49 protein-coding genes, 1 pseudogene and 1 riboswitch (2 of these 51 only partly in view) are annotated in these 57,671 nt (G+C 31.9%); of the genes and pseudogenes, 44 read left to right on the top strand and 6 right to left on the bottom strand.

Annotated features, from left to right (window positions below):
• Positions 1–175, top strand: partial view of an NUDIX hydrolase gene (locus C1I91_RS15970; RefSeq protein WP_128213754.1) — the end only. It extends 254 nt beyond the left edge of the window; 175 of the gene's 429 nt are visible here — the last part of the coding sequence; its start codon lies beyond the left edge, outside the window; its stop codon occupies positions 173–175.
• A gap of 149 nt (positions 176–324) precedes the next feature.
• Here C1I91_RS15970 and C1I91_RS15965 read toward each other — a convergent pair whose 3' ends face one another.
• Entirely contained in the window at positions 325–1,329 is a 1,005-nt protein-coding gene (locus tag C1I91_RS15965) for a phosphotransferase enzyme family protein (protein WP_128213753.1), read from the bottom strand.
• Between the two features lie 133 nt (positions 1,330–1,462).
• Entirely contained in the window at positions 1,463–1,939 is a 477-nt protein-coding gene (locus C1I91_RS29790; RefSeq protein WP_420808478.1) for a DUF3267 domain-containing protein, read from the bottom strand.
• Between the two features lie 484 nt (positions 1,940–2,423).
• On the opposite strand from C1I91_RS29790, the gene C1I91_RS15955 reads away from it, so the two are divergent.
• The 7 genes from C1I91_RS15955 (at position 2,424) to C1I91_RS15925 (ending at position 6,758) form a co-directional block, all read left to right on the top strand.
• Positions 2,424–2,816 (top strand): GNAT family N-acetyltransferase, encoded by a 393-nt coding sequence (locus C1I91_RS15955; protein WP_128213751.1) that lies wholly within the window; start codon positions 2,424–2,426, stop codon positions 2,814–2,816.
• Between the two features lie 217 nt (positions 2,817–3,033).
• Positions 3,034–3,531 carry a hypothetical protein gene (locus tag C1I91_RS15950; protein ID WP_128213750.1) on the top strand — a complete coding sequence of 166 codons (498 nt, stop codon included), beginning with the start codon at positions 3,034–3,036 and terminating at the stop codon, positions 3,529–3,531.
• 102 nt (positions 3,532–3,633) lie between these two features.
• Positions 3,634–4,026 (top strand): cytidine deaminase family protein, encoded by a 393-nt coding sequence (locus tag C1I91_RS15945; protein WP_128213749.1) that lies wholly within the window; start codon positions 3,634–3,636, stop codon positions 4,024–4,026.
• A gap of 183 nt (positions 4,027–4,209) precedes the next feature.
• Entirely contained in the window at positions 4,210–4,506 is a 297-nt protein-coding gene (locus tag C1I91_RS15940; RefSeq protein ID WP_128213748.1) for a hypothetical protein, read from the top strand.
• Positions 4,507–4,647: 141 nt separating this feature from the next.
• The gene (locus C1I91_RS15935; protein WP_128213747.1) at positions 4,648–5,340 is read left to right on the top strand and encodes a GNAT family N-acetyltransferase; all 693 of its coding nucleotides are present in this window, start codon (positions 4,648–4,650) and stop codon (positions 5,338–5,340) included.
• Positions 5,341–5,556: 216 nt separating this feature from the next.
• Positions 5,557–5,835 (top strand): hypothetical protein, encoded by a 279-nt coding sequence (locus tag C1I91_RS15930; RefSeq protein ID WP_128213746.1) that lies wholly within the window; start codon positions 5,557–5,559, stop codon positions 5,833–5,835.
• Positions 5,836–6,056: 221 nt separating this feature from the next.
• Entirely contained in the window at positions 6,057–6,758 is a 702-nt protein-coding gene (locus tag C1I91_RS15925) for a CPBP family intramembrane glutamic endopeptidase (protein WP_164880557.1), read from the top strand.
• Positions 6,759–7,031: 273 nt separating this feature from the next.
• Here the strand turns inward: C1I91_RS15925 and C1I91_RS15920 are convergent, their stop codons facing one another.
• Positions 7,032–8,834: a DUF2207 domain-containing protein gene (locus C1I91_RS15920; RefSeq protein ID WP_128213744.1), complete on the bottom strand. Its 1,803-nt coding sequence runs from the start codon at positions 8,832–8,834 to the stop codon at positions 7,032–7,034.
• A gap of 332 nt (positions 8,835–9,166) precedes the next feature.
• Between C1I91_RS15920 and C1I91_RS15915 the strand changes: the two genes are divergently transcribed.
• From C1I91_RS15915 to C1I91_RS15895, 6 genes are all read left to right on the top strand, one after another.
• Entirely contained in the window at positions 9,167–11,470 is a 2,304-nt protein-coding gene (locus C1I91_RS15915; RefSeq protein ID WP_128213743.1) for a VWA domain-containing protein, read from the top strand.
• A gap of 26 nt (positions 11,471–11,496) precedes the next feature.
• A complete protein-coding gene (locus C1I91_RS15910; protein WP_128213742.1) occupies positions 11,497–14,277 on the top strand; it encodes a tubulin-like doman-containing protein in 2,781 nt (926 codons plus the stop codon).
• A gap of 14 nt (positions 14,278–14,291) precedes the next feature.
• Positions 14,292–16,430, top strand: a complete 2,139-nt coding sequence (locus tag C1I91_RS15905) for a zinc metalloprotease (RefSeq protein WP_128213741.1) — start codon at positions 14,292–14,294, stop codon at positions 16,428–16,430.
• Complete coding sequence (locus tag C1I91_RS15900) at positions 16,427–17,488, top strand: hypothetical protein (protein ID WP_128213740.1); 1,062 nt, start codon at positions 16,427–16,429, stop codon at positions 17,486–17,488. Before C1I91_RS15905 ends, C1I91_RS15900 begins: the two co-directional genes overlap by 4 nt.
• Before the next feature lie 375 nt (positions 17,489–17,863).
• A complete protein-coding gene (locus tag C1I91_RS28235) occupies positions 17,864–18,016 on the top strand; it encodes a hypothetical protein (protein ID WP_164880556.1) in 153 nt (50 codons plus the stop codon).
• A 431-nt stretch (positions 18,017–18,447) separates the two neighbouring features.
• Positions 18,448–19,113, top strand: a complete 666-nt coding sequence (locus C1I91_RS15895) for a suppressor of fused domain protein (protein ID WP_128216016.1) — start codon at positions 18,448–18,450, stop codon at positions 19,111–19,113.
• Between the two features lie 297 nt (positions 19,114–19,410).
• Here the strand turns inward: C1I91_RS15895 and C1I91_RS15890 are convergent, their stop codons facing one another.
• Positions 19,411–20,823, bottom strand: a complete 1,413-nt coding sequence (locus C1I91_RS15890) for an MATE family efflux transporter (protein WP_128213739.1) — start codon at positions 20,821–20,823, stop codon at positions 19,411–19,413.
• A 533-nt stretch (positions 20,824–21,356) separates the two neighbouring features.
• Here C1I91_RS15890 and C1I91_RS15885 point away from each other — a divergent pair.
• The 11 genes from C1I91_RS15885 to yedF all read left to right on the top strand — a co-directional run bounded on the left by C1I91_RS15885 (position 21,357) and on the right by yedF (position 33,673).
• Entirely contained in the window at positions 21,357–21,809 is a 453-nt protein-coding gene (locus C1I91_RS15885; protein ID WP_128213738.1) for a DUF2975 domain-containing protein, read from the top strand.
• A gap of 9 nt (positions 21,810–21,818) precedes the next feature.
• Positions 21,819–22,028: a helix-turn-helix domain-containing protein gene (locus tag C1I91_RS15880; RefSeq protein WP_128213737.1), complete on the top strand. Its 210-nt coding sequence runs from the start codon at positions 21,819–21,821 to the stop codon at positions 22,026–22,028.
• A 541-nt stretch (positions 22,029–22,569) separates the two neighbouring features.
• On the top strand, positions 22,570–23,640 hold the full coding sequence (buk, locus tag C1I91_RS15875) for a butyrate kinase (protein ID WP_128213736.1): 1,071 nt from the start codon (positions 22,570–22,572) through the stop codon (positions 23,638–23,640).
• Between the two features lie 180 nt (positions 23,641–23,820).
• Entirely contained in the window at positions 23,821–24,381 is a 561-nt protein-coding gene (locus tag C1I91_RS15870; RefSeq protein WP_238475797.1) for an RNA polymerase sigma factor, read from the top strand.
• The gene (locus C1I91_RS15865) at positions 24,374–25,159 is read left to right on the top strand and encodes a hypothetical protein (RefSeq protein ID WP_128213735.1); all 786 of its coding nucleotides are present in this window, start codon (positions 24,374–24,376) and stop codon (positions 25,157–25,159) included. Before C1I91_RS15870 ends, C1I91_RS15865 begins: the two co-directional genes overlap by 8 nt.
• Positions 25,160–25,161: 2 nt before the next feature.
• Positions 25,162–26,025: an ABC transporter ATP-binding protein gene (locus C1I91_RS15860; RefSeq protein ID WP_128213734.1), complete on the top strand. Its 864-nt coding sequence runs from the start codon at positions 25,162–25,164 to the stop codon at positions 26,023–26,025.
• Positions 26,026–27,303 carry a hypothetical protein gene (locus C1I91_RS15855; protein WP_128213733.1) on the top strand — a complete coding sequence of 426 codons (1,278 nt, stop codon included), beginning with the start codon at positions 26,026–26,028 and terminating at the stop codon, positions 27,301–27,303.
• A 9-nt stretch (positions 27,304–27,312) separates the two neighbouring features.
• Complete coding sequence (locus C1I91_RS15850) at positions 27,313–28,458, top strand: hypothetical protein (RefSeq protein ID WP_128213732.1); 1,146 nt, start codon at positions 27,313–27,315, stop codon at positions 28,456–28,458.
• Between the two features lie 816 nt (positions 28,459–29,274).
• The gene (locus C1I91_RS15845; protein ID WP_128213731.1) at positions 29,275–31,650 is read left to right on the top strand and encodes a phosphoketolase family protein; all 2,376 of its coding nucleotides are present in this window, start codon (positions 29,275–29,277) and stop codon (positions 31,648–31,650) included.
• A 556-nt stretch (positions 31,651–32,206) separates the two neighbouring features.
• Positions 32,207–32,602 carry a hypothetical protein gene (locus tag C1I91_RS15840; RefSeq protein ID WP_128213730.1) on the top strand — a complete coding sequence of 132 codons (396 nt, stop codon included), beginning with the start codon at positions 32,207–32,209 and terminating at the stop codon, positions 32,600–32,602.
• A gap of 474 nt (positions 32,603–33,076) precedes the next feature.
• On the top strand, positions 33,077–33,673 hold the full coding sequence (gene yedF / locus C1I91_RS15835) for a sulfurtransferase-like selenium metabolism protein YedF (RefSeq protein ID WP_128213729.1): 597 nt from the start codon (positions 33,077–33,079) through the stop codon (positions 33,671–33,673).
• A gap of 266 nt (positions 33,674–33,939) precedes the next feature.
• Here yedF and selD read toward each other — a convergent pair whose 3' ends face one another.
• Positions 33,940–34,977, bottom strand: a complete 1,038-nt coding sequence (gene selD / locus C1I91_RS15830; RefSeq protein ID WP_128213728.1) for a selenide, water dikinase SelD — start codon at positions 34,975–34,977, stop codon at positions 33,940–33,942.
• A 448-nt stretch (positions 34,978–35,425) separates the two neighbouring features.
• Between selD and mnmH the strand changes: the two genes are divergently transcribed.
• The 14 genes from mnmH to C1I91_RS15760 all read left to right on the top strand — a co-directional run bounded on the left by mnmH (position 35,426) and on the right by C1I91_RS15760 (position 48,474).
• Complete coding sequence (gene mnmH, locus C1I91_RS15825) at positions 35,426–36,529, top strand: tRNA 2-selenouridine(34) synthase MnmH (RefSeq protein WP_128213727.1); 1,104 nt, start codon at positions 35,426–35,428, stop codon at positions 36,527–36,529.
• Positions 36,530–36,607: 78 nt separating this feature from the next.
• Positions 36,608–36,685, top strand: a riboswitch (ZMP/ZTP riboswitch).
• A gap of 298 nt (positions 36,686–36,983) precedes the next feature.
• Positions 36,984–38,156 (top strand): phosphoribosylaminoimidazolecarboxamide formyltransferase, encoded by a 1,173-nt coding sequence (locus C1I91_RS15820; RefSeq protein ID WP_128213726.1) that lies wholly within the window; start codon positions 36,984–36,986, stop codon positions 38,154–38,156.
• A 109-nt stretch (positions 38,157–38,265) separates the two neighbouring features.
• The gene (locus C1I91_RS15815) at positions 38,266–38,940 is read left to right on the top strand and encodes an SGNH/GDSL hydrolase family protein (protein ID WP_128213725.1); all 675 of its coding nucleotides are present in this window, start codon (positions 38,266–38,268) and stop codon (positions 38,938–38,940) included.
• Between the two features lie 395 nt (positions 38,941–39,335).
• The gene (locus C1I91_RS15810) at positions 39,336–39,659 is read left to right on the top strand and encodes an ArsR/SmtB family transcription factor (RefSeq protein ID WP_128213724.1); all 324 of its coding nucleotides are present in this window, start codon (positions 39,336–39,338) and stop codon (positions 39,657–39,659) included.
• 16 nt (positions 39,660–39,675) lie between these two features.
• On the top strand, positions 39,676–40,014 hold the full coding sequence (gene arsD, locus C1I91_RS15805) for an arsenite efflux transporter metallochaperone ArsD (RefSeq protein WP_128213723.1): 339 nt from the start codon (positions 39,676–39,678) through the stop codon (positions 40,012–40,014).
• 100 nt (positions 40,015–40,114) lie between these two features.
• Entirely contained in the window at positions 40,115–41,860 is a 1,746-nt protein-coding gene (arsA, locus tag C1I91_RS15800; protein WP_128216014.1) for an arsenical pump-driving ATPase, read from the top strand.
• A gap of 59 nt (positions 41,861–41,919) precedes the next feature.
• Positions 41,920–42,900 carry an ACR3 family arsenite efflux transporter gene (arsB, locus tag C1I91_RS15795; protein WP_238476047.1) on the top strand — a complete coding sequence of 327 codons (981 nt, stop codon included), beginning with the start codon at positions 41,920–41,922 and terminating at the stop codon, positions 42,898–42,900.
• 197 nt (positions 42,901–43,097) lie between these two features.
• Positions 43,098–43,544, top strand: coding sequence for a MarR family winged helix-turn-helix transcriptional regulator (locus tag C1I91_RS15790; protein ID WP_128213721.1), 447 nt, complete (start codon positions 43,098–43,100; stop codon positions 43,542–43,544).
• Positions 43,545–43,560: 16 nt separating this feature from the next.
• Positions 43,561–44,184 carry a class I SAM-dependent methyltransferase gene (locus tag C1I91_RS15785; RefSeq protein ID WP_128213720.1) on the top strand — a complete coding sequence of 208 codons (624 nt, stop codon included), beginning with the start codon at positions 43,561–43,563 and terminating at the stop codon, positions 44,182–44,184.
• Between the two features lie 143 nt (positions 44,185–44,327).
• Entirely contained in the window at positions 44,328–44,828 is a 501-nt protein-coding gene (locus tag C1I91_RS15780; RefSeq protein WP_128213719.1) for a GNAT family N-acetyltransferase, read from the top strand.
• A 322-nt stretch (positions 44,829–45,150) separates the two neighbouring features.
• The gene (locus C1I91_RS15775) at positions 45,151–45,564 is read left to right on the top strand and encodes a hypothetical protein (protein ID WP_128213718.1); all 414 of its coding nucleotides are present in this window, start codon (positions 45,151–45,153) and stop codon (positions 45,562–45,564) included.
• A 464-nt stretch (positions 45,565–46,028) separates the two neighbouring features.
• Positions 46,029–46,715, top strand: a complete 687-nt coding sequence (locus tag C1I91_RS15770; protein ID WP_128213717.1) for a response regulator transcription factor — start codon at positions 46,029–46,031, stop codon at positions 46,713–46,715.
• A gap of 133 nt (positions 46,716–46,848) precedes the next feature.
• Entirely contained in the window at positions 46,849–48,093 is a 1,245-nt protein-coding gene (locus C1I91_RS15765) for a sensor histidine kinase (protein WP_164880555.1), read from the top strand.
• A gap of 114 nt (positions 48,094–48,207) precedes the next feature.
• A complete protein-coding gene (locus C1I91_RS15760; RefSeq protein WP_128213715.1) occupies positions 48,208–48,474 on the top strand; it encodes a hypothetical protein in 267 nt (88 codons plus the stop codon).
• 631 nt (positions 48,475–49,105) lie between these two features.
• On the opposite strand, the pseudogene C1I91_RS15755 reads toward C1I91_RS15760, so the two are convergent.
• Positions 49,106–50,511 (bottom strand): annotated as a pseudogene (locus C1I91_RS15755) (glycoside hydrolase family 5 protein); the annotation flags it as partial.
• Between the two features lie 479 nt (positions 50,512–50,990).
• On the opposite strand from C1I91_RS15755, the gene C1I91_RS15750 reads away from it, so the two are divergent.
• The 5 genes from C1I91_RS15750 to C1I91_RS15730 all read left to right on the top strand — a co-directional run.
• Positions 50,991–52,484 carry a sugar ABC transporter ATP-binding protein gene (locus C1I91_RS15750; RefSeq protein WP_128213714.1) on the top strand — a complete coding sequence of 498 codons (1,494 nt, stop codon included), beginning with the start codon at positions 50,991–50,993 and terminating at the stop codon, positions 52,482–52,484.
• Positions 52,485–52,486: 2 nt separating this feature from the next.
• Positions 52,487–53,494, top strand: a complete 1,008-nt coding sequence (locus C1I91_RS15745) for an ABC transporter permease (RefSeq protein WP_128213713.1) — start codon at positions 52,487–52,489, stop codon at positions 53,492–53,494.
• A 94-nt stretch (positions 53,495–53,588) separates the two neighbouring features.
• Complete coding sequence (locus C1I91_RS15740) at positions 53,589–54,614, top strand: sugar ABC transporter substrate-binding protein (RefSeq protein ID WP_128213712.1); 1,026 nt, start codon at positions 53,589–53,591, stop codon at positions 54,612–54,614.
• 229 nt (positions 54,615–54,843) lie between these two features.
• Positions 54,844–56,430: a glycoside hydrolase family 43 protein gene (locus C1I91_RS15735; RefSeq protein WP_128213711.1), complete on the top strand. Its 1,587-nt coding sequence runs from the start codon at positions 54,844–54,846 to the stop codon at positions 56,428–56,430.
• 125 nt (positions 56,431–56,555) lie between these two features.
• A protein-coding gene (locus tag C1I91_RS15730; RefSeq protein ID WP_128213710.1) for an extracellular solute-binding protein crosses the window boundary here: on the top strand, positions 56,556–57,671 show its 5' portion. The gene runs 159 nt beyond the window's last position; the window shows 1,116 of its 1,275 coding nt (coding positions 1–1,116); its start codon is at positions 56,556–56,558; the stop codon falls past the right edge of the window.

Raw genomic sequence — 57,671 nt, 5'->3', positions numbered from 1 at the left:
AGAAGAGAGTTTTGGACAGCTTTTCTATGGTGAAGTAGAAAAGCTAGGACAGTTACCTGATTTAGAGATTGGAGAAGTAAGCCTATTTGATGAGATGCCAATTAATTTAACTTATCCTTTGATTCAGCCTTTTTTATTTGAGAGAAGCATTGAATTTCTGCATAGCAATTTATAGAAGTAATTCGTATATAGAATATTAGTATTTATTCAATTATATGATATATATATTGAATGAACTAATTAAGTAAGCATCATCATCCAATTGTAGAGGTTTAAATACAAAAGTAGATTACTCTAAGCAACAGTAAGCCTTTAGTATAGTACTTATAAATTTCTATACAACTCTTCAAAATTAATTTCAATAAAGGGCTTATCGTTGATAATTTCATTTCTTAGCCAGGTTAAGTATTCTACATGTGGGCTGTTTGCTTCCTTTGAAAACATAGCATTGAAAAATTTATATGAGCATATCCTGCGATACTTTAAGAATAAATCAAACTTATCAAGCCAAAAGCTTTCTAAAATATTCTTAGTTTTATACCCTCTTAGGAAAGCTGCCGCAAATTGCTTACCAAAGGTGTTCCTCAAATCCGCTTCTTTATAGGATATAGTTGAAATAACCTGAAACAACGTTACAGCTATGTCAATTGGATACCAGCTGCAGATACAATCATCAAAATCAAACACTTTTATTTTGTTGTCATGAAGAAAAAAATTTAAGTGGTGCAAGTCATTGTGAATTATACCATAGGAATCAACTGTTCTCGGAAGCTTTTCCAGTTGAGAAATTATATTATTCCATACCTGAAGTATTTCAGTATCATTAAGTATATTAAATTCTGGTGAAAATGCGAAGTCTTCATTCCATTGAAATTGCAGCCCCTCATACCTATTAAGCGTATACTCTTTGGAGGTTTTATGTATATCTCCCATGATTTCGCCTAACTTATAAAATAGATTATCATTCCATTCATGGAGGTTCTTTAGGTTTACAAGTCTTCCTTTAGCTTTTTCAAAAGCACATATTATGTACGAGTCGTCATTTATATTAATTACTTCGTATAAACTACCATTTGTAGTGGCAATAGGCTTTATAACTTCAACAATTTTGCTTGAGAGATATTCTGCCCAACCTAATTCGAAAATAATGTGTTTTTCCTTATTCTCACTGTATTCAGAGATCCTAGCTATAAGTGGATCATCTTCAGTTGAAAGCTCAAATACCATATTTGCTGAATTACCTAATAACTTCCTATTAGTGGTTTTTGCATTGTATAAGTTTTCTACCATTTCTAGTATTTCATTAATGTACTGCTCTGAAGTTCTCAAGATATATTTCACCTCTCTAAAATAAATTCACTTCTAATATATTTAAAAGAAGTCTACGAACAAGTAGGCTTCTCATTTGCACTTTGATATGGAATTCAGTAGTTTATTAACAAAACTAAGTATGAGGGGGTATTTATTTTTTTCGATAATATCCTCTGCAAAATAATGTATTATTTGGCTTAATTAATATCAAAATCGAATTAATTATATCAGAAGAGGCTATTATTAAGTTAACCCAAGCAATGAATAGCATAAAAGACTTTAAGTATCCAGTACTTACAAATATAGAAATAATAAACGGAACTAGTGATAATCCTATAATAGGTAATGTCATATAAAACCAGAATTCCATTTTTGATAATATAGCATTAGTGTTAATCCAAAAGAAAAGACCACTGTGGGTGAAGCTAATATTATCTTTTTTATATATTACAATAATGTGAAGTAGTTCATGTACGATAAAGATTAGTGCTATGACCACTACAGTATAAAATGATCGAATATAAAAAGTTATTAATGAATTGCCCTCGTAGACAACGAAAGTATTCGGTGTTTGTAACCTATTAAAATCACTCCCAAGTAAACCTGGTAATACATACACTACACCCATTAATAAATAAACAAAATACATGAAGTTTTTTCTAAACCAAGAGTTTGCAATAAATGGATTCCAGCTAGAAAAATCAATATCTTTATTCGGCAAATCTTTAAACCATAATATCATAACTGTTCCTTTCTATATAATGATATCTCTGTGTACCCATGGTACAGAGTTGAAGGCTTTTCTTAAATATTTTTATTAAAAGCTCTGTTATTTATAAAAAATGTATACTATTCAATTTTATGGGATAGTGTCTATATAAGAACTATACTAATTTCATATTATATATGTCAATACTTCTATCTAGAATATTTCTACTATTACAAGTTTAAAATTGGAAGTAAAAAATTCGCAACGCTTTCTCCATAATAAAATTTATCCAATTATAAGTATTTTTATGGAATAAATGTTATAATTATCGTGTAAATCGGTTGTATATAAGTACATACCTTTGAATTTGCGACAATATTATTATGGGGAGAAGTTTTATTACATGCGAATTGAACGAAATGCTAAAATTGATGTGAATGAATTAAATAACTTATTGAAATCCATAGGCTGGGGGCTAAACTCATCACAAAAACTAGAAGAGGCATTAAAACTGTCGTGGGGCTGGGTTACTGCAAGAGATGATGAAAATAGGCTTATTGGATTTGTACAGATACTTTCTGATGGAATTAAGCACGCTTATATACTTAGATTACTAGTTCATAACAAATATCAGGGCAAAGGGATTGGTACAAAGATTATGGAGAATTTAATGGAACTTCTCGAAGAAAACAATCTAAGTCCTGTATTACTTACTAAACCTTCAGAAGAAGGCTTTTATTCAAAATTTGGTCTATCAAGAAGCAACAAGGGGTTTATTTCATTATTTAAATGGTGATAATAGTTTAAAGGAGGCAATGGTTGTCTCCTTTATCTTTATATATCAAAAGGGAAGCAATGTATGTATAATTTACACGAGATATTTTAACTATGTATTTGCATACTGTATAATTAAATATAATAACAATTGTTAAATATTACAGTAGATGCAAGATAGAACGTTAGTTTTCGAAGAAATTTGAAGAAATCAAGGATTGTGGTAATGGGAGGACTAGGTGTATAAGACTTTAAATAAATTATATGCTCTATTTAGAATAATAGCGCTTTTTGGATTTGGAACGCCGCTTATGGGGCTGGCCAAAGGTAGGAGTGGAAGCGAAGCTCTTTTTAATTATAATAGAGCTATGTATTACAAAGTTTCATTGATTGGAATACTTATAGCAATACTATCCGTAGTTATCTGTATAGTGTTAAAAAAGAAAATTGACAGTATAGAATGTGAAATAAAAGCTCAACAGCCATATAATGCTCCAGTAGAAAAATATAAGTTAGGTAAAAGCAAGTACTTAGTTGTATTTAGTGTAGCTGGTAAAAAGTATGAACATCAATTTGAATCAATAGAAGTTAAAAAAGTTTATGATTTTAAGAAAGGTTCTTTTGTAAGGTATAGGACATATAAAGGAGAAGTTATTCCTGAAACATTTTATTTAGCAATTCCTAAGCATCATAAAGGTATTAAAAACAAGTGGGCTTATCTAAGCGAAAATCAATAGAGGAAACTATGTCAAATCATTATTATTTTAGACTATGTTAGCGTGCCCTGTTGAGATCAAGCAGTCATTCGATAATTAAATGAAAATTCAAGGAGAAGAGATATGGAACTAATATGGGAGAAGCTTTATAAAGAAGCAATGAAGGTAATAAATCCTCATGAGGTATCAAGCAAGATGTGGGTTGGAAGCGTTGCTTCAGCGGTATTAACTAAAAAAGGCAATATTTATACAGGTATATGTATTGATACCAATGGATCTTTAGGTATGTGCGCAGAGAGAAATGCCTTATCAACAATGCTCACTCATGGAGAAAATGAAGTTGATAAAGTAGTTTCTGTTTATAAGGACGGAAAGGTTATACCTTCTTGTGGTGCTTGCAGAGAATTTATGATGCACCTTGGAGAAAATGCTGAAAATATTGAGATACTTCTTGATAATGAAGGAAGGACAATAAGGTTAATAGAGTTGCTTCCAGAGTATCCAAGATATAAATAGCTATGTAGGCTATAATAAGTTTTTACGTGGAATTATGTGCAAAATGTTTATCCTGTGTGATATTTTTCAAAATATGTTATAATAAGTATTGTAAGAAAACTACAGCCAAATGAACCTCTAAGCAACGATAGTAACTTATAATTCGTAGCAATAATAAATTTAATGATAGTAAGGTGATAGTTTATGAAAAAGGAAAAAATAAAAATAGAGGAACAGGCAAAACTTTTATTAGATGAGTTTAATGAAGTATACGAACCTAAAAACAAAATTATTGATGACATTATATTGTATGGACAAAATGAATTGAGCAAAGGTAAAATTCCTCAAGTTGTTTTGAAACATGTAGTTGGTGGAGTTTATAGGGTAGTTTTTATTGATAAAGTTACTGTTGGTGATAGAGCTTATAAAGTATTGAAAGAGATGGATAAACTTTCAAGGTCAAATGGGTGGTTGCCTATTGGAACTATAAGTTTTTTCTAAAAGATATTAGTCCAGTTAAGAACATATTTCTTATATTGTGTATTATAGGTGGATAGTTCCATCTATAATTTTTTTAGGCTATATTTAAACATCTTATTAAAACATAGCTTTTTATTAAAAAAAGATAGATGGTGATAAAAGATGAAAGAGAAGGCAATTGAATATTTAATGCAAAATCCTATATTACATATTGGGATGATTGAGCCAATACGTAGGGGATCTGCAGATATATTGTATGCTGACTTTGATGGAGTATTGATAAAAGAGCTAAAAAGTAAGGCTTATATGATATCTGTTACAAGCTACGAAAAGGGCCAAGAATTATTGAATTTAATACCAAAATGCAGCCTTATAGCTGTGCATCAAAAATACATGGTGGAGTATATATTAAATAAATTTAAGTTGACTAAAAGATTTGAATGCTTTCAAACTGTTTATACTGGGAAAACTAAGCGTGAAATAAAAGAAGAATTAGAAGTAAAGCCGTTAGAGGAAAATCAAATAGAAGTTATCCTAGAACATTATGACAAACTGTCTATGGACGAAATTAAAGAGCTTTTAAGGAATAAAAGTCTATTTGGTGGATATAAAGAAGGTAATCTTATAGGATTTATAGGAACACATCTTGAAGGAAGCATGGGATTGCTGGAGATATTTCCTCAATACAGACGTTTAGGATATGGGGAAGTTCTTGAAAGTTATATGATAAACCTACTTATAGATAAAGGCTTGGTTCCATTTGCTCAAATTGAAGTTAATAATGAAAAATCTATTGGGTTGCAAAAGAAACTAGGATTTACTATTTCAGAGGATAGGTTATATTGGATATTTTAATATATTTGATTTAAATAAATTTAAACGAAGTTTGCAGCTATAAATAATAGGATTACTTAAATGGTAATCTTATTATTTCGTTTAAGGGAAAGAAAAAATTAAAAGGCGTATTCAAGTGATGTATATACAAAAAAACAATAAAAAGTTATAATATGGAATATAAACATAAAATTAGTATTTGATATTATAGTAAAAGCAGTTTGGAGGTGAACTTATTTGACATTTTCAGATGCAAGAAAACTTGACTGGGATAAGACAAGAGTAAAAGGGAAGAAGAGCTTTATATTAATGCGTGGAGTATTTCCATTTGCATTAGGATCAATTCTTGCTGTTACAAGTGATATATTCGTTACAAATTATATAAATAGTAAGTCATCATTTAGTTTCCAGCACATGATTATACAGTACTTTGGTAGCTTAATTTTTTGCAGTTTATGTGGCGGATTATATGCGAATAGTATTTGGAAAAGCAATGTTAAGAACTTTGACAAATAAAACTTGTAGCATACATGGCTATAAAAGCTTTCTGAAAGGTAATTTAAATTATGCATAACTTAAAAAAGGTTGCTAAAGCTCATGAAATCCCAACGTTCATTGTGTTGACGTTAGGGTTATCATATCTTTTTTGGGGGTGTTTATATGCCTCATCTAAAGGGTTCATAACAAAGTCTATATATCTATCTATGTATATACCACTATATATAATAGGTGGGTTTATGCCAAGTGTTGTTGCTATATTTCTTATAAGTCATCTTCATGGAAAAATTGGGATAAAGGCAATATTTGAAAAGTTAAGAGTACATAGTGTTAAAAAAATCTATTATGTATTTATATTTTCTTTTACCATAGCATCAATTATTATACCTAAACTTATTTGTATTGCTATTGGATACAAGTATGAATTTACTATCAATTCTAGATTTTCTAATAGTGGCAGTTCTATTTTTTATATTGTATTTTATTTCTTTGCAATAATGCTTTTTGGTGGTGGCGTTAATGAAGAGTTTGGCTGGAGAGGATTTTTATTACCAAGACTTCAAAGAAAACTACATCCCTTTACTGCAAGTGTAATATTAGGCATCATATGGTCAGTTTGGCACATTCCTTTGTTTGCTATTACGCCAGATAATTATCTTATAGGTAATTTAGGTGTTGGATTAAGTTTTACTTTTTATGTCATTGAAACAATTTGGCTAACAACCATATTTACATGGTTATATAATCGTACTAAGGGAAGTCTTTTGGCAGTAATTTTATTTCATACAATGGATGATACTGTTCTATTGATAGCAAATATTAATAATGGCCAATTCAACATGTATTTAATTATTTTAAATCTATTAAGAGTAACAGTTTTCTGTTTTATCTTAATTGATATGTTTAAGAATCCTTCTAATAAAGTAATTATCGTAGAATAAAATAGTCCATAAAGCTAAAAGTTACTAGTTTTATCGACTATTTTTAATGTCTAGAAATTATAAAGTTTATTATTGCCTAAACCTAGAGATATAAAAGCTTATGACAGCTTGCTAGGATATAGATTTAAATTAAAACCTACTAGCTTATAGATTTTCCTTATATCCATTAGAAAAAGCTGATGCACAAAAAAATCACTGAAGAAAAGATACTTCAGTGACCTTTATTATTATTGAATAGGTAATAATTCTTTGCTGTCCTGGCTTTCTAAAATTTTAAAATGCTCCAGAGTCTCCCCCTCCAAAAGAGCCACTATCTCCACCAGAGGTGAAACCGCCACCGTCTCCGAAGCCACCGCCATCTCCAAAGCCACCAGAATTATTAGAGCTATTATCGGTGGTATTGTCTCTTATCTGACCTTCAAAGTTATCGAAGAAATCATAATAAACGAAGTTAAGGTAATGCATGTTATAGAATAAAGGATCTGAGGTTAGATAGTCATCGCTTATCATGTTAGGAGCAAAGTCTATCACTTTATCTACTAAGCCTAAGGCAAGGGCATAGGGTAAGTATTTTTTCCAAAGTTCTAAGTCTAAACTATCTTTTGTAGCAGAACTCATGCTATTAGTCAAAAACTTTTTAAAAGCTAACCACTTTAATTTTTCATTGTGATAGGTATTAGTTAAAACCTTACGATTTCGAATCTTTGTGTAAAAAGGCTTAGAATCTGCTTCTTGTTCTATTAAGCTAACCCAGTTATCAAATAGATTTTTAAATTCTCTTGCAGTTTCACGATCATTGGTTTGTTCTTCTATATGTTTTAGTGATATAAAAGAAGCGTCTCCATAGGAAGAAAGCCATTCAATCAGATGTCTTTCTTGCAAAGAGCAGCTATCTAAAGCTTCGGTATTTATAGTGAAGACAAAATCTATCTCTTCAGTGTCTTTAGAAATATGCTTTTTCTTCGTATAAGTGTTCTTAGTATATTTCAATACATTTCTTACGGATAAATCCATTAAGGTTGAGATCATATCTTTAATATCAATAGATTTATTTATAAGATAGGTCACTAAGGCTGGACTAAGGTCACTAGGCAATGAGTCGTAATAATCAGAAGTGAATGGCGGCTCAGTACTTCTGTATTCATCTAATTCTTTTTCAAATTCCTTTTTTTCTTTAGTTTTGAGGGCTACTACGATAACTATAAATAAAACAATACCTATAATAGCAAAGATAGCGCTGCTATCATCCTTTTTTGTATTGTAATAGTGTAGTTCATTAGCATCTGGGAGATTCACTGAATTATTAATATTATTGTTGTTGCTATTACTATTATTATTTTCAGTGTAAGCATTATTTTTTTGCTCATTATAAATTCTATCGTAGGCAGCTTCATTTACTATCTTTTTAGCTGATTGCAGGTAGTCCGGTGGAAAGAGTATACGGCAACCAAAATATTCACCAGCATTCAGTTTTGATACCTTAAATAAAAAAGTATTGTCATCTGTTTTACTTGAATTACCTGAGGCAGGACCTATTCCCCAGAACTTTGAATCTTTAACATTACCTGATGGAAAATTTACTTTTAAAGAAAGATTATTTATATCCACATTAGAGGAATTCTCATAGAACCTCTCATTTAACTCTCCAGCATCGTTATATTTGGTAGCAGCACCAAGAAGGTTGTACTTAATGTTAAATTTCACAACTTTGTTACTATTCTTAGAATATATAGTTAGTTTCTTATAAGTTCCGTCTGTAACTATGGAATAGCTACCATTTTCTTTACTATCATTATTTTTAAATAATACTTTATTTGACTCGTCTAAAACACTAACTTCAATATTCTCCACTCCGGAGGTTTCCTTAAAATTAATATTTCTAGTGATACCATTAAAATCACCTTTGAAATTATAGTCATAGGTCTCTGAAACAGCAATATCACCGGAAGTGTTTACAGTTGCGTCAATGTTTAGACTATCAATAGAAAAACTTCTAGTATCGGCAAAGGCATTATGCACTGGTAGTAAAAATATGAAAAGTAAAAAGGCTGTTAGATATTTAAAGTATTTTCTCATAATTTTCTCCTTAAGCTAAATATAGTTATATTTTACAGTAAAAAATTCCCTAAAGCCAATTTTTTTAGAGAATTTTTTTGCGCATATACCTTTGCAAATGTATATGAGGAAAATCTGGCAGGCGAATATGATTTGTTTTTACTGGTTACCCTAAATAGCTGTTCTAAACCCTTGATATTGTTGGGTTTATATAGCAAGGAAGTCATACTTTCCTAAACAGTAAAAGTATTGCATAGACAGCATATATATAGGATTGTCTTTACAGCTTTAGTTCTAATATATAGAACTTTTAAATAGTATATTAAGGTATATCTATTTGGGAGGAGAGAAAGTTGAGAGAAAGAAAAAGAAGGAAACTACATATTATGGCTTTACTTATAGCTATTGCATTAGCTATCTGTAACGCTGGTATAGTTAATAAGATAAAAATTGTTAAAGCTGCAGAACAAGTTCAAGAAAAGAATCTAATCATTTTAATAGATAAATCAGCAAGTATGCAGCAAACGGATCCCTTTAGGTTGTCCTTGGTGGCAGGCTCTATGCTTATGGACACTTTAAATGAAAAAGTAAATGTAAATGTAATAGGCTTTGGAGAAAATCTAGCCTATGCAAAAAAGCTTAGTGAAAAGCCATCAAGAGAAAGTTTGAAAGGTTTCTTACAGTCCATAAAGTTTCAAGATAGAGGCACAGATCTTAAGGAAGGGCTAAAGGAAGCTATAGCTCAGTTAGACGGAGTATCTGGAGATAAATCTATTGTTGTGCTCTCTGATGGAAAAGAAGACCCAGTAGCTGGCCTCACAGCAGAACATATAAGTGAGCTTAATGACTTAGTGAAAAAAGCTTATTCCTCAAAAATAAAGATTAATACAATTGGCCTTTCTAAGGATGTGGATCAAAACAGATTGAACTCCATAGCCTTTAATACAAATGGAGACTTTTTATACTGCGAAAATCCAGCTGAGTTATTCAATGCCTTTAGTAAAATGCTTGGAGATATGGATGGCTTTTATACCATAGCTAACTATAATACAGAAAATAAGAAAAGTCAGGAAATTAAACTAAGTTCCATGATAGATGAAGTTATCATAAAGGTAGCTTCTTGTGAAAATAAATCACCTTTAGTTAGTGTAACTTCAAATGGCGAAGAGCTTCCATCAGATAAAAGCGATGAAACCTATAAGATATATAAAATAAAGAATGATAGCGATAAAACTCTGAAGATAGATAGCAAAGATACTTCAAAAAACTCAGTGATCGTTCAAATAAAGAGTAAAGCAGCTATAAACATGAATGCTACTCAAACCACTTTAAATATACCTAAAGGAATTCCTTTAGACTTTGATATAACCGTAGATAGTGATAAGAAAATAGACGGGGTTTACCTTCAGAAGAAGGAACAAGACAGCATTGAGAACATTAACAATAAAATAGGTGATGTTTTTAAATATCAATTTAATAAGGACAAGCCAGGACAATACCCAGTTACCTTTATAGCTCAAGATGGCAATGGGGGAATCGTGGGGGTTAAGGAGCTGGTAATATACGTAAATGATTATCCTCCCTTTTATTATGAACCAGCACTAGTAAAAGATATAAAACTAGGGGATAAGCTGAAAATTCAGTTAAAACCTAAAGACAATACCAAAGTATCCACCTTAGGCGGAACTGTGGTTATTGATGATGGTACAGAGAAAAAAGAATATCCCTTAAAGCTTGAAAATGGAATTCTTTCAAATGAAATTGAACTTAATAAAAAGGGCACAGTAAAGCTTACTACTTGTATTAATGGAGTGGTTAACAATGAAAGCTTCAGCTATTATCTCCCTTATGAAAAGGTGAATGTAATAGATAAGCCACTTATAGAAATCAATAAAGTTACTGCTGCAAAGAAAAGTTATAAACTAGGACAACCTGTAAGTTTAGATATAAAGCTGAATAAAGTCATATTATATGACAAAGAAATGGTAGAGGTTTTAGATGAAGACAAACATAAAATAGGAGAGTTTGAAGTGACGCCTAATGGTCCCAAAGAAATTTCAACTTCCATAAAACCTTTAAAAAATACAAGAAACCTGAAGCTTTACTTCAAAACAGATAAGGATGTAGTAGTTACAGAGGAAATGAATACAGGCTTAATAGTACTTTCTGGAGCTTTATATTATCTTAACTTATTTAAGGTTCCATTAATAATTGTAATTACCTTAGTTTTAATTTGCCTAGCATTATATGTTGTAGGTAGAAATTCTTATAAGAAAAACATACAGGACTATAGCCTTGCTAAAGAAATAGACTATAGTGTTGGTTCTAAATCTAATTCAATTAATCTTTCAATTAATTTACAGCAAAATACTATGTATTTGAATTTCAATAATAGACTTAAAAGTTTAAGTCTTGATGATGTAGACGAAGGTTCCATAGGTTATTTTATCCTTGAATTAGAGGATAAACCGGAATTCTTGCTAGGCTTAAAGTATTTAATTAAAAAAGAGGCTGTCTTCAAGTTTAACTACTGTGGCACAGAACCTCAAGAAATTCTTTATAACGAGGAGGAGATCGGTAGTGAAATAGCTTATACCTCAGGTGTAGAAATTTCTTTAAGTATTAAAAAAGAAAAAATTAGAGTTAGTTTTATGTAAAATTTATTATATTGTGGAGGTTAAGTATGTACAATATGGAAGTTCCAAAAGATATTATGCCCACACTGGTTATTGGGCTGGGAGGTACAGGCTTTCAGGTTATTAAGAGACTAAAAAAGCTGTTTAATAAAAGGTACAATACTAAAAAGCTGCCTATAAGATATTTGATTATCGATACGGACTTAAAATCCTTCTTGGATGATGACATAGATAATAATGAAAAGTGTCAATTAAGATTTGGGGAGGGGGTAAAGACCACCTTAGATTGGGCTTATAGCAACCCTTATTTTGATTGGCTTCCTAAAAATCCACCTATAACTCCTGATTTCTTTACCTCAACAGATCAGGGGGCAGGACTTATGAGACCTATTGGAAGATTATATTTAGCTAAGAATGCACAATTGGTGTATGATACTTTAAATACTGCTAAAAATGATCTGGTTGATCTTCATAAGGTGCTAACAGATGTTGGAGAAGCTTATCTGGAGAATATAGACAGACATAAAGTATATGTAGTTGGTTCTTTGGCTGGTGGAACAGGCTGTGGTACTTTTTTAGATGTAGCGGTTATGCTATCAAAGGTGTTTAACAGGGATAACACAAACATTATTGGTTTATTTACATTGGAAAGCTGTTATGATGATAAACTATCTTCTGATTTGGATGCTCAAAACAGAAGTAAGGCAAACTGTTACGCTGCTTTAAAGGAATTGGAGTTTTTTATGTCTTCTATAACCAATCCAGATGATGAAAAATACTCCTTTAACTATAACAATATAGGCGAGATAAAGCTTGAAAAGAAGATCTTTGATATTTGCTACTTACTTGAAAATAAAAATGAAATGGGTGGAGTGTTAACAAACATTGAAGATATCTATGATTTATGTTCTCTTCAGCTTTTCCAAGAGGTAGGTACAAGGTTAGGCTCTCAGCTAAGAGCTGACTATGCTAATTTTATATGTAAGGATAAGGATCCAGTATTAAAAAGAGATAGGCACTTTAGCACTTTTTCCTCTTCCTCAATGGAAGTACCAGTGGAGAATCTTAGAAGATATTGTGCTTATAGACTTACTTCGGAGATATTATCCAAGATAAACAATTGTAATGAAGAGGATAACACTGTAGAAGCAGCTAAAGCTTTAGCAGAAGACATTAATGAAGCTTTAGAAATTACAGACAGGCTTAAGGATTTTAGAGGAAGTAATAGATATAGTGGAAAGAAATATAGTGAGTTTATAGGAAAAAAAGCAAATCTAAGAAAGGCTGAGAATATCTGTGATGAAAGATATCAGCAATGGAAAAGTGATCTTGAGGAAAATAGAGAACAGGTAAGCAAGCTTATTAAGTCCTTTATAAATGAAAAAGCCATAGAATATGGGCTTAACAATTTAAATAGAATTCTCATGGAGCTAAAAGCAAGCTTTGCAAGTGACTATGAAAACTATGCGGACTATAACGGTAAAAGTACCATTGATAGGGCAAACATTGAAAACTCCATGGACAATATAAAAGATAAAAAAGTTAAAAATGGTAAGAGAGATGTAGATGGTAAATTAATCTCTGACTTTAACAAGTTTATTGATCAGAAATTTGGTGAGCTTGCATATAGAATCCATAAGAAAAAATACGATATGGCAGAAGATATTATAGATGACTGCAGAGCAAATATTAATGCCGTAATTGGTGATATAAACGCTTCTATTACTCAGGTTAACAATAGATTGAATAAAATTAACTATCAAGCAAATAAAAAATATGGTGGCAATATAATTTCTAGAGAGATGATAACTAGAGAGTTCTATGAGCATTATTATAATGAGAACTTTGGAAAGAATCTTACAGAAAAGGTTGCAGCAATGTTTAAGGAAGTAAGTATCATCTCAGTTATAAGAGAAGGAAAGGAAAGACTATTAGCTATCTGTGAAAAGGAGTTTGACAAGATCGATTCTAAAATTAACATAATGGAGATCTTAGAGCAAAATGCTAAGAATATGGACATGAGTATAAATGATTATGTTAAAGAACAACTGGAGATAACCTCTAAGCTGTCTAAACCTTTCTGGTCTGCAGTGAAGAACCCAGAGGTTTCCTGGACAGAATGTTATTATATTGGAGCAATAAAGGATGATAATATTACCAATGGCTTTACAATAAAGCCACAGGAGCCTATTGATAATTGGATAAGAAGTCAAACAGGAGAGAGATCAAGACAAGCAAGATATGTAGAAACCACAAATCCATATGCCATCGACGTAATTCATATAACCATGGGTGCCTGTGCAGCATATCTTCCAGATATAAAAAACTATAAACAGTTTTATCTGAGACTACTTTCATCAAAGGCCTATCCACTCCACCTTGACGAGGCGTATGTTGGACTTAGTGATTTAGACTTAGATACTGAAAAACTGATGGAAGATTATTATTTATCTCTAGCCTATGGGGTGATAATAAATGTAGATGGTGATTTTGTAAAAAATCTTATATATGATGAAAGCTATAAATATATATATACTTCACCATATTGTATAGAGTTTGAGGATAGTAAAGACCAATGTGAAGACTTCCCTGAAAATAAGGCAACAATAGATAAAAAATTGATTTTGGGCACTTCCCAAGAAGAGGTGCTTAAAAGATTAGCAGATGATAAGCAATTGGTGAAATTAATCCGTGATTTCATAGCAGCTATAGAAAAGAGCTTCAAAAAGGAACAGTTGAAAGAGCATATGATAAAATTTGTTTCAGATGAAGTAAACGAGAAAGATTTTATTGCTTATGAGAAAATCAAATATAAAACATCAGTATAGCAGAGGTGTTTTAAATGAATGAAGTATTTAATCCTTCATTAGTAATTTCCATAGGGCCTTCTGGGAAAAAGGCCCTTGATTTTTTTAACAATATGCTCTTAGAACTGCCAAAACATTTTTTAAACCTAATAGAGGGGGTTAATATAGATACTTTGGATGAACTACAAAAAAAGCTGCAGAACACCATTGACAATAAGCTGTTGTCAGCTTCAAATCTTAATAAGCTTGTGGACCTAGGCTATAAGGTTAGAAATGAAAATGTTGAAGAAGTTAAAATAGATATTTATTTGCTTTGGGATATGTATAGTTCTGAAATATCTGCCAGTGAGCTTATAGAAAAAATCTATGCCTTAAATTACGGTAATGTGGATAAGTGTCAAAATTCAGGGGTGTTATTATACCTCATACCTATAGTTGATAAAGAGTGGTTATATGAGGAAGATGAAAGATTGCAGGGTGTATATGAGTTAGCTAAAGTTTTTAATTTCATTACAAAGCAGGAAAATATGATTAATATTGACTCAAAGATTTATCTTCTGCACAGTATTTCAAAGGATGGTACTAGAATTTCAAAAGAGGAGCTAGAGTATGTGTGCTCTCACTTGATTTACTACAATATAATTCCTTCCAAGCAGCCACCTTTAGCCTACTTTAATCAAAGGATACTGATGCATGAAAGTGAATTTAAAATAGGTACCATTGGTATATCAGCCTTAGCGGTTCGAAAGGACAAGCTCCTCAAGGAATTTTCAGAGTATCTTACCTCTGATTTGCTTGAACATATAGTGAACTTTGAAAAGAAGATAAATTATAGTTCTTACGATAGCTTTAGAAAGCTTAAGAGTAGTGCTCATATTAAGGAACTTAAAAGTGAAGTGCCGCTTATTGATGGAGATGAACCAACCTTAAGGTTTAATGAGGAGTTAAAGGTGAATCTAACAGAAGACATTTGGGAATATCCTCATATAATGAAGAACTGGGAAGGTGTATTTGAACAAAACTATCTTGGAGAAATAAAGCGAAGAATAGATGAGAACTCTAAAAACATTATGAGCAAGGCTAAAAATTCAATTAACATAGAGGTAAATGAATTAATTTTAAAATATGGGTTAAAACAAGGGCAAAACTTTTTGCTAGATTTATTGAAAACTACCAGTAATCAATCAGCAGGTCATGGGACAAAAGAGCCTAAGGATATAAGTTTTCTAAATGAAAATTTAAAAAAGAAGGTACTTAACTACCCTAATTGGATAGGTTTCATAATAAAGATAGTTATCCTTATAACCTTTTTAATTTATTCCTCTTACAGTTTGTTATTTCCTTTTATGAAGGTTTGGCTTCGGGTTATTTATATTGTGCTGCTAATAGGATTAATAACCTCTTTGACTTGGCTTGATTACAATTATAAGGTTAAAAGGTTCAAGGATTTTATTAAAGCTTATATTGAAGAGGTTTATAAAAATTCTGGTATCTTAGTTAAGCAATATATTGAACGAAAATTAGCAGAGGTCCAAAAATTAATAATAGATTTTATTAGCGAAAAGCTTAAGGAAGTAGCTGACGGACTTGAGAACTGTGAGAGACTAAGAGAAGATCTTGAAGTTATAACAGACGATAATGAGGAATATGAAGCTAACCTTATAACTAACTTATTAGATTATGAAGATAGAAGAAGCTTCTATGAGCATCAAAGTAAGGATATTAATAGTATCTATTTAGGACTTTCAGCCAAGCTCTCAGACTTTACTGAGTTTCGTAATGAAGCAATTAAGAAAACACTAGAAACATACACTAGAGAAGTTGCTAATAGTTATATATCTATAGATTTCTTTGAATTTTTGAAGTTTAAATACGGTGAGGACTTGAACAGTGAGATTTCTAGCTGGATAGATAAAGGAGTAATTAAGTCTAAGGAATTGCTTCAATATAACAATACGAAGGACCTGGAGATTCATAAGATGTTTTTAGCAACAAAGGAGTTTAAAGAAGCTACCAAAGAAATAATAAGTAAAAAGTTAAATGGTTATGAGATCTCAAGCATTGATGGAGAGGATATATTCACTAACAGCATATCCATCATCAAGCTGACCTTAGGAGTAGAACTTAGTAGCATAACTCCTTTTATGAATATAAAGGAGGCTGATTCTATATGATAGAATTTATTGCACTATTTTTAGTAATACTTTTTTATGTTATTCCTTTAAATATAGTGTTGTATAATATCTGTGAAAGTTTTTCAGAATACCTTTTGAATAACTATCCCAATCCCCCTTTTAAGTTTTTGCTTTATATATCTTCAGATTATTTACCGCCTACCATATACGTTGTAACCTTTATAATTATATTCTTGCTGCTTTATTTCTTGTTAAGTAGTGTGGTAAGAAAAAGTTTATTTATATTTAAGGACATAGACATAAGCAAATATACCATAATAAAGTACTCAAAAGGGCAGAAGTCAATGAATATAATAGCTAGAATTCTCATCATTGCTCTACTGGTGCTGCAATGGTATGTTGAAGTTATAAACATCAGAATTATAGTTTTAGGAGTACTTTGCTTTGTATTCATTTTTAAAGAATTAAAACCTAGAAAAATAAGAAAAACTATTGAAAATGCTGCAAGTTACAAGGAAAGAACTACAAAGAAAGAATTGGTGGTAGACGATAGTGAGAGCTATATTGATTTTAAATGGACTTACGAATTAGACGCCTTGGATATAAAGAAACCTATTGAGTTTAATATACGGTTTGATAAGAAAGCTAACTATATGGTGAAGGATAAGGCCACCATGCTAGAAATCGAAAAGAATGTAAGGGATTTTAGTGCGAAAGTAAAAAACCTATGTGATTATAATAACTTAGACAATTTTCATAAAATCTATGCTGTATACTCACTATTAAGTAAATTTAAAATTGAAAATTCAATAGAGAACTCAGAGCGAACCAATCAAACTCCTTCTGAAACGTTAGCTAAACAAGCTGGCAATGATTATTCCATAGGTATTTGCGCCTCTACCATACTAAGGGCCATGACCATGGAAGTAAAAGAACTTGAAATTCCGTCAAAGGATGGAGGTACAAAGCTAGCTCTAGCAGTAGAAGGTGCAGATGAGTTAGTAGGAAATTACTATGTCAGTGATAACAAGCAATATTTTTACTGCCAGTTAGGAGAAAATAATGATTTTATAGTAGGGGAAGTACCAAAGGCCTAAGGTATGCAATTATTGATTGTGATGGATGGTTTGAATCTAGGATCTATAGAAATTAAGTGTTTAGTCATTTGATTAAAAAGCAGGTCTTTATAGAGTTACTAACTCAACTATTAATTTATATAAGCCTGATGATCCCAGGAAGCGGGTATCATATTATCCCAATAACCCGAGATTTTTGCACATGCATAACTTAAGCTTTCGTAATGGAACTCTATATAGGGTTCCTAGCTCAACTATTAATTTATACGTGCCCGAAAATCCCCAGAAACCGCGATTTTCGAACAAGTATAAATTAAGTTTCGATATATGAACCCTATAGTAACTGCTATACAAAATCATCATAGTATATATTAATAATATACCAAGGTGATAAGTATGGACAAAGTAATAGATATTGCTAATGTTGTATTATATAAAAAAGCCTGTGAGGTACTTAGAAAAAACAAGATTCCTTTTTATGAAGAAAAACTAAGAAACGACGCTGAGCTTTGCAAAAAAATAATAGAACTGCTGGAGAGGTATGATTAAAAAGTATGCTGATTTTAATTTTCAGCATACTTTTTTCATTTTATATAAAAGGAAAATGTGTAAGCTTATAGAATATTTAAAATAGGAATTTTTAAGTTTATGTATGGAATGTTGATGTTTTCAATATATGATCTAAAAAGACTATCCTTGTCAATAATAGAAACTCATCTAATGTGAGCCTGATTAATGTTATTTAGTATGCAGCAATGTATTTAAAAAATGTGTGTGGCTATTTTCTTCATAGTTTTAACAAGGAAAAATGTACTTGATGAAGGGATATTGCTGTGTAGTAAATATTTAAATATAAAAAGTTAAAACAACAATTATTTAATACATACCAATATAGAGCTAAATATATGTATATTGGATACAAAGAATTGTTTTTACATGAATTGTACATCTATACAAATTATTATTTGAAAGGAACAAGTATGGGAATATTCGATAAGTTCAAGAAGAAAATAGAAAAAGAGGAGCCTAAAGCTGAAGAGGTTGTGATGGATGGCTGGAAAGCTATTGAAGCTGAGTGCTTGAAGCTCTATCCAGGACAGACTGATCCTAAACATTATGGAACACTTATTTCTTGGAGGCTTGGAGGTAATGACCCTCTAGATGGAATCAGTATTTACGATGGAGGGGACTATTATCACTTCGTTACATATGGTCTATCAGAACTTTATGAGAAAGAGTTTAAAAATAAAGAATATAGTGGTTACGGCTTTGAATTAACAGTGAAGTTAAAGAAGGGAGGATTAGAGGATGAAGAAGCAGCAATTCGAGGAATGTGTGGAATTCTTCAAGCTATAGCAAGATTAACCTATAATGAAGGAGAGATATTTCAACCAGATGAGTATATCTATACAGGGCAGACTTCTGGCATGGACCCTAAGGGGCAGTCGTTAATTACAGGTTTTATTACACATCTAGATAAGCTTGGAGAAATCAATACTCCAAATGGAAAGTTACAGTTTGTTGAGCTTATAGGGGTGACGGATGCAGAATTGAAAGCTATTATTGACAAGAAGTTAAATGTAATGGAATTATTTGATAGATTAGGTTCAGAATGCACAGATTATAAGCGTGAAAGTCTGTTTTAACTATCTATTAAGGTGTAATCTTCACTAGTTGAACCTAGTAACTTCAAAGACTTAGAACAGTAATTTAGAGTGAGCAGAAAAAAATTAGTATTGGATCTTTCCTAAAGAATAGTAAAAGCTATGCGTAGTAAGTTCATTAAATGACCTTACTATGCACAGCTTTTATTTATATAATAGTAATAATATTAGCTGTTTTACATGATTGATAATAATCAAAGCATCGGATGACTGACCATTCAATTTTATAACGGTACTTTAACATAGCTATAATTTTAATACTTTATGAAGAGTATAATTTTAGCTTGTTCTAGAAGCAAGTTTTTTATTTGAGTTGTCAACATCATTTTCCTTTTTAGCTATTGAAGACACCCACTTTATTCTCAAGATTAAAATAGTGGTAATAATAGCCGCCATGTAGTTGGAGAATAAATTGCCCCAGAAAACTGAGTAAAATCCAAGTACGTGCTCTGTAGCTAAAATAAATACATATCTTAAAAGCCAAATCCTAAGAAAGCTCATTATTAATGGGATTCCTGTACGTCCTAGTCCTATAAAGGCCCCTTGTTGAACCATGCATATTCCAAAACCTATTACAGAATAAGTGTAAATATGCAGAGATTTGTTTGCTATCTGAAGTACCTCAGAATTATTAGTAAATAAAACTGTTAGATATGGGGATAATGGTACAACTATAGCTATCAAAAGTGCTGCCGTAATAGCACTAACTATGCAGCCTTGAAAACAGGATTTTCTTGCCTTTTCACTTTGTCCAGCGCCTACGTTCATACTTACCATAGTGGTTATGGAAGAACCAAAGGCTGATGGGAGGATGAAACATACTGAGGTTATGTTTCCGGCTATCCCTTGTCCTGTAAGAACGATGGCACCATATTTTTCAATCTCATTGTTTATGAGGAAAAATCCTAAACTAAGCATTAAGCTTGATAGCATTGAGGGGATTCCTAGCTTGATTAGTTTAAATAAAACCTTAAAATCAAACTTGAAGCCCTTTATTATAAGCTTGTCATCTCCTTCTTTAATAAACAATTCATAAAACATCCAAATGCAGATAAGCAGATTTGCAGCAAAGGAGGACATAACTGCTCCTATAAGACCAAAATGAAAAACAGCAATAAACAATACATTAAATATAAGCTTTAAAATCAGCATCAGCATCATTCTTATAAAGGTAGCTTCAGGCTTTCCGTTGGCGTTTTTTATAGAGTTATATATTGCTTCAAGAAATAAAAAAGGCAATACTAAAGAATTTAAAGAAAGATACAAAAAAACGTCATGAGATATTTGTGGGTCAACTCTACTAGATATAGGAAAAGCTATGAAGTAAAGTACTGGTGCCATTATTAGCCCTATGATAAAAGCAAAAACCACAACCTGAGTTGAAACATATTTTGCCTTCTTATAATTTCCTCTACCATTCATTTGTCCAATTATAGCAATTGCAGCAACGCTAAGACCTTGAGAAAGAGCTATAGCCATATTTATAATAGGGCCAGAATAGGTAATAGCGCTAGCACCTATAGTTCCAACTATATTATTAATGAAAATCCCGTCCATTACTGGGATTATTGATTGAACTAGTCCCATCATCAGTGTAGGGACTGAAAGTAAGAAAAGCGTTGAAAGTATTGATCCATTTAGGATTAAATCACGTCTTTCTTCAGTGTTTTGATGTAAAAAATTCAATTTCATATCTATTTTCACCAGCTTTCAGTTAAGTAATTACTGTCTTAGTACTTATATACAGTGTGTAAAATAAACCATTATTAAGTATAGACTCAAATAAAAGCACCTTCAAACATAGAGCATAGTAGAAATTTAGACTTATTTGGGTAAGATAGCCATATATGACTTCTTAAGGTGATATGTCGTAGGAGAGGAAGTTTTGGAATATATAGATAATCAATATATCTCTAATTATCCAGTAAATATTTTTAACTTACAATGTGGCATTCCATGTTACACTTAGCTTTACAAAAACTCCCTTTCGCTTGAAAAAATCTGGGTTTAAAATAGGAAAGTGAAATTTTGTTAATAAAAATTAAATTGTAATTTTCAAATATTGCTTTTCAATTTAAAAAATGGCCTCTCGTCTTTCAATTAACCACTTAATCACTCAATAGTTGAAGCTGAAACCCTATTGTAAAGTAATACAATAAACCTTTATTGATAAACAATAAAAGTTGTGTTATATTATATTTATAACTTAAAGAGAGGTGCCTTTTATGAAACGATATTCGACAATTCTTTTAAAGATAGCGGTTATTTTAATTGGAATTCCAGTGCTTGCACTATGCATATTTTGGTTGCCTGGATTTATAAACTATCTTCCTCATGGTATAATAATCGGAGTGTATGCTACGGCGATACCATTTTACTATGCACTTTTTCAGGCTTTAAGGCTATTAAGCTTTATAGATAAGAATAAAGCTTTCTCCGAATTATCTGTAAATGCTTTGAAGAATATAAAATATAGTGCATTAACAATCAGTGGTATATATGCTGTAATTGCCCCTTTTATATATCCTATAGCAGATAGAGACGATGCACCTGGTTTATTAGCATTCCCGCTAATATTTATATTTGTATCAATTGTAGTTTCAGTGTTTGCTGCTGTACTTCAAAGACTTTTAAAAGAGGCAATAGACATAAAGACAGAAAATGATCTAACAGTCTGAGGTGATAAGATGGCAATTATAATTAATATTGATGTGATGCTGGCTAAGAGGAAAATGAGTGTAACAGAACTTACAGGGAAGGTAGGCATTACTATGGCAAATCTCTCTATACTAAAGAATGGAAAGGCAAAGGCTATTAGATTCTCTACTTTAGAGGCAATTTGTAAGGCTTTGGACTGCCAACCTGGTGATATCTTAGAATATAGAGAGGATACATAAACTAGAAGTTATATAACCACTTAATTTAATCAATAGTCTTAAACATAGCTTGTAACTAAAAACTTTATATATTATCTTTTCGTAAGAATACTATAGGTATCTAACTTCATCTATTAATTTAGTTTTCGTAAAGAATACTTATATAAGGATATACCGCTTCAATCCATAATTTATTTTCAAGACTACTCTAGATTATTAGGGGAGAATTTGAAAATATAAATTTTAATATGAAGCAGTATGTCTATAGACGAACCCCATAACTACTGAAGAATATATCAGTAATTATGGGGTTCGTCTTATTTTCTTCAGAGTTCTTAATTATTGTTCGCAGAATTATCTTATGGAGTTATAAAAAAATAGTTTGCTTGTCTATAGATATACCAGTTCAAAGTAAAGCTTTCGATGAATCTGCAAAGCTTTATTTTGATAAGTTTTATTTTGAAGTAGTATGGCTATAACAATAGTAATTTTTATGGTATAAAAAAATCTATTGTAGGAAAAATTTAATAATATAAGGTAATAAGATTAACGGAGGAATATTATGGCTTATAAATTATTAATAATAAACCCAGGTTCAACATCAACAAAAATATCAGTATTTGAAGATGAAAAAGAGATATTAGGAGAGACTTTAAGGCATCCATCAGAAGAAATAGGTAAATTTAAAAATATACTAGAGCAGCAAGGCTTCAGGACAGAGGTTATATTAAATACTCTTAAAAATAACAATGTGGACGTAAAAGAATTGGATGCCATTGTGGGAAGAGGTGGACTCTTAAAGCCGATACCTAGTGGTACTTACACAGTAAATGATAAAATGCTACAAGACCTGAAAGAGGGAGTAAATGGTGAACACGCATCTAATTTAGGTGCCATAATTGCAAAGGAGATAGCTGCTTCAATAGGAAAAGCTGCATTTATTGTGGATCCTGTTGTTGTTGATGAAATGCAAGACTTAGCTAGAATATCTGGAAACCCTGAGCTTCCAAGAAAAAGTATCTTTCATGCGTTAAATCAAAAGGCAGTGGCCAAAAGATATGCTAAAGAAAACTCTAAGAAATATGAAGAGCTAAACATTATAGTAGCTCATATGGGTGGAGGAGTTTCAGTAGGTGTACATGAAAATGGAAAGATAGTTGATGTAAACAATGCATTAGATGGAGATGGACCTTTTTCACCAGAAAGAAGTGGAGGAGTTCCTGCAGGAGATTTGGCTAGATTATGTTATAGTGGCAAATATACACTTGATGAAATATTGAAAAAGATAACAGGTAAAGGTGGATTTGTAGCTTATCTTAATACTAACGATGCAAGAGCAGTGGAAGAAGCTGCCTTACAAGGAGATGAAAAAGCTAAGCTAATCCATGATGCAATGGGCTATCAAGTAGCAAAGGAAATTGGAGCAGCAGCCACAGTACTTAATGGAAAGGTTGACGCTATTATTCTCACTGGAGGAATGGCTTACGGAAAGCCAATGGTAAATTTGATTAAGGAAAAAGTAAGCTATATAGCACCTGTTATTGTTTATCCAGGAGAAGATGAGATGCTTGCACTTGCTCAAGGAGTGCTTAGAGTTCTTAATAAAGAAGAAGAAGTAAAAGAATATATATAATTGCAGTAAATCAAGAAGTGGTCTTATAGTAGGCTGCTTCTTTTCATTTTTAAAAATTAGAATATAATGATATAAGAATAATTCGTAAAAATAAAAAATAAAAGTTTTAAAACTATTTTTTGTTTTATTACGAATACTATTATGTACCGGTACAAGGGAGTTTTATGTTAGGAGGAAAAGATGATAGACCATGAATTAAAACTTATAAAAAATATTCAGAAAAAAGGTCACAGAGAATCAGCTAATTTGCTTATTCAAGCTTATTATAAAGAAATTTATGGCTACGTCTTTAAACAAATATACTGTAGAGAATCAGCGGCAGATATAACACAAGAAATTTTTATTAGCATGGTTAGATCTATAGATAATTATGAGGAGAAAAGATGCTCTTTTAGGACTTGGCTTTATAAAATATCTAGTAATAAAATAATTGATTATTATAGATCAAAAAGCTATAAACAATGGACAAACTATCAACCAATTGAAAATGTGGAATTTGGTGCTTATGAGAATATAGAGGATGATTTTATACAAGGCGAAAGTATAAAGGAAGTTATGAGTGTAGTCAATGACTTTGATGCCAACTCTCAGCAGATTTTTAGAATGAAGCTTTTTGCTGAAATGACCTTTAAGGAAATCGGAAAGGTACTAAACCTTAATGAGTCTACAGTAAAAACTAAATACTACAGCTTAATAAATAAAGTTAGGGAAAAACTTGAGGAGGTGAGAACTAATGAGTGATAACAAAGAAAAGATTATTAAAGAAACTATGGACAGTACAGAAGGTTATCTTAATGAAGTACAAATGGATATTGATGTTATTTTAGATAAAGGATTAAAGGGAAAACAAGGATTTTTTAGTTACTTAAATTCTGTCAGAAAAGAATTAGGTATTAGATATATATTTAATGACAAGAGCGAGCTTGCATTTATCACAATACTCTTAGTTCTTGCATGTGGGTTCTTCGGCTTACAGCTTAGTAGTATTAGTAGTACTAATTTAAACTTCATTTATAGATTAAAGGCTTTTACTATTGGCACGGCACCTATTATATACTTCGCTATTTGTTCCTATGGTTTTATAAGCAGTAAGATTAATAGGGTTTATGAGCTACAGGCAACTTGTAAGTATAATTTCTATAACCTTACAGCTATAAGAATGTTTATTTTTAGTATCGCATCAATGTTAGTAAATACTGTAGTTATAAGTTTCATGTATTTAATAAAAAGAAATTTCAATGCTATAGAAATTATTCTATTATCCATAACTTCTTTGTTTATATTTTCTGCATTATATATATTAACCTTAACAAGATTAAAGGGTAACAATTATAAGTATATTTTAATGGCACTGTGGTTAATTACGGCTGTAGTAGCCGGATTTCAATTTGATAGTAAGTTTATGAAGACACTAGATAATATATCTTGGTATATACATTTAATAATCACCTTTATTGCTGCATCAATCTATATGAAGAGCCTAAGACATTTAATGAAGGTGAAAAAGGGAGAGATTTAGAGATGTTAATAGTTAATAATGTAAGTAAAAGTTATAATGATTATTCTGTTTTAGAAAATATAGACTTAGAGTTTGATAATGGAATTTATGGGTTGTTAGCACCTAATGGATCAGGTAAAACTACATTAATAAAGCTAATCACTACACTTATTTTCCCAACAAATGGGGAAATTCTTTATGATGGTACTGATATAGTTGCTTTAGATGAAGATTATAGAGATATATTAGGTTATTTACCGCAAGATTTTGGGTTTTATAAAAACTATTCACCTAAGCAATTCCTATTATACTTAGCTGCGTTAAAGGGAATAGAAAAAAAGGAAGCTGTAAGTACTATTGATAGGCTACTATCATTGGTAGCATTATCAGAAGTGGCTAATAAAAAGATGAGAAAATTTTCTGGAGGTATGATCCAAAGGGTTGGGATAGCTCAGGCGTTACTAAACGATCCCAAGGTTCTCATCCTGGATGAACCAACAGCAGGGCTAGATCCGAAGGAAAGGGTAAGATTTAGAAACATATTAGCAGATTTAAGCAGGGATAGGATAGTAATAATTTCTACTCACATTGTTAGTGATATTGAATTTATCGCAAATGAGATTATTATGTTGAAGGATAAGAAAGTATTATACAAGGATACAGTAGAAAATATCTGTAAAACTCTTGAAGGAAAGATATATGAAACAGAGATAGACTTTACAGAGGCTAAAGATTTTAGAAAGAAACATATTTCCCTGTCAGAAAAGCAGGAAAATGGAAAGATGAAGCTTAGATTTATAGGAGAAGCTGAGAAGAATGAAGCTTGGAAGTCGGTAAGCCCTAATCTTGAGGATGTATTCTTATATGAATATAGAGAGGGGATATAGATGACAGTTAGTAGGGAAATACTTAAATATGAATTTAAGAAGATAAATACTTCTCCTATTGTAGTAGTACTTTTTACATTGTTTTTAGTTTTTGACTTACTTATGGTTTTTAACGGAAATAGGGATAGAGAGGATCTAAGTGTTATAAACAAAATTGTAGACAATGTTGGATATAACATTAATGACGAAATGATGGAGAAGTTTAAGGTCTATTATAACAAAAACTTAAAGGAAGCTATGAACATAATAGAAACAAAGGAAGGTAAAAGCTATAAATCCGTTTCAGAGTATATTGACGAAGTTGGTAATTATTATCTTAAAGAGAAGTACAGTTATGATCAAGTTAAGATAATTAAAGATACAGCTTCTATAGAAAATTACTATACAGAGATACCGGCTCTTATAAAAAGATATGATGAGCTAAGCATATCTGCAATGGCTGATTCTTTAATAAAAGGGACTAAGTTATCAGGAAGCGCCGAAAAGCTAGCGAGACAGAATTTTGCTAAATTCAATGATAGATTCTCTGAAGTTAAAGAAAATAAGGAGTATATGCAATTATTTTTTGATAGTAGTAAGTTTATAATGCATGAATTTTTATATAAGGATATATTAAGAACCATTATCCTTCAAATGATGGTACTTATAGGATTATTAGTTCCTTCACTAGTAAATTACGAATTTGATAGTGGGACTAGTCTTCTAATCTATAGCTCCAAAAGAGGCAGAAGATTGATCAATGACAAGTTAAAAGTAGTTGTTTCTGTAGTATTAATTTTGAGTACTGTGCTTTTAGGGATTGTACTATTAACTTTTTTCTATCTATATGATTATAGCAGAATGTGGAATGTATCTATAAATAGTCTGTTTAATTGGGAAAAATTCATCCCTTATATAAGTTGGTTCCGTTTAACAGTTAAGCAGTATTTGATATTGATGATTTTGTTAACTTACTCCTGCCTTTTAATCTTCACAGCTATGGCCTTTGTCATAGGGATATTAATAAAAAACAGCTACGTTGGGTCTGCACTATTCGCTATATTGAATTCCTTAGGTTTTTTCATGCCTCACTTAATAAGTGGCAGCAGTGTGTTAAAAATCTACTCTGCCTTTAATCCATCTAGTCTAATTTTCAATTTTAGATATAGATTTATACAAAGTGAGGCCTTAACTTGTTTTAAATACTATGAACTTATTACTGTAGTAGTATGGGCAGTGCTTATGGCAGTTGCTATGTGGTATAGCATAAAAAGATTTAGAAGAACAAGCATTAGTTAGGAGAATATTATGAGGATTATTATAAACGAGCTAAAAAAAGTTTTAAATATAAAGAGTATACTAATACTGAGCCTAATCCTTTTTGTTATGTACAATTTTTTTATAGGATCTCGAACTACACCTATTAATGATATATACGCTACAACTGCTGCAAGGCTAATAAAAGAGAGGGGCTACAATCTTGAAGAAAAGGATTTGTCATACCTTAAAAATTTAAGAGAACCTATAAAGCTAGAGATTGATAAATGCCTTAATGAAGATATGGAAACCAAGAGCTTGGGGATCACTAGTTATGAAAAATTAATTGAATTTAGATCAGATAGGAAAAACTGGACAAATGAAAAGCTGTCAAAGTTAGTAGATAATGCTTACTTTAAAGACAAGGAATATTTGTTTGATGAAATAGAAGGAATAGATTTTTTTATAGATAAATTAGAAAATAAAAATGAATTTAAAGGATCTTATGGTAGTGAACTTCGAAATAATCGAGTGGCTGAGGTTAAAGCAAAAAAGTACTATAATGATATACTGCCAGCTAGTATTTATTATAGATATAATGATTTTATATGCTACAGCAATTTGCTTATTATTGTCTCAATTGTATTTATGCTAGCCCCTATATTCACCAAAGATAAGATGAGGAATGTAGAAGTGCTTCAATATACTACAAAAAGAGGAAGAAGTGTGTATAAAGACAAACTGCTAACATCCATTATAGCTACTACTATAATTACAACTATAGAACTTGGAGGGCTATTAGAATTATTCTTTTCTAGAGATAATAAAATAAAGCTGTTTTTTCATTCAAGTATAAATTCTTTTATGAATCCTTATCCCAATTGGTTTGATTTAAACTTATTACAATTTATTATATGTACCATTATAATTACTTATATAGTAGCTTTTGCTATAACCATGTTTATTTGTTATATATCTAGGAAAGCAAATAGATATATAACTCTTATAGGATGTTCTGTATTGTTAGTTTTAGCTTTAGGTAAAATCGTTACTAACGATATAATCGAAAATTTTGGAGTCGGAAATATACTCCAGGCTAAGCTTTTAGTACCTAGCTTTATTGGTATAATAACCTTAATAGGAATAGTGTTGACGTTAATAAAATATAAAAAGGAGCGGAAACTAGATATAGTATAAGCTTAATAAATATTATATAAGAGGTTTTTAAAATTATAGTTATAAAGACCAAAAGAAGATTTCTTAAAGATCTTAATAAAAAAATCACTAAAGCTTCCTTTAGTGATTTTTTTGCGTATACGTCTTTTCTGGATGGCTTTTATGTAAAGCAACTATTAGTTTATAGATAATAGAAATTTCTAAAATTGCGATTTAGGAATAAGTGTTGATTAAGTATAATATAGAAACATTCTAGAAAGTTAGGTAGTTGAACAATAATATATGTACGTACATTAATTATAATTGTACTGAATATTTGTGAGCTTTTTTCATAAGAGTATTGTTAAAGTTGTAACAAATGGGTTAAACTGTAATTAGAAAAATATGTAATTGACCTTTGTAAACAGTTCCATTATTATTGATTTATTTTAGAAAAAACTAAAAAGATTTGTATTTATATAAAAAAGTTAGTAAAATCTATTGAAATTTATGCTAAAAAGCTTTATTATAATATTGTTAAATAATGAACAAGAGTTGTACTGCTTTTATTGATGATTTGAGTGAAATACAAAGACATTGTACCTACATGTAGCAAACTCAACATCATAAAAAGGAAATTACATTATTTAAATATGCTTCTAAAATGAATTCAAACCAATGAATTTATTTATTTTAGAATATTGTCGATGGTAATTACTAGCTTTTAAGACTTAGTATATTATATATTGTACGTACATTTAATTGATTATCATCGACATTTAAATTAGCTAATAATTTCATGCAGCAATTAAATAAACTTGCTAAGTGAAAAAATATATATAAAGGAGATTATATAGAATGAAAGACTTTGATTATTCTTCTGAGAGTTATCTTAAAAAGGTAGATGCATATTGGAGAGCTGCTAATTTTATATCAGTTGGTCAATTGTATCTAATGGGCAATCCTTTACTAAAGGAACCACTAAAGCCAGAACATGTTAAAAATGCTGTTTTTGGTCACTGGGGTACAATTGCTGGACAAAACTTTATTTATGCGCACTTAAACCGTGTTATTAATAAATATGATTTAAATATGTTATACATATCAGGTCCAGGTCACGGTGGACAAGTTATGGTTTCTAACTCTTACTTAGATGGAAGCTATAGCGACATATATCCTGAAATAACTCAAGACATACCAGGATTATCAAAATTGTACAAGCAATTCTCCTTCTCAGGTGGAATTGGTTCACATGCAACTCCTCAAGCTCCAGGTTCAATACATGAAGGTGGAGAACTAGGTTATTCATTAGTTCATGGATATGGTGCTATATTAGATAACCCTGATCTAATAGCTGCAGTAGTAGTTGGTGATGGTGAAGCTGAAACAGGTCCATTAGCTGCATCATGGCAATTAAACAAATTTATAAACCCTGCAACAGATGGTGTTGTTTTACCAATACTATATTTAAACGGATTCAAGATCAGTAACCCTACAATAATGGCAAAAATGACTGATGAAGAATTACAAAAGTATTTCGAAGGCTTAGGATGGGATCCAATATTTGTTGAAGGTACTGATCCTGAATTAACTCACCGTATAATGGCTGAAAAGATGGATGAAGCTATAGAAAAGATCTTAACTATAAAGAAAAATGCAATAGAAAACAATGATATGTCTAGACCTAAGTGGCCAGTTATACTTAACAGAACACCTAAAGGATGGACAGGCCCTAAGGAATTAAACGGAAGCCCAATCGAAGGTTCATTCTGTGCTCACCAAGTTCCAATTCCTTTCGATAGAAAGCATATGGAATATGCAGATGATTTTGCTGCTTGGATGAACAGCTACCGTCCAGAAGAATTATTCACTGAAGATGGTAAGTTAGTTGATGAAATAGCTGAAATTATGCCTAAGGGTAACAGACGTATGGCTTGCAACCCTGCTGCAAACGGCGGAAACATAATGAAAGATTTACGTTTACCAAACTACCGTGAGTATGCTATAGACAACTCAGAAAAAGGTAAGAACGTTGCACAAGATATGCTAGTTTTAGGTAACTATGTACGTGACGTAATGAAATTAAACAAAAAGGAACGTAATTTCAGAGTATTCAGTCCAGACGAAGCTGCTTCAAACCGTTTATATGCAATGTTTGAAGAAACAAGCCGTCAATGGGTTGGAGAAATCAACGAACCTTATGATGAATTCTTAGCTCCAGATGGACGTGTATTGGATTCAATGTTAAGTGAGCATATAGCTGAAGGTGCTTTAGAAGCTTACTTATTAACTGGTCGTCACGGTTTCATCCACAGCTATGAGTCATTCCTACGTGTTGTAGATTCAATGGTTACACAACACTTTAAATGGTTAAACCAATGTGAAGAAATTTCATGGAGAACTAAGATAGCATCATTAAACTTAATAATGACTTCTCATATCTGGCAACAAGACCATAATGGTTATACTCACCAAGACCCAGGTATGTTAGGACACTTAGCTGACAAGAACTCTGGATTAATCCATGAATATTTACCAGCAGATGCTAACTCATTACTTGTAGCATTTGATAAATCATTAAGAAGCACTAACCAAGTTAATATATTAACAGCTTCAAAGCACCCAAGACAACAATGGTTCACTATTGATGAAGCTGAATATCTAGTTAACAACGGTTTAGGAATAGTAGAATGGGCAAGTACTGACAAGGGTCAAGAACCTGATATCATATTTGCAACAGCTGGTGATACTCCAACTCTTGAAGGTTTAGCTGCTGTTCAATTATTACATGATTATCTTCCAGAATTAAAGATAAGATTTGTAAATATAGTTGACTTATTAAAGTTACAATCTCCAGAAACTTATGAACATGGTATATCTGATGCAGAGTTCGATATGATCTTTACAAAAGATAAGCCAATAATATTCGGTTTCCACGGTTATGAAAACTTAGTTGATACTTTATTCTTCAAACGTGCTAACCACAATGTTTCTGTTCATGGTTACAGAGATAAGGGTGAAATCACAACTGGCTTCGATATGCGTGTTATGAATCAATTAGATCGTTTCAACCTTGTTAAGGATGCAATCTACCACTTACCACAATTAGGTAACAAGGGAGCTTACATTATACAAGAAATGAACGAAAAGTTAGACACTCATACTAAGTTTGTACATGCAAACGGAATAGATCTTCCAGAAATAGCCAACTGGACATGGAAAGGTCTTAAATAATACAAGACATTAAAGCTAGAAGGTGTTGATGAACAAAATGTTTGTCAGCGCCTTTTTTTACTATATAGACAAGATAAAATTTTTTCTTAGCTAAAACTAGTAATATTAAGGCCTTGGTGGAGATATTTAGGACAAACAAAAAATAAAAAAAATTTATCTGCTAGAATTTCTTCACATACATTCAGAGAAAAAAGATGCATCAGTAAAACTTTCCGAAAAACTTTTACTGATATTATATTTTGTCCAGAGCACAATTGGAAGAAAGATGTTAAACGATTGATACAATATACTAAGTATATGATAAATGGTTATTCCATAAAAAATATGCTAAAGAAGTTGAAATAAGCATATCTTATCATTTTAGTGGAGGCATAAAATGTTAGACGCAATTAAAACCTTCATAGGTGCTGAAAAAAACGGTAGCGTGTTGGAAGTTAGAGCAAGCAATGCAATTTATGTATAGGCATGTTGAAAAATTGATATTTTAAATATTACTCTGTATACTAAATATAATGCTAATAATATACAAGAATTGTTAATAATCGGAGGTAAAAAAATGAGTGTTACAAATGAACAAATAGATAATTTTAAACTTTTTTCTGATTGGTTAAATAAGACTTTAGAACAGAAGTTGCCTAAGGGGATTATTGCTTTTAACTTCAATTTATATGAAGGAGCAGAAGAAACTTATGATATTCAGTTAATTGGTTCTGACGAGTTTGATGAAGCTGATTCTGATTGGACTTGTACTGATTATTTTACAACCGGTGAAGATATTTGCTATATTCGAAGAACAGAAGACATTAAGCCTTGGGAAAAAGGTTTGGATTACATTACAAGTATGGTAAATAGATATCTTGATGAAGGTAAAAATGGCAATATCCTTAAAGATGTATCAGCGATAGGCATAGGATTTGTTGATGGAGACATTGAAATTATTTATAGTAAATAATCAGTAATGTACTTTAGAGTATGGTCAAAAGAGAATTCAAAATGAGTTCCCTTAAAAAATGGTTATTTATAAACACTATTCTTTAACATAGACTTACTTTTTTATGCTTACAATATTTGTTAAGAAGCCACAAAATATATTCACCAACATTTATTTAACACATAGATCTATAGAGTTAGAATAATTACTACTAGGCTTTCCTCAATTAGGAAAAATCAATATTTTCAAGCTACTAAATTTATCATTATTTTTAACAACAATTATTTAATACATAGACATATGGAGTTAAAAATAATACTACAACAGTCATGTAGGTGTTAGCTGCCAGATTCTCTTTGAGTTTTGGCAATGAAAACCTAGAGTATTCTTAAAATGTACATATGAAGAGTTAAATTAGAGCTTCGGTGGTTTAATTAAGTAGATGATATAGTGTATAATTAATAGGAATATAATATTTCCTGAAAGGTGAATAGGATGAGTAAAAACATAGATGCAAGAGGAAAAAACTGTCCGATGCCTGTTATAATGGCGAAGAAAGAAATTGAACAGGGTGGAAAGTTCTTTACAGTTCAAGTTGACAATAAGATTGCGGTGGAAAACCTAAGGAAATTTGCTAATAGTCAAGGTTTTCAGGTGAGTATAGAAGAAGCTAATGGTGATTTTAATGTTAGATTTTCCAATGGATGTGAAGACTGCCAAGAGGTAATTAATAAAGTAGAGAACAGAAAGCCTCTTGGAGATTGGTGCGTGTTTGTAAATAAAAGCACAATTGGTGTTGGAGATGAAGAGCTTGGCCAATCCTTGATGAAGATGTTCTTTTATACGGTATCGGAGTCAGAGGACTATCCAAAGGCCATACTGTTTATGAACGATGGAGTAAAGGTTCCAACATTAAATGATCAAGCGGCAGAACACTTGAAGAAGTTAGAAGAAGCTGGTGTTGACTTATTGATTTGTGGAGCTTGCCTTGATTTCTATGGTTTGAAAGAAAAGGTGTCTGTGGGGCAAGTAAGTAATATGTATGCAATTGTTGAATACATGAAGTCTGCAAGCAAGGTGATAACTTTATAATGGAGTAAGGCTGAAAATAAGTACTATAGTATGATCTTTAGTCTTATTTTCAGCCTTAAGTTTTTATAAAGCCTTATTGATTAGAAAAATAATATAGAGTTCCTAGCCCAACTATCAATTTACACATGCATAAAACTCATAGGTGCATGATTTTCTAGCAAGCATAGATTAAGTTGGATTTAGGAACTCTTTGGTCTTTATTTCACATACTGAAATAGTATATAGACTTTTCAATAATTTAAAGTCTCTAATGAAATATGCATTAACTATCTTATTATAATAGAATAATCCTTTTTATCACTTACCTGACCAATGATTCTAGCCCATGGAGTATAACATTCCATTCTAGACAAATATTCTTTAGCCTCCTTTTCTGGCATAGATAGTAATAGTCCGCCAGATGTTTGAGGGTCAAGAAGGACGTCGTGTATTTCTTGGGAAATATTGGATAATGGTTTAAAGCTATCTTTTAAATAATCCTGGTTATTATACATTCCTTCTGGGATTATACCCATCTTAGCATATTCTAAAGCCTTTGGTAGTATAGGTACTTTATCGCTAAAGATTTCAATGGTTTTGTTGCTTCCACTGGCCATTTCATAACCATGACCTATTAAGCTGAAGCCAGTAATATCGGTGCAGGCATTTACTTTTAAACTAGCAAAAGCTTCCTTTGCGTATTTGTTTAGTTCAATCATTGTATTAGTTAATTGTTTTATTTCTTCATTACTTAATAGCTCTGCTTTAGCTGCCGTATTTAAAATCCCTATACCAAGTGGTTTTGTTAATACAAGTACATCACCGGTTTTGGCACCACTATTAGTTATGATATCATTAGGATTTGCGAATCCAGTAACACAAAGGCCGTACTTAGGTGTAGGATCTGCAATGGTATGTCCTCCAGCAATAATTGCTCCAGCTTCTTGTACTTTATTATAGCCTCCAGCTAATATGTCGTGCATTATTGATGCATCAAGGCAAGAAGGAAAGCATAATAAATTCATAGCTATAGCTGGATTGCCGCCCATGGCATATATATCACTTAATGCATTTGCAGCGGCTATCTGTCCGAAGGTATAAGGATCATCAACCATAGGTGGGAAAAAATCCACAGTTTGTATTACTACCTTATCCTCCGATACCTTATAAACAAGCGCATCATCTTTTTTATCAAAGCCTACTAATAGGTTAGAATCTTCGAATTTGGGTAAATTTTTAAGAACATTATCCAAAACACCAGGACCTATCTTAGCTGCACAACCTGAAGTTTTAGTTAAAGAAGTTAGTTTAATATTATCTTTCATTTTATTGTCCTCCATTTTTTTATATGAAAATACCACTGATTAAAGTTATGATAATTGTCAATAATCAAGATAAAGTTATATATACCATTAAAAATTACAAATCTTAATTGAAAAACTACTTTCAAAGCTTCTATAAATTATAAAGAGAAGAGTTCAAAATTCAGTTTTACATTGGTATATATAGAGTGCCATTACGAAAACTTAACAGTTAAAGTTGGAACTCTATAAAAAGATCTATTTTAAATTAAACCTTAAGCTAGAAGTAACTTATCTTCATATACATAATTATAAATGAAAAATCAGAAATTCAGTAGTTAAAATGTAAGACTTGCTAATATAGCTATATAATAGATGCAGAATTCATAGAAATTTGTAAAATGTTATATATCATTATATAATTTATAATAGTTAGAATAACTTAGAAAGATTAATAGAAGGGTAACAACAGTTGAAGAAATTAAGCATAACTAATGACTTTAAAAGTATAGTACTAAATGATACAAAACTGATAGATGTTAGAGCTCCAATTGAATATGAAAAAGGAGCTATGTTAAATTCAATAAATCTGCCTATACTGTCCAATGAAGAGAGACATATTATAGGAATTTGCTATAAAGAAAAAGGAAATGATGAAGCTACTAGGCTCGGTTATAAGCTTGTATCAGGAAATATAAAAGCTGAAAGAGTGAATTCATGGGTAAATTGTCTTAAAAATGACCCTAACACAATGATTTATTGTTTTAGAGGTGGATCAAGATCAACTATTGCTCAGAACTGGATATATGAAGCAACGGGGCAGGATATGGTGAAACTTGATGGAGGTTACAAGGCTTTTCGTAATTATCTTATTGAATCTCTAAATCCTAAAAATATTAACTCAATGCCTCTAGTATTGACTGGATATACAGGCTCTGGAAAGACTATATTATTAAATAAACTCTCTAATGCAATTGATTTAGAGGGACTTGCAAACCATAGAGGTTCAACTTTTGGGCATTTTATTACACCACAGCCTACACAAATAAACTTTGAAAATAATTTAGCTTATGGCGTAATCAAGCATGAGGCTAGAAATTATAAATATATGATTCTAGAGGATGAAAGTAAGAATATTGGTAAAAGCTTTATACCAAAGGATTTTTATAACCACTTTCAAGGTGGAGATGTTGTTTTTCTAGATTGTACCTTGGAAGAGAGAGTGGAAAATATATTAGAGGAATATGTGGTAAAGGGACAAAGAAATCACTTTGATGTATTGAAAGATAAGTCTTTAGCTTTAGAAAATTGGTTAAATGATATGTTAGCTAGTATGGAGAGAGTTCAATCTAAAATTGGCGGTGACAGGATGAAGCTGTTAATAGAAGAACTAAAAGCTGCCTATAAAGATCAAATAAGTACTAACAGATTTGATAGACATAGAAATTGGATAGAACTATTCTTAAATAATTATTATGATCCTATGTATAAGCACTCTTTAGACAAAACTAATAGAAATATAATATTTAGAGGGAATAGTAAAGAGGTAACAGAGTTCTTAGAAAGTTTAGAATGATTTGTTTTGCTATAAAATTCAGGTTATTGATCAACAAAAATAAATTGACATTTTTACAATATAATGATATTTTTTACATATAGGTTATACGACTGACGGAAGTGGAATAAACCACATGAAGTATAACAATAAAAGCCGACCGTCTGGGCAAAAAGTCCGGATAGTGGGCTTTTTTTACTGTATACAATAGTATTAGTTTATATTAGGAAAAACTAGTAATATTAAGGGTTTAGGGCGATTTTTAAAGAAAAGTAGTAAAAAAGAATTATCATTCGCATGCCAGTTTTCCCTAGTCATTTGCAAAACTAATGTGTAAAAAAGTTACTGAAGAATCTAGCTTTATTAAATCTATTACTATTGTACAACATTAAATGCATAGAGATTTATTCTGAGAAGCCTTAAATGCTAATATAAGTCAAAAATCAATAATTAGAAAAGGAGTGTAATGACAAAAATGAAGGAATTAGAATTAAAGTACGGATGTAACCCTAATCAAAAACCAGCAAGAATATTTGTGAAGGAAGGTGACTTGCCTATAAAAATAATCAATGGAAGTGCTGGTTACATCAATCTATTGGATGCCTTGAATGGCTGGCAGTTAGTAAAGGAATTAAAAGCGGCTACAGGACTTGCAGCTGCGGCTTCTTTTAAGCATGTTAGTCCAGCTGGAGTTGGTGTAGCGGTGAAACTTACTGAAGTATTGAGAAAAGCCTATTTTGTTGAGGAAACAGAGTTATCTGATATTGCTACTGCATATGTTAGAGCAAGAGGTGCTGATAGAATGTCCTCTTATGGAGATTTTGTAGCTTTATCTGATGAATGTGATGAGCAGACTGCAAAGTTTCTCTCAAGTGAAGTGTCAGACGGTATAATTGCACCAGCATATTCTAAAGTGGCATTAGATATATTAAAAAGTAAGCGTAAAGGTAATTATCTAATTATTCAAATTGATGAAAACTATATACCTAATGAAGTAGAAACAAAAGAGGTATATGGAGTGACTTTTGAGCAAAAACGAAATGATGTAAAAATATCAGAGGATTTATTAACAAATCTACCTACTCAAAATAAGCTATTGCCAGGCAATGCAAAGAGAGATTTGATTATAGCCCTTATAACTTTAAAATACACTCAATCCAACTCTGTTTGTTATGTAAAAGATGGTCAGGCAATTGGGATTGGCGCAGGGCAACAATCTAGAATTCATTGTACTAGATTAGCAGGAAATAAGGCAGATATCTGGTTTCTAAGACAAAATCCTAAGGTTTTAAATCTTCCTTTTAAACCTGGTATAAAAAGGGCAGACAGAGACAATGCCATAGACATCTATATTTCAGAGGATTATATGGATATATTATCTGATGAGGCCTGGCAGGATATTTTCATAGAGAAGCCTGATGTATTAACTAAAGAAGAGAAGAAAGAATGGCTACAGAATTTAAAGGATGTAGCTTTAGGATCAGATGCATTTTTCCCTTTTGGAGATAATATAGAACGTGCAGTAAAAAGCGGGGTGGCTTATATTGCACAAACTGGTGGATCGATAAGAGATGATAATGTTATAGAAACCTGTGATAAATACAATATAGCAATGGCATTTACTAATGTGAGGTTATTTCATCATTAGACTATGTTCAACACGTCACTTTAACAGAATCAATGATTTAAATTAGTCATAGTTGCTGTTAAAAAACCATTTTCAGCAAAGTTTGAATATAAGATTTGGAGGTAATATCATGAAAAATGATATCTACAAGGTGCTTTTTATTGGCAATAGCCATACTTATTATAATGATATGCTTTATATGCTTAAGTATCTATCAGAGCAATCGGATGCAAGTCATAGGATTGAACCAGTGATGATTGCTCATCCAGGAAAAAGTTTAGGAGAGCATAAGGATGAGCCAGAAATAAGATTTAATATTCTTTATGGTAATTATGATTTTGTAGTTATGCAGCAAGTAGCACATCCTTTTAAAGGTGGTAAGGAGTCGTTACTTCAAGATGGAAAAGCAATTTATGAATTCATTAGTAAAACTGAAGCAACTCCTATTGCTTACATGACTTGGGCCGAAAAGGCCAAACCGGAAAATCAAAAGATAATGACAGAAGCATACATTGAATTTGCTAAGGAAATCAATGGTTTGCTTTGTCCAGCTGGCATAGCTTGGCAGAAGGCTCTATCTTCAAAACCAGAGCTTGAATTATACGACATTGATGGACAACATGCTAATCCTACTGGCTCCTACTTGGTGGCTTGTGCATTTTACAGTGTAATATTAAAAAGAAGCCCTATAGGATTACCAAATGAAATTAAGGTAAATAACAAGGTGCTTTATGATATTCCTAAAAAAGAAGCTGAGTTTATTCAACAAATAGTATGGAATACGATAAATTGCCAATATGAATAATATAAGGACTATATTTCTTATTTATAGGAAGTATAGTCCTTATATTTTATAACCAATATATATATTTACTACAGATATCTTACATCTATTTTCTAATAGGAACTTTATGATTTTTAATGATAGAGATGAAGTGATTAAGGGTTGTTCTGCTTATTAGTAATAGTATAAAATGAAAGTTTTGTCACCAAGGTTACATATCTATATGTAAACATAATAACATTGAAAACTTCTAAAATACTACCTAAATTAATTTGTAACCTTTGAATGAAATAATGCTATATATAGATATATATCAATTTATTTTTTGAAGTTGTTCTTATAACTGTATAATTGACATGTTGATGAATAATATATATATTAGTATATAGATGAATATCAATATATGAGGTGATAAATTGAAGCTTGATTACAATGAAAATGCAAAGATAATTAAGGCGCTTTCAGATCCAAACAGATTAAAAATAATCGATATTTTATCCTGTGGTGAGAAATGTGCTTGTGATATACTTGAACATTTTGATCTTACCCAGCCAACACTTTCTCATCATATGAAAGTGCTGATAGATTGCGGTCTAATTAATAGCCGTAAGGAAGGCCAATGGAATCATTATTCTTTAAATAATAAGAATTGTAATAAATTGATGCTATTTATTATGAACCTAATAACTGATACAGATGATTGTATCTGCAAAGACAAGGCTAAATGCCAGTGCAAATAAAAAGGAGATAGATGTTATGAAAAAAATGATAATTTTTGATCCAGCTATGTGTTGCTCAACAGGAGTATGTGGACCAAGTATTGATCCTGAGCTTTTGAGAGTAGCTACTGTACTTAACAACTTAAAGAGCAGAGGTATTATAGTGGAAAGATATAATCTGACTAATAATCCTCAAGCTTTCTTAGATAATAAAGAAATTAATGAACTGCTAAATAGTGATGGTATAGATATTTTACCAGTTACAATGGTTGAAGGAGTGGTTGTAAAAACTAAGGCTTATCCAACTAATGAAGAATTTTGTTCGATGTTAGATATTCCTGAGAATTACCTAAAACTTCAAATAAAAAAGAGATAGCTTTGAGTTTATAACCTGATTAATTATTTATGAATGCCATATCAATGGTAAAGATCCACGAATATAAAATACGTCTTCATAAATGAAAGGAAAATTAAATATGTCAAAGTTATTTAATCCAAAGGAAATAGAACTAACTAAATATCTGTTTTTTACTGGTAAAGGTGGAGTTGGTAAAACCTCAACTGCTTGTGCTACTGCTATGCTTTTAGCGGATCAAGAAAAGAAAGTTATGTTAGTTAGTACAGATCCTGCATCAAATCTTCAGGATGTTTTTAATAGAGAATTAAACAATAAAGGGGTTAGGATAGAAGAAGTCCCTAATCTTATGGTGGCAAATTTTAATCCTATTGACGCTGCAAATGAATACAAGGAAAGTGTTGTTGGTCCATATAGAGGTAAACTTCCAGAGGTGGTTATAAAAAATATGGAGGAGCAGCTTTCAGGTTCCTGCACTGTTGAAATTGCTGCCTTTAATGAATTTACAAACTTTATAACTGATGAAAATATACAAAGAGAGTTTGATCATATAATATTTGATACAGCACCAACAGGACATACTTTAAGAATGCTTCAGCTTCCTTCTGCTTGGAGCAATTTCATAAGCGAAAGTAACCATGGTGCTTCCTGTCTTGGCCAACTGGCAGGCTTAGAAGATAAGAAAGAAGTATATAAAGATGCAGTAAAAACACTGTCCGATGGTAAATTAACTACGCTTATATTGGTTTCAAGACCAGAGCTTACACCTCTAATAGAGGCAGAAAGAGCTTCTAGAGAGCTTAAAGAAATAGGTGTTAACAACCAAATGCTGATTATAAACGGAATTCTAAAAAAGGTAGATGATGCTTTATCAAATAGTATATATGAAAAACAGCAAAAAGCGATTAAGAACATCCCAGCAGAGCTAAAAGATCTTAAGACCTATGAGATTCCACTAAGGCCTTACAATATTACAGGGCTAGATAATGTAAGAGCTTTTTTGGTGGAGGATAAAATTAAACTAAGCAACCAGGAGCTTAAAGCAGACAATATACTAGCTCTAAAAGATATCATTGATGATTTATATACTTCAGATAAAAAAGTTATATTTACCATGGGAAAAGGGGGAGTAGGCAAGACTACTATTGCAGCTGCTATTGCATTAGGTTTAGCTGAAAAAGGTAAAAAGGTTCATCTTACTACTACAGATCCTGCAGCTCACTTGAAATTTGTATTAGATGGTGGTGAAGGCCTAACCTTAAGTAATATAGATGAAAAGAAAGAGCTTGAAAGGTATAGAGAAGAAGTATTAAGTAAAGCTAGAGAAACTATGACTGAGGAAGATATAGAGTATATTGAAGAAGATTTAAGATCGCCATGTACACAAGAAATAGCTGTTTTTAGGGCTTTTGCTGAGATAGTTGAAAGATCTGAAGATGAGGTAGTGGTTATAGATACTGCTCCAACAGGGCATACTCTTCTGCTTTTAGATTCTACAGAAAGCTATAATAAAGAAATATCTAGATCACAAGGGGATACTCCTGAAGCAGTTAAAAAACTATTACCTAAGCTTAGAGATTCAAGTAAAACCGAAGTCGTGATTGTAACTTTGGCAGAGCCTACACCAGTTTATGAAGCAATGAGACTAGAAGAAGACTTAAGTCGTGCTGGAATAAGCAGCAAATGGTGGGCTGTCAACTCAAGTTTGTATGCTGCCAATACAACCAATGATATCTTAAGGGTAAAAGCAAATAATGAAGTACATTGGATTAATAAAGTAAATGATATCTCCAATGGTAACTATGCAGTTATAGAATGGAAAAGTGAAGAAATAAAAAACATTGTTAAAAAGGGTGAGTTTATTTGAAAAGTAAATTAAGACTATCGTTGCTTGATAGATATCTTACATTATGGATTTTTCTTGCCATGGCTTTAGGTATTACCTTAGGCTGGGCAGTACCGGAATTATCAAAAGTGTTAACAAATCTATCTGTTGGAAGTACATCAATACCTATCGCAGTTGGATTAATTGTTATGATGTATCCGCCACTAGCAAAGGTAAATTATAAAGAACTAGGAAAAGTATTCAAAAATCCAAAAGTATTAGGGTTATCCTTAGTTCAAAATTGGATCATAGGACCTGTGCTTATGTTCATACTTGCTATAGTTTTTCTAAGATCAGATTCAGCTTTAATGACTGGATTAATACTGATAGGACTTGCAAGATGTATAGCAATGGTTATAGTTTGGAATAGTTTAGCTGATGGAGACAGTGAATATGCAGCTGCACTAGTTGCTTTTAACTCGATATTTCAGGTTATATTCTATTCAGTTTTTGCCTATATCTTTGTTACTGTATTACCGCCAGTATTTGGACTAAATGGGTACAAAGTTAATATCTCCATGGGTGAAGTTGCTAGGTCTGTGGCGGTTTACCTAGGAATTCCTTTTGCATTAGGAATGTTAACTAGACTAATCTTAGAGCCAATGATGGGATCAGAGTGGTATATAAAGAAGTTTATACCAAAAATCAGTCCATTAGCTTTGATTGCGTTATTATTTACAATAATAGTTATGTTTACTTATAAAGGCCAGTATATTGTACAGCTACCCTTAGAAGTTTTAAAAGTAGCAGTTCCACTTTTGATATACTTTGTAATCATGTTTTCTGCATCCTTCTTTATAAGTTATAAATCTGGTATAGATTATAAGAAAACTACAACCTTAGCATTTACCGCTGCAAGTAACAATTTCGAACTTGCTATTGCTGTAGCCGTTGCTGTATTTGGTATTGAATCGAAAGAAGCTTTCACTGCAGTTATAGGTCCACTTGTAGAGGTGCCTGTTATGATTGGTCTTGTTAACGTGGCATTATATTGGAGAAAAAGATATTTTAATAGAGCTTAGTATAATTAATTTAAGGGAAGTTGTATAACTTTCCTTAAATTTTTGTGTTTTTTAAATTTAGGAAAGTACTTTTAACTGGCATTGCACTTAATTCCTGTAAAAAGATCGCCTAGATAAAAGTTGCTGTAAAAATTATAGAAAGATAGTTGCAACTTGCAACTATTGCATAGTACAATGATTACAGGAGGTAATTATTTATGAACTTTACAAATAATTCAAATCAGCTACGAGAACTTATAAGAGTACTTGAGAGGAAACTTGGAATTTTAGAGGATAATGGTTTTTCTTGCTGTAGTATAAGTATATCTCAATGTCATGCTTTGGTTGAAATAGGACGCGCTAAGAGTATTTCCTTAAACAAATTAGCAGAAGTATTAAATCTTGAGAATAGTACCATGAGCAGAACTGTAAACAATCTTGTTTCAAATGAATTAGCTAAAAGAGATATTGATCCACAAGATAGACGGTATCTAACTATATCACTAACAGATAAAGGGCAGAAGCTATATGAAGAAATCGAAGAGGATATGAATTTATATTTTAAAAAAATCTATGATAATCTTCCAGAAGGTAAAAAGGACCAGGTATTAGAAAGCATTGAGATGCTTTTAATTGCCATAGATAAAAGCGAATGTTGTGAGTAGTAAAGGAGATGGGGAAATGGATAGTAAGTTGTACTTTAAAGAAGTAGCTAACCAATGGGATAATATGAGAGAAGAATTCTTTACCGCAGAAGTTAGAGATAAAGCATATGAAGTTGCAGAAGTAAAAGATGGTGAGCTTGCAGCAGATATAGGGGCTGGAACTGGGTTTATCACAGAAGGCTTGCTAAAGAAGGGACTAAAGGTTATAGCAGTAGACAGGTCAGAAGAAATGCTGGAAGAGATTAAGAAAAAGTTTAATTCTTTTGGAGACGTTGAATGCCTTCAAGGAGAAGCTGAAAAACTACCAGTTGAAAGTGAAGCAGTTGACTATGCCATGGCAAATATGTTTTTACATCATGTAGAAGAACCTCTAGCAGCAATAAAAGAGATGGTAAGAATAATTAAACCAGGTGGAAAGTTAGTAATCACTGATTTAGATGAGCATAACTTTGAATTCTTAAGAACTGAACAGCAGGATAAATGGATGGGCTTTGATCGAAAAGCTATAGAAAATTGGTTTCTAGCAGCAGGATTGAAAAATGTAGTGGTTGATTGTGTTGGAGGAAATTGCTGTGCTTCTTCAAGCTGTGGCTGTGAAAAAGCTAGTATAAGTATTTTTGTTGCTTATGGTGAAAAGTAAGTTAAAGATAGACGATCAACTTTAATTGATATAATAATTATGCTTTAAAAGATTAAAATTTATATTTTTAAGGCTTATTTTAGAACACAAAATGTGGTTTGAAAGGTTCCTCTTAGTAAATTTCTTTAAGAAGGAGTATTGAAATGGAATATGAAATAGAACAAATGCAACCATCAGATTGGGAGCAAGTAAAAAAAATATATATAGAAGGTATAAGAACAGGAATAGCCACTTTTCAAAGTGAAGCTCCAACCTATGAAGAATGGGATAAAGCACATCATAAATTTTGTAGGCTAGTAGCTCGTCTTAACAATGAAGTACTAGGATGGGTAGCCTTAAGCCCATCATCAAGCAGACCTTGTTATTCTGGAGTTGCAGAATTGAGTATTTACATTAGTGAAAACAGTAGAGGAAATGGCTTAGGGAGTGCCCTATTGGTGGAAGCGGTAAAACACTCAGAAGAAAATGGCATTTGGACATTATATTCCGGAATTATCAGAGATAATGCTAAAAGTATAAAGCTCCATAAAAAATGTGGGTTTAGAGAAATCGGAATAAGAGAAAAAGTTGCTAAGATGCCAAGTGGAAAGTGGCATGATGTAATGCTTATGGAGAGAAGAAGCAAAGTCATAGGCATTGGCTAACTTAATGTATAGCATTATTGAAGTACAACCGATAAATGGTGTGCAACAAAAATATTTTAATAATGGAAACACCCATGAAACAATTAATTTTACTTAATTTTTTCATGGGTGTTTTTGTGTGTTTGCTAGGCTTTATATATTATAACCAAATAAATGAGAGCTATACATATAAAGATCTCTACATTAAAACTTAACTAGCTGATTTAATAGTCTCCTACGAATTATTAGAGAATTTTAATGAAACTTTATGACTTCTCTTATAACTTATAGAAATATAAATATTATAATTTGGTTATAGAATATTTCTGAGAGGAGAAAAACAATGAAAGAAAAGATCGGAGCGCTAGTTAGAAGTGAAAAATTAAGAGGAGTTAGTAAAAAAGTTTTTAATAAAAAAACTATCACAGGTGCAATAATTATAATAGTTCTTGTGATTGCTTTAAGAGTAGCATTCTCTTTGGCATTTGAAGTGGAGGGTACTGTTACTAAAGTTGATGGTAGCAAGGTTACTGTTGCGAATTTCATTGCAACTAAGACTGTAGATATTGGCAACTTCCAAACCTCATTAAGTAATATACAAGTAGGTGATAGAATAGAAATACAGAAGAATTTGTCTGGAGATATTATAAGTGTAAGAGATAGGAACAACGGAAACTTTAAAGGAAATAGAGATAGATTAGAAAGAAACGGAAATAATAACTTTAAGAATAATGAGCAACATAACTCAAAAAGATAGAAATAATATTCTTTGTTAAAGCCCGTGTTGAAATTAAGTGGTCAGTCATCCGATGCTTAGATGAGCTTGTGCAAAGAACCTACCCAAATGTGATTAAGAAATATTATAATTGAAATAAAAACTATACTATAATATAAAAAGAAGCCGAAAGACTAAATGGTTTAAGAGTAAAACCAGTTACTTGTTTTTCGGCTTTTAAACCAATAAATACTCATCAACAATATAAGATCTTTGCTCAGTGACAAAACTTAGAATGAAATTATTGATAAAAGCATCATAAGGCGCATTTTATCAATAAATTCTTATATTGTTAAATGTTTAAGTTGTTATAAATATTTAAATTTTAGGCTATGTTTAAGCACCAATAATGAAAAGTTTAATTTCAACTGGTTACTTAAGCAGTGAAATAATTGAAAAGTTTTATATGCAAGGTGTATTTACACTTTGAACATTAGGAGGAAAATATGACGAAGGTTTTGATTGTAGAAGATGAAGCAGAAATAGTAAGTTTTTTAAAACCTGAATTGACTTATGAAGGCTACGAAGTAGACTGGGAAATGGATGGCAGAGCTGGTTTTGAAAAAATTCAAGGTGGAGATTATGATATTGTTTTACTTGATATAATGCTTCCAGGATTAAATGGTATTGAAGTATGCAGAAGACTTAGAAAGTTCTCTAATATACCTATTATCATGCTTACAGCTCGTGATCAGATTGTTGATAAGGTTACAGGGCTAGATATGGGCGCTAATGACTATCTTACAAAGCCTTTTTCTATTGAAGAACTACTGGCAAGAATGAGAGTTGCTTTAAGAATTAGCTCCTTAAGCAGTTCTTCAGAAGATGATAAGACTTTAACTTTCAAAGACATAACTCTAAATCAAGGTCTTTGTGAAATAAAAAAAGGCGATAGGCAGATTGAGCTTACTAAAAAAGAATATCAGCTTCTAGAGTTTTTGATTAAGAATAAAGGAAATGTAATGACAAGAGATCATATATTAGATTCTGTATGGGGATATGAGTATATTGGTGATACCAATGTGGTAGATGTATACGTAAGTTATTTGAGAAATAAACTTGAAGAAAACCTAGGAGATAAATATATTACTACTATTAGGGGGATTGGCTATGTTATGAAGGAAACTAATTAAAAAGTCTAAAAGCATGCTATCTATAGCTAAGAAGCTCTCAATTTCTAAAAAGCTTACATTAATATATTCTTCCATTCTCATGGCTATCTTGCTTGTGTTTACCTTATTTACATTTGTATTAATTAGAAGTTTTATGATAAAGGATAGCCAAAGCATATTATCTTCAAATGCTGACAGCATATCTAATTACATTGAAACTAACGGAACTATCAATAAGCTTGATAGCTTAAATTTGAGTCAGGATATAAATTATATTATTTACGATGACAACAAAAATATAATTTTTTCAAATACAGAGAAAGTAATACCGAGCTTTGACAGGCATCAAAATAAAAGATTTAGAGGTAAGGATGCCTTTGAGCGCAAAGGTGGAGCAATGTCTACCAGCAGATCCTTGAATGTAAATGGTAAGAACTATTATATATATGTAACTAGGAATTTTGAAGATATAGGAGATAGAGCTGGTGATATAGCTGAAATTCTTATTACTATAGGGATACTAGGAATGATCGTTTCACTGATTTCAGGTTTCTTCTTGTCAAGGAAGCTTTTGCAACCTATTAAGGATATTACAAGAACCGCAAAAGAAATAACCTCGAAGAGCTTAGATAAGAGAATTGTATTAAACGGTGCAAAGGATGAGCTCAACGACCTTGCAGACACCTTCAATCTTATGATAGAAAGGCTTCAAATTGACTTTGAAAAGCAAAAACGTTTTGTATCAGATGCATCTCATGAACTTAGAACACCTTTAGCTGTTATATCGGGACACGTTAACCTGCTAAATAGGTGGGGAAAAAATGATGTTGAGCAACTAGATAAATCACTTAAAACCTTAAAAAATGAAACAGAGAGTATGAATAGACTTATTGAGAATCTATTATATCTTGCAAAAGGTGATAATGATGTATTATCAATTAATAAAGAAGAGCTTAAGCTGAGTTCACTGCTTAGAGATGTTGTTGATGAAACAAAGTTAAGCTATGAAAATGTAGAAATATCTTATCACAGTGATAAGGATATAGTACTAAAAGCTGACTACAGCAAGTTGAAGCAAGTTATCCGTATTCTAATTGATAACAGCATAAAGTTTAGTAAGGATCCAGTAAAAATAATCATTGCAGCTTTTGAAAAAGATGATGAAATACATATTTCCGTAATAGATAATGGAATAGGAATCCCTAAGGAGAGTCTATCCAAGATATTTGATAGATTCTATAGAGTGGATGAATCAAGAACAAAAGCTACTGGTGGCACAGGCCTAGGACTTTCAATTGCTAAACAAATTGTTGAAGGTCATGATGGCAGAATTTCAGCAAGAAGTAATTTAGGAGAAGGCACAGAGATTAATATTATCTTGCCAATGCTTTCAGAATAGATTTTATAATATATGATAGTTTAAAGTTGTCAACAGGAAAAGTTTATAGAATATATTGACGTTAGAACATGTGTTCTTATATAATATTATTGATTAGATTTTGAGGTGAGAAATATGATATTAAATAAGAGCATAGAAATGGTGGCTGCCTTCAATAAGGATGGAAAGGTTATACCAGTGAGATTTAGAGTGTTTTCTGAAGATGAAAGCTATACTGTTTTTACAGTGAATAAGATATTGAGAGTTGATGAAGCAAAGAGTAATATGGAGAATGTAATATTGTTTAACTGCAAAAGTACAATCAATAATATAGAAAAGGATATAGAACTTAAGTATATAAAAGATACTTGCATGTGGTATCTAAATAAAATAAATGCATAAAACTATATATATTCCTGTAAGGTAAAATAACCTGACATTTAATTTTTACTGTGTTAGGAAAATATAATTTTTGTTAGTTAAACCTACTAATATCAAGGTTTTAGAACAGATATTTAGGGTAGACAGTAAAAAAAGAAATCTTATTCGCCTGCCAGATTTTCCTCATATACATTCGGAAAGGCAGATGCGCAAAAAAGCTAACTGAAGAAGGTCGCTTCAGTTAGCTTTTTTACTGTATAGGAAAATATAAAATTTTTTTGTATAAACCTACTAATATCAAGGTTTTAGAACAGATATTTAGGGTAGGCAGTAAAAAAAATCTTATTCGCCTGCCAGATTTTCCTCATATACATTCGGAAAGGCAGATGCGCAAAAAAAGCTAACTGAAGAAGGTCGCTTCAGTTAGCTTTTTATTAGTGTCAGGTTATTTTATTATTTAGAAAACTATATAGGGTTCCTAAATCGAAACTTAATTTATACTTGTTCGAAAATCGCGGTTTCTGGGGATTTTCGGGCACGTATAAATTAATAGTTGAGCTAGGAACCCTATAGATGTACCAAAGATGAAATTTAAGATATTTATATTAGAAACACTATTGTCTTACCAGTCCTTCATGAGCTTTCTCTACTTATTGCCGTAATACTGACTAAGAGACACTCCGTTTGCTCCAAGAGGTATTTGATGGTCAAGGCCTATGAACTTTCCAGTGGAGGTCTGCCACAATGCTGGTTTTAATAAAGCATATTTAGCTTCATCCAGGTCTTCCAGTCGTAGCTTAATAGTCCACCTGTATCTCCAGAGTTTGGATTTATGCACCAGAAGGTATGATTTATATGTTTGCTAACAATATAATCTCTTAAGAGAGTCATCCATTTCTGATTTTTTCCTCCATCCATTATGCCTCCCCACTCACCAATTAAAAGTGGAGCAATTCCTTTATCATTTATATATGCCCAGCTGTTATACCAATAATCGTCTAGCAAGGTTTGAGTAGTAAAGTCTTTGTCAAACCAACTTTGACTTGCAACTGAAGGACCATAATCATGTGGAGAATAAACTATTTGGCTGTTTAAGGCACCAACATTTATAGGATAGTCCTTTACTCCTCTTAGGTTTCCTCCCCACCAAGCACCATACCAAGGAGACTGGTCAGAACTAGCTCCCCAAATATCTGGAGTATCGTAGGTATAACATTTTTCAGTCTTTGGGTATTGCTCAATCCCTTCAATCATAATTAGAAGCTTAGGATTTGAAGCTAGTACAGCTTTAGAACATTTTTCAGCGGCATATTTCCAATTGTTTTCATCTGTAGAGTTGTCCCATTTAGCCATATCGGTAGTCGCGGTTGCAGTATAGCCTCTTTTGCCGTGAGGCTCATTTTTAAGATCAAAGGCAAGAATTGTATCGTCATTTTTGTATTTATTTGCAAGCCAAGCTAATGTGTTTATCCATTTATCTGTAGTGATCTCGCCAGCAGTAGTTGTAGTCTTTCCATACCAAAGAGGATAGTTATGTCCTGAGTTGTTTGCATCTGGGCTATGAACATCTACCATTACTTTAATACCTAACTGTTTACAGTAGCCCATGATTATGTCGAATATCTCCATGCTATTTTTAACGCCCTGAGTAGTTGGATCGTAAAAATCAGGATTACATACATAATATGGAGGGTTATTAGCAGCAGTAACACTGGATACAGGATTAGGCTTACCAATCATCCAACTGTAGAGAAGCTCAGAAGAGATCGGAACTCTCAAGAATCCTATACCTCTGTTAGCGATATTAGTCAAGGTATCTTTGATATCATACCAGGCACCATGGAATACGTTTTCTGTACAGTTAAAACCAAACCAATTGGCACCAGTAAGCCAAACCTCATGGCCATTGGCATCATAAATCTTGTTACCAACACAATGAAGCCAGTCGTCATTATTGTTGTCAGCAGCTTTTACTTTTTGCACATTACTAAAGGAGCAGGTTGTTACAATGGTTGAAACAACAGCGATTAGAGAAATGAACTTTTTCAATCTTTTCATTAAACTTTTCCCCCTTAAATAAATTTTAATTAGGCTCTGTTAAAGTACTGTGTTGCAATTAAGTGGTAAGTCATCCGATGCTTAGATATGCTTGCGCTAATAGCATCTCCTTCATAACCACTTAATTGCAACAATACCCTTGAACACAGGTATTAATTAATTTTAGCTGAACTTTTCCATACAATAAGATATTTATACAAAAATATATTACAATATTTGGAATTAATTACATATTAACATCATTTGCAAAGGATTGCAACATTAATAAAAGGATTTTTACAAAAAAATATATAAAGGCTACATAATTCAAAATAGTAATCATATGAAGAGCTTTTTTAAGTTATTAAGCAACTTTTTAATATAACTTTAAGAAGTAAAGATTTCAAAGGTAGAAGTAAAGTTATTATATATATTTAACGTTTTCAATGCATTAAAATTAGCTTGTGAAAACGTTTTGTAGAGGGATGAGGTGGTAATTTGTGAGTGAGATTTTTTTAAGGATGGAGAACATACACAAGAAATTTCCTGGAGTTTATGCCTTAAATGGAATAAACCTAGAGGTTAGAAAGGGGGAGGTTCATGGGCTTTTAGGAGAAAATGGAGCTGGTAAATCCACATTAATGAAGGTATTAGGTGGAGTACATGAACAGGACGAAGGAAAAATTTATGTTGAAGATAATGATTGTGGTTTCATCACTCCAAGTAAGGCAGCAAAACTTGGAATTGGTTTTGTTCATCAGGAACTAAACTTATCAGAGGCTTTAACAGTAGCTGAAAATGTGTTTATGGGCAGATTGCCTTATAAGAACAAGTCACTTGGAATTGTGAACTATAAAAAACTATATTCTGATACTGAGCTTATATTAGAAAGACTAGGCATTAATATAAAGGCAACGGATCTTGTGTCAGATTTGGAAACCGCTAAAAAACAGATGGTTGAGATAGCAAAGGCTATAAGTCTAAATGCCAAGATAATTATCTTTGATGAGCCTACTACATCACTTTCTAATAAAGATGTAACCAGCTTATTTAATGTTATTAATCACTTAAAGAAGCAAGGAGTATCTGCCATCTACATATCACATAGATTAAAAGAAATCTTCGATATTTGTGATAGAGTTACTGTGCTCAGAGATGGTACTTATATAGGCAGCTCTCAGGTGAAAGACATAAGTCAAGATGATCTGATAAATATGATGGTAGGTAGATCCTTAAGTAATCTATTTCCAAAAGAAGTTTTTCCTCAAGGGGATGTAGTACTAGAAACTGAAGGCTTATGTGATACCACTGGAAGAATAAAAGATATTAGTGTTAAGGCTAGAAAAGGTGAAATCTTAGGCTTTGCTGGTTTAGTAGGTTCTGGACGTACAGAAGTTATGAGATTGATTTTTGGAGCAGATAAGATTGGAAAAGGCCATGTTAAGATCAATGGTAAGCTTGTAAAGCTAAAGTCGCCGGAGGATGCTATTAGGCATGGTGTATGCTTGCTTACTGAGGATAGAAAGAAGCAAGGTTTATCTCTAGTTATGAGCGTAAATGATAACATTAACATTACCAATTTAAAAAGCTTTTTATTAAATCATAAGGCTTTAAGGCAGACAGGAGAGAAGTTTAGGGAAGCGCTACTCATAAAAACTTCAAATCTTGATGCTCTGGCTGGAACTCTTTCTGGTGGAAATCAACAGAAAATAGTACTTGCTAAGTGGCTAAATACAAATTCAGAAATATTCATTTTTGATGAGCCTACTAAGGGAATAGATGTAGGGGCTAAAGCTGAAATCTATCACATAATGAATGATTTAGTTAGAAAAGGTAAGGTAGTAATAATGATATCTTCGGAGCTTCCAGAATTATTAGGTATGTCAGATAGAATTTATGTAATGTGTGAAGGAAAAATTACCGGTGAACTTAATAGAGAGGAAGCTAGTCAAGAAAAAATTATGGCATTAGCTACAGTTGGAGGTGCTAATTAAATATGGATCAAAAAGTAAGTTCTAAATCAAGCTTAATAGCAAAAAAATCATCGAATTTGAATGCAAGAGATTTACTTCTAAAATACTCTATTTACTTAGTTTTAGTTGTGTTAATCATAGCCTTTTCAGGCATTAGTCCCAAGTTTTTAAGTACTGCAAACATAGGAAACTTTTTAAGACAAATACCTACAGTTGGTATCATAACTGTGGCAATAACCATGGTGCTAATAACTGGAGGAGTAGATCTTTCTATCGGTGCGATTGCAGCCTTTTCTGGTACTGCAGCAGCATATCTGTCACTACAGGGATTAAATCCAGTAATTGTTATTATACTTTCCTTAGCTATAGGTGGCTTATGGGGATTGTTCAATGGATTTCTTATAACCAAGTTTAAACTAGAACCATTTATTTTAACTATGGGTACAAGCTACCTTATAAGAGGTTTAATATTATTCTTTACAAACGGAATTTATATTAAAGGTGTACCAGATTGGTTTTACAGTCTTGCAAACACAACTGTTGGAGCTAGAATAGTACATTCTAATACAGTTATTTTTATAATCCTAGCGGTAATTATGGCTTTTGTAATGAAGAATACGAGATTTGGTCGCTATAGCTATGCAGTTGGATCAAATAAAGAAGCGGCTAGGTTATCAGGTATAAATGTGGATAAGCACTTTATTAAGGTATATGTTATTGAAGGAATTTTTGCAGCCCTTGCAGGTTTGTTACTTATGTCAAGCTTAAATGTAGGAGCTCCAAGTGAAGCAGATGGTATAGACTTATTTGCAATGGCAGCGGCAATCATCGGAGGTGCTCAGTTTGGTGGCGGTATTGGTACTATAGGTGGAGCAATGGTTGGTATCCTTACTATTCAAGTATTCCAAAACGGACTTGCTATCTTAGGTGTTAATACCTTCATACAAAAGGCTGTAACTGGAGCTATTATAGTGGTTGCAGTAATTATAGACTTCTATAGAAAGAGAAGTACCTTTAAGGCTAAAGGATAGTCACTTACAAATCCTTTAAATTAAGCTATTAATTTATTTGGCTAAGTCAGCCATGTATTTAAATAATTAAGAATTATATGAGGGGGAAATTACAATGAAAAAGAAAGTTATTGCTGTGGTTGCAGCGCTATTAGTTACTGGAAGTGTATTTACAGGATGTGGACAAAAGGATAAAGCTTCTTCAGCTTCAGCAGGAAAAGGCAAGACACTTTATTTTGTTCCAATAGTAGATACAGGAGCATATTGGTCACCAATGAAGAAGGCTGCTCAAGATGAGGCTAAAGCTTTGGGTTATGAATTGGTTTTTAAAACTTCACCTTCCAATGAACCACAAAAAAATGAAAAACATCTAGGCTTCGTAGATGAAGCAATACAAAATAGTGCAGCTGGTATTGCTGTGGCTCCAATGGACCCAGATATGTTTGATAAGAAAATAAAAGAAGTAAAGGATGCTAACATACCAGTTGTAACCTTTGATGCTGATGTCAAGACTAAAGGCAATAGAACTTCTTATGTTGGTACAGATAATAAATTAGCTGGAGAAGAATTAGGTAAACAAGCGGCTCAATACCTTAAAGACAAGGGAATAAAAAGTGGTAAGATAGCTATGGCTGCTGTTAATTTGACTCAAACTACTATGACTTATAGACAAGCTGGTATAAAGTCTGGTTTTGAAAAGGTTATGGGAGATGACGCTAAGAGCTTTACCTGGTTAGAACCAATTCAGGACAATGATCAAGCTGCAGAGTCAAAAAAGCAGCTAGAAGGACAAATCACTGCTAATCAAGATATGGTTGCTGTGTTCTCTTTAGGTTCTGAAGGTCCTGACACTGGAGTTATGGAAGCAATTAAATCACAAAATAAAGCTGGTAAGATATATCACTTTGGATTTGACTATACTCCAACCTGGGAAAATGGTATTTCCACTGGTTTGATAACAGGAATAGTAGACCAAGACTCTTATTCAATAGGAAAGACTGTAATCGATGTGTTAGATAAAAAGATAAAGGGAGAAAAGGTTGACGAAAATTACCCTGTATCAGTTAAATGGGTACCAGCAGACAAAATTGTTGACTATGGTAAAGAGAAGCAAAAGCAGTTCACCACTGAAACAAAGTAATAAAACTATATTTACTATTTAGATTTTGTTAAAATACCCTGTTGAAATTCAGTGGTCAATTATCAGATATTTTGATGAATTTGGGATAATTGCATGCTCACATAGCATATATCTCATAACTACTGAATTCCAACAATATTATTAGATTCAGCAATAATATGTAAACTATATAAAATAAAACCAATAGTTGTATAATTAATTATATGAGATATGATGAGGAGGTTTTAATATGAATAAAATAAACAATCCTATTTTTAAAGGATTTAATCCAGACCCATCTATATGTAGATGTGGAGAAGACTATTATATAGCTACTTCTACCTTTGAATGGTTTCCAGGGGTGCAGATACATCATTCTAAGGACTTAAAAAATTGGAATTTAATAAAAAGACCTTTAGATAGAGTGAGCCAGTTAAACATGAGTGGAGATCCTGATTCTGGTGGAATATGGGCACCATGCCTAACATATTCTGATAATAAGTTTTGGTTAATATATACTGATGTTAAGCAGTTATCAGGTATATGGAAGGATTCACTAAATTATTTAGTAACCAGTGATAGCATAACTGGACAGTGGAGTGAGCCTATTTTTCTAAATAGCTCAGGCTTTGACCCCTCATTATTTCACGATGATGATGGAAAGAAATACTTACTAAATATGGTTTGGGATCATAGAGAAGGCAATCATCAATTTTATGGTATTGTTCTTCAAGAGTATAGTGTAGAAGAGAAAAAACTAATCGGAAACCCTAAACTTATATTTAAAGGCACAGAAATTAGGCTTACAGAAGGACCACATATCTATAAGATAAATGGGTATTATTACTTGATGGTAGCAGAAGGTGGAACCAAGTATGAACATGCAGTAACTATTGCTAGATCGAAGAATATTACTGGACCATATGAACTACATCCAGAAAATCCAATTTTGACTTCCTGGAACTCTCCAACTAACCCTTTGCAAAAGGCTGGTCATGCTTCTTTGGTTCATACTCACAGTGATGAATGGTACTTGGCTCACCTAGTAGGAAGGCCATTAACAGAAAGAGGCTGTTGTCCTTTAGGGAGAGAAACAGCCATTGAAAAAATTGAATGGCATGATGGATGGCCCTATGTAGCTAACGGAAGAGAACCTTCTTTATATGTAGAGGCACCAAAAATAGAAGAAGTTAAATGGGAGCCTAATTATCCTGTAAGGGATGACTTTGATGAGGAAGAACTAAATATTAATTTTCAAACCTTAAGAGTTCCGCTAGATCAGTCTATAATGACCTTAAAAGAAAGAAAAGGATACCTAAGACTAAGAGGTAAGCAGTCACTAACCTCTAAATTTCTTCAAGCACATGTAGCTAGAAGATGGCAGAGCTTCAACTTTGATGCTATAACAGGTTTGCAGTTCAATCCATCAAGTTTTCAGCAAATGGCCGGTCTTGTATGCTACTATAACACTGAAAACTGGGTATATATAAATATTACAATGGATGAAGAGTTAGGTAAGGTAATCAATTTAATAGAATGTGACAACTTTAAATTCTCTGAGCCATTAAAAAACAATAAGATATTGGTACCACAAGATGTAGAAACAGTTCATTTTAAAGTAGAGGTTCGAAGGGAAAAATATAACTTCTTATATTCCTTTGATGAAAAGCAATGGGTTGATATTCCAATATATTTTGACTCAAACAAATTGTCAGATGACTATATTAGAGGCGAGGGTTTCTTTACTGGTGCTTTTGTTGGAATGTATTGTCAAGATGCTACAGGACAGAATCTTGAAGCAGATTTCGACTACTTTACTTACAAGGAAATTTATTAATAATAGATGTGGCAGGGAATTTTTACTTAAAATCCTTGCCATTATCTGCTTTATTGAAGTATGAGATTTTTGTCGGCTATGGTATTATTTATGTAGAAAATAAAAAATTATCCTAGAGGTGATGTATGAGAAAGTTACTTCCAGTTTTTTTGATATTAATATTTACAAGTACCTTTATAGGTTGTGATAAGGAAAAAGTAAACGATTTAAATAAGACTCAGAAGATTACTTTAAAATTGTGGCATATCTGGGCACAAAAATCTCAGGATAATAACTCGATTATTATTGAAGATGTAATAAACAAATGGAACAAAGATAATCCCAATGTACAAATCGAGGTTGAGAGTGTTGAAAGTGAAAAATATAAGACAAAGTTAAAAACAGCATCAGCTACAAATGAACTACCAGATATTTTTTATTCCTGGGGTGGTGGATTTTCTGAACCTATGATTGATTCTGGAAGGGTTCTGGCGCTTAATAAATTTTTAGATAAGGATATCATAAATAAGCTTAATGACAATATGTTAGACAATGTTACCTCTAAGAATAAAGTATATGGGTTACCACTAACTTTTTCTGTTGGCACCTTCTATTTAAACGAAAAATTATTTAATGAAGCTAATATAAAAATACCTAATAATTATGAAGAACTTTTAGAGGCGGTTAAAGCTTTTAGAAACCGTGGAATTACGCCACTATTAGTTGGTGAACAAGATAAGTGGACAGGCATGTTATATTACGATATTTTAGCCCTCAGAGAAGGTGGCATAGAGCAGTGCAAGAAAGCTTTGTCTAGCAGCGACAATAGCAATTTATATTTAAAAACTGCACAGAGGTTAAAGCGGTTGGTAGACCTTGGGGCCTTTGATGAATTTAGCTTAAAAGCAATGAGAGACGAATCAGAGCTACTATTTAAACAAGGGAAAGTCCCTATGTATTATACCGGAAATTGGCTTGCAGGAGAAATACAGGCTGATAATTCTCCCATCAAAGATAAAGTAATAGTCAAGGCATTTCCATTGATAAACAAAGGTTCAGAAGGAGAAGATGAATTTCTTGGAGGTGCAGCAGATTTTATGATGGTTAATAGTGAGACTAAATACAAAAAAGAAGCTGTAAAAGCCTTAGAATATCTATGTAAGAATATCTCAGATAGATACTATGAATTTGGATCTGGCTTACCTGCCTGGAAATATACTGGCGATGAAACCAATGTAAACAAGCTTTCAAAACAACTAAGA

The sequence above is a fragment of the Clostridium manihotivorum genome (assembly GCF_004015185.1).
GTDB lineage: Bacteria > Bacillota > Clostridia > Clostridiales > Clostridiaceae > Clostridium_AR > Clostridium_AR manihotivorum.
This window is presented reverse-complemented; position numbering and strand designations above follow the sequence as displayed.

What these genes read in the sequence shown, in the direction of transcription:
- C1I91_RS29790 (WP_420808478.1), bottom strand. Translation starts at nt 1,939, where the DNA reads ATGGGTGTAGTGTATGTATTACCAGGTTTACTTGGGAGTGATTTTAAT.
- C1I91_RS15955 (WP_128213751.1), top strand. Translation starts at nt 2,424, where the DNA reads ATGCGAATTGAACGAAATGCTAAAATTGATGTGAATGAATTAAATAAC.
- C1I91_RS15945 (WP_128213749.1), top strand. Translation starts at nt 3,634, where the DNA reads ATGGAACTAATATGGGAGAAGCTTTATAAAGAAGCAATGAAGGTAATA.
- C1I91_RS15940 (WP_128213748.1), top strand. Translation starts at nt 4,210, where the DNA reads ATGAAAAAGGAAAAAATAAAAATAGAGGAACAGGCAAAACTTTTATTA.
- C1I91_RS15935 (WP_128213747.1), top strand. Translation starts at nt 4,648, where the DNA reads ATGAAAGAGAAGGCAATTGAATATTTAATGCAAAATCCTATATTACAT.
- C1I91_RS15925 (WP_164880557.1), top strand. Translation starts at nt 6,057, where the DNA reads ATGCCAAGTGTTGTTGCTATATTTCTTATAAGTCATCTTCATGGAAAA.
- C1I91_RS15920 (WP_128213744.1), bottom strand. Translation starts at nt 8,834, where the DNA reads ATGAGAAAATACTTTAAATATCTAACAGCCTTTTTACTTTTCATATTT.
- C1I91_RS15910 (WP_128213742.1), top strand. Translation starts at nt 11,497, where the DNA reads ATGTACAATATGGAAGTTCCAAAAGATATTATGCCCACACTGGTTATT.
- C1I91_RS15905 (WP_128213741.1), top strand. Translation starts at nt 14,292, where the DNA reads ATGAATGAAGTATTTAATCCTTCATTAGTAATTTCCATAGGGCCTTCT.
- C1I91_RS15900 (WP_128213740.1), top strand. Translation starts at nt 16,427, where the DNA reads ATGATAGAATTTATTGCACTATTTTTAGTAATACTTTTTTATGTTATT.
- C1I91_RS28235 (WP_164880556.1), top strand. Translation starts at nt 17,864, where the DNA reads ATGGACAAAGTAATAGATATTGCTAATGTTGTATTATATAAAAAAGCC.
- C1I91_RS15895 (WP_128216016.1), top strand. Translation starts at nt 18,448, where the DNA reads ATGGGAATATTCGATAAGTTCAAGAAGAAAATAGAAAAAGAGGAGCCT.
- C1I91_RS15890 (WP_128213739.1), bottom strand. Translation starts at nt 20,823, where the DNA reads ATGAAATTGAATTTTTTACATCAAAACACTGAAGAAAGACGTGATTTA.
- C1I91_RS15885 (WP_128213738.1), top strand. Translation starts at nt 21,357, where the DNA reads ATGAAACGATATTCGACAATTCTTTTAAAGATAGCGGTTATTTTAATT.
- C1I91_RS15880 (WP_128213737.1), top strand. Translation starts at nt 21,819, where the DNA reads ATGGCAATTATAATTAATATTGATGTGATGCTGGCTAAGAGGAAAATG.
- buk (WP_128213736.1), top strand. Translation starts at nt 22,570, where the DNA reads ATGGCTTATAAATTATTAATAATAAACCCAGGTTCAACATCAACAAAA.
- C1I91_RS15870 (WP_238475797.1), top strand. Translation starts at nt 23,821, where the DNA reads ATGATAGACCATGAATTAAAACTTATAAAAAATATTCAGAAAAAAGGT.
- C1I91_RS15865 (WP_128213735.1), top strand. Translation starts at nt 24,374, where the DNA reads ATGAGTGATAACAAAGAAAAGATTATTAAAGAAACTATGGACAGTACA.
- C1I91_RS15860 (WP_128213734.1), top strand. Translation starts at nt 25,162, where the DNA reads ATGTTAATAGTTAATAATGTAAGTAAAAGTTATAATGATTATTCTGTT.
- C1I91_RS15855 (WP_128213733.1), top strand. Translation starts at nt 26,026, where the DNA reads ATGACAGTTAGTAGGGAAATACTTAAATATGAATTTAAGAAGATAAAT.
- C1I91_RS15850 (WP_128213732.1), top strand. Translation starts at nt 27,313, where the DNA reads ATGAGGATTATTATAAACGAGCTAAAAAAAGTTTTAAATATAAAGAGT.
- C1I91_RS15845 (WP_128213731.1), top strand. Translation starts at nt 29,275, where the DNA reads ATGAAAGACTTTGATTATTCTTCTGAGAGTTATCTTAAAAAGGTAGAT.
- C1I91_RS15840 (WP_128213730.1), top strand. Translation starts at nt 32,207, where the DNA reads ATGAGTGTTACAAATGAACAAATAGATAATTTTAAACTTTTTTCTGAT.
- yedF (WP_128213729.1), top strand. Translation starts at nt 33,077, where the DNA reads ATGAGTAAAAACATAGATGCAAGAGGAAAAAACTGTCCGATGCCTGTT.
- selD (WP_128213728.1), bottom strand. Translation starts at nt 34,977, where the DNA reads ATGAAAGATAATATTAAACTAACTTCTTTAACTAAAACTTCAGGTTGT.
- C1I91_RS15820 (WP_128213726.1), top strand. Translation starts at nt 36,984, where the DNA reads ATGAAGGAATTAGAATTAAAGTACGGATGTAACCCTAATCAAAAACCA.
- C1I91_RS15815 (WP_128213725.1), top strand. Translation starts at nt 38,266, where the DNA reads ATGAAAAATGATATCTACAAGGTGCTTTTTATTGGCAATAGCCATACT.
- arsD (WP_128213723.1), top strand. Translation starts at nt 39,676, where the DNA reads ATGAAAAAAATGATAATTTTTGATCCAGCTATGTGTTGCTCAACAGGA.
- arsA (WP_128216014.1), top strand. Translation starts at nt 40,115, where the DNA reads ATGTCAAAGTTATTTAATCCAAAGGAAATAGAACTAACTAAATATCTG.
- arsB (WP_238476047.1), top strand. Translation starts at nt 41,920, where the DNA reads ATGGCTTTAGGTATTACCTTAGGCTGGGCAGTACCGGAATTATCAAAA.
- C1I91_RS15790 (WP_128213721.1), top strand. Translation starts at nt 43,098, where the DNA reads ATGAACTTTACAAATAATTCAAATCAGCTACGAGAACTTATAAGAGTA.
- C1I91_RS15785 (WP_128213720.1), top strand. Translation starts at nt 43,561, where the DNA reads ATGGATAGTAAGTTGTACTTTAAAGAAGTAGCTAACCAATGGGATAAT.
- C1I91_RS15780 (WP_128213719.1), top strand. Translation starts at nt 44,328, where the DNA reads ATGGAATATGAAATAGAACAAATGCAACCATCAGATTGGGAGCAAGTA.
- C1I91_RS15775 (WP_128213718.1), top strand. Translation starts at nt 45,151, where the DNA reads ATGAAAGAAAAGATCGGAGCGCTAGTTAGAAGTGAAAAATTAAGAGGA.
- C1I91_RS15770 (WP_128213717.1), top strand. Translation starts at nt 46,029, where the DNA reads ATGACGAAGGTTTTGATTGTAGAAGATGAAGCAGAAATAGTAAGTTTT.
- C1I91_RS15765 (WP_164880555.1), top strand. Translation starts at nt 46,849, where the DNA reads ATGATAAAGGATAGCCAAAGCATATTATCTTCAAATGCTGACAGCATA.
- C1I91_RS15760 (WP_128213715.1), top strand. Translation starts at nt 48,208, where the DNA reads ATGATATTAAATAAGAGCATAGAAATGGTGGCTGCCTTCAATAAGGAT.
- C1I91_RS15745 (WP_128213713.1), top strand. Translation starts at nt 52,487, where the DNA reads ATGGATCAAAAAGTAAGTTCTAAATCAAGCTTAATAGCAAAAAAATCA.
- C1I91_RS15740 (WP_128213712.1), top strand. Translation starts at nt 53,589, where the DNA reads ATGAAAAAGAAAGTTATTGCTGTGGTTGCAGCGCTATTAGTTACTGGA.
- C1I91_RS15735 (WP_128213711.1), top strand. Translation starts at nt 54,844, where the DNA reads ATGAATAAAATAAACAATCCTATTTTTAAAGGATTTAATCCAGACCCA.